Source organism: Kitasatospora sp. NPDC091207 (assembly GCF_044768625.1).
In the GTDB taxonomy this organism is placed as follows: Bacteria; Actinomycetota; Actinomycetes; order Streptomycetales; family Streptomycetaceae; genus Kitasatospora.
The window spans coordinates 57672-102057 of record NZ_JBIVVS010000029.1; the positions used below are offsets into that span (position 1 = coordinate 57672).

Here is a 44386-nt window from a genome sequence, read left to right on the forward strand (position 1 = left end):
CAGGACATCTACGACGCCCTGCCCATCGCCCCCGAGGAAGCGGCCTTCGGCCAGAACTTCGTCGGCTGGAACAGCAGTTACGATGCCAGTCCGATCCCCGTCGAGCAGATGCGGGAGTGGCGGGACGCCACCGTGGCCCGCATCCTGGCCCTGCGCCCGCGCCGGGTGCTGGAGGTCGGCGTCGGCACCGGCCTGCTGCTCTCGCAGGTCGCACCGCACTGCGAGAACTACTGGGCGACCGACTTCTCCGCCACCGCGATCGACGCCCTGAGCGCCCAGGTGGCGGGGGAGGAGCGGCTGGCCGGCCGCGTGGTGCTGCAGACCCGGCCGGCGCACGACACCGACGGGCTGCCGACCGGGGAGTTCGACACCATCGTGATCAACTCGGTGGTGCAGTACTTCCCGTCCGCCGACTACCTCGCGGAGGTGATCGGGAAGCTGATGCGGCTGCTCGCCCCCGGCGGCGCGCTCTTCGTCGGAGATGTCCGCAACCTGCGACTGCTGCGCCCGCTGGCCACCGCCGTCCAGCTGCACCGGACCGGCGATGACGCCGACCTCGCGGCCGTGCGTCGCGCGGTGGAACAGGCCGTCCGGGTGGAGAAGGAACTCCTGGTCGACCCGGACTTCTTCACCACCCTGCGCGAGCACGGCACGGACATCGGCGCGGTGGCCGTGGAGGTCAAGCGCGGCCGTCACCACAACGAACTGACCCGCTACCGCTACGACGTGACGCTGCACAAGCCGCCGGTCGCCCCGACGGCCGAGGGCCGGTCGGTCGAGCTGGCGTGGGGACGGCAGGTCGCCGACCTGGCCGGGCTGCGCGAACTCCTCGCCCAGCCGCCCGCCGGGGTGCTGCGGATCACCGGGGTGCCGAACCGCCGCGTGGCGCGGGAGACCGCCCTGGCCCGGGCCGTGCAGGACGGCGACGGGACGCTCGCCGAGCTGCTGGACCGGCTGCGCGCCCGGGAGGAGAGCGAGCTTCCCGACCCGGAGGACTTCCACGCCCTCGGACGGGAGTTCGACCGCGCGGTGGCCGTCACCTGGTCGGCCACCGAGGCCGACGCCCTGGAGGTCGTCCTCGCCGACCCGCGGACGCTTCACGGCTCCCCCGTCGAGCCGTACCGGTCGGCCGGGGCAACCGGCGGCGCGCTGTCGGCGCTGACCAACCGCCCGACCGGCGGCCGCGGCACCGGCGCCCTCCTCGGCGAACTCCGCGACTGGTTGCGCGGGCGGCTGCCCGACTACCTGGTCCCGTCGGCGTTCGTGGCGCTGGACGCGCTGCCGCTGACGGCCGGTGGCAAGCTCGACCGCCGCGCGCTGCCCGCCCCCGACCTCGGCCCGGCCGCGGGCGGCCGGGCGCCGCGCACCCCGCAGGAGCAACTCCTCGCCGAACTGTTCGCCGAGGTGCTCGGGCTGGCCCAGGTCGGGGTCGAGGACAGCTTCTTCGACCTCGGCGGGCACTCGCTGCTGGCGACCCGCCTCGCCTCGCGGGTCCGGGCGACCCTCGGCGCGGAGCTGGAGGTCCGCACCCTGTTCGAGACCCCGACGGTGGCCGCACTGGCGGCCCGCCTCGACGGCTCCGGCACGGCGCGGCCCGCGCTGACCGCCCGGCCCCGCCCGGAGAGCGTCGAACTGTCCTTCGCCCAGCGCCGCCTGTGGTTCCTGCACCGGATGGACGGGCCGAGCGCCACCTACAACATGCCGCTCGCACTGAGCCTGACCGGCGACCTCGACCGGCCGGCCCTGCACGCCGCGCTCGCCGACGTGATCGCCCGGCACGAGAGCCTGCGGACGGTCTTCCGCGAGACCGACGGTGTCCCGCACCAGGTCGTGCTGGACGCCGCGCAGGCCCGTCCGGCGCTGCCGGTGGTCGAGCTCGACGAGAGCCGGCTGGCCGAGCGGCTGGCGGACGCCGCCCGGCGCGGCTTCGACCTGGCCGCTGAGCCTCCGGTCCGGGCCGAGCTGTACGCCCTCGCCCCCGGCCGGCACGTGCTGCTGGTCGTGGTGCACCACATCGCCGCCGACGGCTGGTCGATGGGGCCGCTCTCCGGCGACCTCGCCACGGCCTACGCGGCACGCTGCCGGGGCGAGGAGCCGCCGTGGGCACCGCTGCCGGTGCAGTACGCCGACTACACCCGCTGGCAACGCGACCTGCTCGGCGACACCGCCGACCCGGACAGCCTGTTCGCCCGCCAACTCGGCTACTGGAAGGACGAGCTGGCGGGGATCCCGCAGCAGGTGCAGCTGCCCACCGACCGGCCCCGGCCGCCGGTGGCCTCCCAGCGGGGCGACCGGGTCGTGGTCCGGCTGGACGCCGAACTGCACCAGGCCCTGCGGGATTTGGCCGCCACACGGGGCGCCAGCATGTTCATGGTGCTCCAGGCCGGTCTCGCCGCTCTGCTCACCCGGCTCGGCGCCGGTACGGACCTCCCGATCGGCAGCCCGATCGCCGGCCGCACCGACCAGGCGCTGGACGAGCTCGTCGGCTTCTTCGTCAACACGCTGGTGCTGCGCACCGACACGACCGGCGACCCCGGCTTCGCCGAACTGCTCGGCCGGGTCCGGCAGAAGGCGCTCACCGCGTACGACCACCAGGACGTGCCGTTCGAGCACCTGGTCGAGGTGGCCAACCCGGTGCGGTCGCTGGCCCACCACCCGCTGTTCCAGGTCATGCTGGCCCTGCAGAACGCGCCGCTCGGCGAGTTCGCGCTGCCGGGGCTGGAGACCGGCCACCTGGAGGCGCCGACCGGGACCTCCCGGGTCGACCTGACCTTCAGCCTGGCCGAGCAGTTCCGCCCGGAGGGTGGCGCCGACGGCCTGGTCGGCGCGGTGGAGTACGCCACCGACCTGTTCGACGCGCCCACCGTGGAGCTGCTGTTCGATCGCTGGGCCCGCCTGCTGCGCGCGGCGGCCGCCGACCCGGACCGGCCGATCAGCCGGATCGACCTCATGTCCGGCGCGGAACGCCACCGGCTGCTGCACGGCTTCAACGACACGGCCGCACAGCTGCCGTCGGCCTCGGTGCCGGAGCTCTTCGCCCGCCAGGTGCGGGCGACCCCGGACGCGATCGCGGTCGTGGCGAGCGGCACCGAGCTGACCTACGCGGAGCTCGACCTGCGGGCCGGCCGCCTGGCGGGGGCGCTGGTTCGCCACGGAGTACGGCCGGAGACGCCGGTCGCGGTCATGCTGGACCGCTCGGCGGAGCTGGTCGTGGCGATCCTGGCGATCATCAAGGCGGGCGGCGCCTACGTGCCGCTGGACCCGCGCTTCCCCTCCTCCCGGATCGACCTGATCATGCGGGAGAGCGGAGCCGCCCTGGTGCTCACCAAGGAGGTGCTCGCCGCACTGGCGCAGTCCGCGGACGCCCACCCGGCCGGCTTCGAAGTCCCCTGTCAGTCAGGCCAGTTGGCGTACATCATGTACACCTCCGGTTCGACCGGGCGGCCGAAGGGCGTGGCCGTCACCCACCGTGACGTGGCCGGCCTCGCGCTGAGCCCCGAATGGCGTGGCGGCGGACACGAGCGGGTGCTGATGCACTCCCCGACGGCCTTCGACCTCTCGACCTACGAGCTGTGGGTGCCGCTGCTCAACGGCGGCCGGGTCGTCGTCGCCCCGCCGGAGCAGCTCGACCTCGACCTGCTGCAGCACACGATCGCCACCCACGGCGTGACCGGACTGTGGCTGACCGCCGGACTGTTCCGGCTGGTCGCCGAGGAACGACCCGGCAAGCTCGCCGGGGTGCGCGAGGTGTGGACCGGCGGCGACGTGGTCTCCCCGGCCGCCGCCGCCCGGGTACTCGCCGCCTGCCCCGGCATCGAGGTGGTCAACGGCTACGGGCCCACCGAGGCCACCACGCTGGCCACCCGCCACCCGGTGCGCGACCTCGCGGAGAACGCCGCGACCGTGCCGATCGGCGGCCCGATGGCGAACATGCGCGCCTACGTGCTCGACGACCGGCTGCTGCCGGTGCCGACGGGCATGGTCGGCGAGTTGTACCTCGCGGGGACGGGCGTGGCCCGCGGCTACTTCGGCCGCCCCGGCCTGACGGCGGAGCGCTTCACGGCCGACCCGTACGGGCCGGCCGGGAGCCGGATGTACCGCACCGGCGACCTCGCCCGGTGGCTTCCGCGGGAGCACCCCCGGCCGGTGGGGGCACCTCCCAGCGGCCAGGCCGAGGGCGACGGGGGAGGGACGCTGGACTTCGCCGGCCGCGTCGACCACCAGGTCAAGCTGCGTGGTCTGCGAATCGAGCCCGGAGAGATCGAGGCCGTCCTGGCGGCCTGCCCCGGCATCGCCCAGGCGGCCGTGGTCGCCCGCGAGGACCGGCCGGGCGACAAGCGGCTGGTCGCCTACCTGGTGCCCGCCGCCGAAGGCGGCCCCGAGACGGCGGAGCTGTCCGCCCGGCTGCGCCGCGACCTGCCCGACTACATGGTGCCGGCGGCGTTCGTCAGCGTGGACGCGCTGCCGCTGACCGCCAACGGCAAGCTCGACCGGGCCGCCCTGCCCGCCCCCGACTACGGGGCGTCGGACGCCGGGCGCGGCCCCCGGACGCCGCAGGAGCAACTGCTGTGCGGTCTGTTCGCCGAGGTCCTCGGCCGGGAGCAGGTGGGCATCGACGACGGCTTCTTCGACCTGGGCGGGCACTCGCTGCTGGCCGCCCGGCTGGCCTCCCGGGTCCGCGAGACCCTCGGCCTGGACCTGGGGCTGCGGATGCTGTTCGAGGCGCCGACCGTGGCCGGGCTCACCGAACGCCTGGCCATGAACGACCCGGCCGACGCGCTGGACGTGCTGCTGCCGCTGCGCTCGACCGGGACGGACACCCCGCTGTTCTGCGTCCACCCCGGCGGCGGCATCAGTTGGTCCTACAGCGGGCTGCTGAACCACCTCGGCCCGCAGCACCCGGTGTACGCGCTCCAGGCGCGCGGGCTCGGCCGGCCCGAACCGCTGCCGGCCTCCTACGAGGAGATGGCGGCCGACTACGCCGACCACGTCCAGAAGGTCCAGCCCCAGGGCCCGTACCTGCTGCTCGGCTGGTCCGCGGGCGGGCTGATCGCCCACGCGTTGGCCTGCGAACTCCAGGCGCGCGGCGAGCGGACCGCACTGCTGGCGATCCTCGACGCCTACCCGGTGAAGGACGTGCGGTTCGAGGAGGAGCCGGTACCCACCGTGCGGGACGTGCTCGTCGGCGTGCTCGACGTCGACCCGGACGAACTGGGAGACCGGGAGATCACCTACGCCGAGGTCGCCGAGGTGCTGAACCGGCGCGGCAGCGCGCTGGCCGGCCTGAACGAGCGGCAGGTCGAGGTGATCGTCCAGATCATGATCAACAACGCGAAGCTGGCGGTCGACTTCGTCCCCGGCCGGTACGACGGGGACCTGCTGCTGTTCAACTCCACGATCGACCGGGGCGACGACGACGCCGGTCCGGAGGTCTGGCGCCCGTACATCGCGGGCCGGATCGAATCGCACGAGATCACCACCCGGCACGACCAGATGACCCAGGCGGGCTCGCTGGCCCAGATCGGACCGGTCCTGGCCACCAGGATCGCCGAGGCCACCGGCGACGCCCGCGACACCACCCTTTCCCACCAGGAGGACTGACCCGTGACCAACCCCTTCGACGACCAGGACGGCACCTTCCTCGTCCTCGTCAACGACGAGAACCAGCACTCGCTCTGGCCGCAGTTCGCCGACGTCCCGGACGGCTGGACCGTCGCCCACGGCCCCGACACCCACGCCGCCTGCCTGGAGTACGTCGAGCAGGCCTGGACCGACATGCGGCCCAAGAGCCTCGCCGACGCCATGGACGCCCAGCGGTAGCGCGGCCGACATGACCTCCACCGACACCCTGGACGGGGCCCGCGACGCCGCGGGCCCCGCCCGGCCGGACGACCTCGCCGCAGCCCTGGCCACCCCCGAGGCCCGGCGCGACCCGTACCCGCTCTACGCCCGGATGCGGCGCGAGGACCCGGTCCACCGCAGCGCCCAGGGCATCTGGTACCTCACCCGGTACACCGACGTCGAGGCCGCGCTGGGCGACCTGCGGCTGTCCAACGACCGGGACCGGATGACCCGCGCCTACACCGCGCTCGGCGGCGACCTCAAAGCACTCAGCCGGCTCACCGACCGACTCGGCCGGGTGATGACCAACACCGATCCGCCGGACCACGCCCGGCTGCGCAAACTGGCCAACAAGGCCTTCACCGCCCGGCGCGTCGAAGCCCTGCGCGACGGCGTCCAGCGGATCGTCGACCAGCTCATCGACGAGGCGGTCGCGGCCGGACCGACCGCAGACCTGATCGAGGCGGTCGCCTCCCCGCTGCCGATGTCCGTCGTCTGCGAGCTCTTCGGCATCCCGGACGAGGACCGGCCGCGGGTCAAGAGCTGGTTCCACCGCTTCGGCCGGCTCGCCGAGGACATCGACAAGTCCGAGGCGGCGATCGAACAGTACGAGGAGTACCTGTCCGGGCTCATCCGGCAGCGCCGGAGCGAACCCGGCGACGACCTGATCAGCGCCCTGGTCGCCACCCAGGCCCAGGACGACCGGCTCACCGACTCCGAACTGCTGTCCACCTGCTTCGTCCTGATCACCGCCGGAGACGAGACCACCACCCACCTGATCGGCAACGGCGTACTCGCCCTGCTGCGCCACCCGGACCAGCTGGCCCGGCTGCGCGCCGACCCGGGCCTGATCCGCGACGCCGTCGAGGAGCTGGCCCGCTACGACACGGTCAGCCAGGCGATCGTCCGGGTCGTCGCGCAGGACCTGGAGATCGGCGGACGGACGCTGCGGGAGGACGAGCTGGTGTACCTGTTCCTCGGTGCGACCAACCGTGACCCCGAGCGCTTCGAGGACCCCGACCGGCTCGACCTGTCCCGCCCCGGCAACCGCCACCTGAGCTTCGGCCACGGCCCGCACTTCTGCCTCGGCGGCCCGCTGGCCAAGCTCCAGGCGGAGGTCGCCGTCGGCACCCTGGTGCGCCGGCTGCCCGAGCTGCGGCTCGCCGACGGGGCGGAGCTGGACTGGCGGCCCAACCCGCTGCAGCGGCGGCTGTGCACCCTCCCGATCGCCTACTGACCGTGAACCACGACGAAGGAGCAGTACCGACCATGGCCCGAGAGTTCGAGGTCCGCCGGGAGCAGGACCTGCCCGCCACGGCCCAGCAGGTCTGGGACGCGGTGGCCACCGGCGCCGGCAACCTGGGCTGGCTCTACCCGATGGAGGTCGAGCCGCGCGTCGGCGGAAAGGCCACCCGGGGCGACGCCACCGTCGTGGCCTGGGAGCCGCCGCGGCACTTCGCCGTCCGGGCGACCCAGGACGGCGGGTTCTCCAACACGCTCAGCTACCACGTCGAGCCCGCCGCCGACGGAACCAGCCACCTGCGGATGGGGATCCACTGGGTGCACACGGGCGTCGTCGACGAGGCCTGGGCCTGGGACGCCAAGACGGACGCGGCCGAGAAGCACGTCGACTTCTACCAGCACGGCCTCGCCGGGTACCTCCGGCACTTCGCCGGCCGCCCCGCCGTCTACGTCAGGGCCCAGCAACCCGAACCCACCGCCGACCCGGCCGACTTCGCCGCCCTGCGCCGACGCCTCGGCCTGCCCGACGACGCGGCCGCCGGCGACCGGTTCACGCTCCTCGCCCCCGGCCCGGAGCACGACCCCGAGGAGGTGGTCGTCGACTGGCTCAGCACCGACTTCCTCGGCCTGCGCGGCCGGGACGCCCTGTACCGGTTCTTCAACGGCAGCACCTGGAACGTGCCGATCTGGCTCGGCCACCACCTGTTCGCCGAGGACACCGACGAGCAGCAGACCACCAAGGCGTGGACCTCCTGGCTCAACGACACCCAGACCCAGGAGCGTTGATGGAAACCTCCACGCAAACACTGCTCTTCGCCGCCGAACTCGTCGAGGAGAACGGCAGCTACGCCCTCGTCGTCGAGGACGTGAGGCGGGGCACCGTTCAGACCACCCCGGTCCCCAAGAGCATGGTCGACAAGCTCCCGGTCTTCCTCTCCGCGCTCGCCGCCAAACTCGACCCGGCGCCACGCCGCCGCTGGTAGCCGCTCCCGGGCGCCGTTCACCCTGACGAGTGGCGGCGCGCCGGCTCTCGGCCAGGAGAGCCGCAGGACCGGGGCGCCTGCGAGCAGCTGCGGGACGGGCCGGAGCGCGGCGTGATCCTGATGCACCAACCGTTCGACAGTCCTCGAACCGGTGTCATCAGGTGCCGCAGTGCGGTGGACCGGGTCCGCCACACGCCCCCGTGGGGCTGTGCGATCACCGCCCGTCGCGGAGCGTAGTGGCCGACCGGCGGGACGTCGACCACGGTGTCGGCACTCGCGGCGAGCGTGCTCCTGGGACGGCTCACGCTCGCCGCCGGCCGCGCGGGCCCCTGGCTCTGTGACACGGCCCTCTGCCCGGCGCGCCCCGCGGAGGGCCGAACGGGCCCGCCGTCGGCCCGCCGTCGGGCGTATCGGCAGCCCGTCCGGCCGCCCCGCGGTCAGGCTTCGTAGTCGTAGGTGACGGTGACGGGAGCGTGGTCGCTCCACCTCTCGGCGTGCGTGGCCGCCCGCTCGGTCACGGCGCCGGTCGCCAGCGCCGCGATGCCCGGAGTCGCGCACTGCAGGTCGATCCGCCAGCCCGAGTCGTTGTCGAAGGCCCGGCCGCGGTAGGACCACCAGGAGTAGGGGCCGGTGCGGTCGGGGTGGAGGCGGCGGACGACGTCGACGTAGCCGGCCTCGTCGTAGACGCGGGTGAGCCAGGCGCGCTCCTCGGGGAGGAAGCCGGCCGCCTTCTGGTTGGCCTTCCAGTTCTTGAGGTCCTCCGGGCGGTGGGCGATGTTCCAGTCGCCGCAGACGACGACCTCCCGGCCCTCGGCGGCGGCCCGGGTGCGGAGCTTGCCGAGGTGCACCAGGAACTCCGCCATGAAGCGCTCCTTCTCTTCCTGGCGTTCGGTACCGACTTCGCCGGAGGGGAGATAAAGGCTGGCCACGGTCAGCCCCGGCAGGTCGATTTCGACATACCTGCCCGAATTGTCGAATTCCGCCGATTCGAATCCGATCACCGTGCGCTCCGGCTCCCGCCGCGACAGCACGGCGACGCCCGCGCGCCCCTTGGCGGCCGCCGGCGCCCAGACCGCGTGCCAACCGTCCAGGTCGCGCAGCTCCGCGGGCAGCTGTTCGGGCTCGGAGCGCACCTCCTGCAGGCAGATCACGTCCGCCTCGGTGGCCGACAGCCACTCGGTGAAGCCCTTCTTGGCCGCTGCCCGGATTCCGTTCACGTTCACACTCGTCACCACGATCACCCGGGCAGCCTACCGATCCCGGTGTCCGGCCCGCAGACCGACGCGGTCGGGCGCCGTCCGGATGTCGACCTGTCGTGAACGCGGCATGAATCCGCGCGACATCCGCACCAACCGCCGTCATTGGTCTTGACCATCTCCCGACACAGCCCCTAGGGTCACTTACTGCAAAGACCTTTAATAAAGAAGGACGGATAAAGCCCGCTCTCCCACCTGCCGCAACCATCGGGCAGCGGGCCGGGTCCGCCCTCCTTTCGGCAGGGTGGACACAGCAGGGTGGAGGCCACGGTGGGAACGACAGGGCAGCTCACGGCGGTACCGGAACCGAAGTACTGGCACCTGCGCACGGTGCTGCTCCGCGCCATCGACACGGAGTTCTCCACCGGACAGGTCCTCCCCAACGAGCGCGAGCTCTCCGCCCGCTTCGGGGTCGCCCGGGCCACCCTGCGCCAGGCGCTCGACCAGCTGGAGCTGGAGGGCCGGCTGGTCCGCCGCCGGGGCATCGGCACCCTGGTCGCCGCCCCCCGGGTCGGCGTTCCGGTCAACCGCCACGAGGAGGGCTGGCCCGGCACCACCCGCAGCCAGTCCTGGCGCACCGTGGACTGCACCACCGCGCCGGCCACGCCGCAGCTCGCCAAGGGCCTCGGCATCGCCGAGGGCGCCACCGTGCACACCGTCCGCCGGGTCCGCATCGTGCAGGGCCAGAACATGGCCACCGAGTCGCTGCACGTGCCGGCCGCCGCGCTGCCGCACCTGCCCGGCTTCCGGGCCGAGAGCGACCGGGCCCGCTCGGTGCTGCGCCAGCTGGAGCGCCTGGAGGTCGACGGCGAGTCCCGCTCGGTCGAGCTGGGTGTCGCCGAGGCCCAGCAGGCCGCCCTGCTGGAGCGTCCGCCGGGCTCGCCGGTGCTGGTGATGACCACCCAGTACGCGGCCGCGGGCCGCCTGGTCGCGCTGGCCGTCTCCACCTACCGCGCCGACACCTGCAAGCTCACCTTCGGCGAGACCGGCCTGGTGGAGGTCACCCCCGTCGGTGCCGCCACCGGGGTGCGCACCGCCTCCTGAACCATTTCCGGCACACCCTCAGGCCCAGGCCCGGACGCCCCCACAGGCGTCCGGGCCTGAGTCGTTCCGGGGGCCGCCCGGTGCCGCCCGGGGTCCACCCCGGGCAGCACCGGCCGGTCAGCCGCGGGCGGTCGCGCCGGTCGGCGGGTCGACGGCGAAGAGCTGCTCCTCCACCTGGTCGAGGGCCACCCGCAGGGCGCCCATCGCGACGACCTCCGAGCCGAGCGCGGCCAGCGCCACCTCGGGCGCCCGCAGCGTGAACTCCGCGAGGCGCTCGCGCAGCGGCTCCAGGACACCGTCGAGGCCGGCGGCCCAACCGCCGACGACCACCAGCTGGGGGTCGATGGCCAGCACCAGGGCGGCCACGCTCTGCACCAGGCGGGTCAGGAAGCGGTCCATCGCGACCTTCGCCACCTCGTCGCCCTCGCGGGCGAGCTTCAGCACCCGGGCGACGGCCGCCTCGTCCAGCGGGTTGAGCGGCTTGCCGGTGGTGGAGAGCAGCCGCTCGGGGGTGACCTCCTGGCCGAGCAGGTGCAGCGCGCCGATCTCGCCGGCCGCGCCGCCGAAGCCGCGGTGCAGGCGACCGTTGATGAGCGAGCCGGCGCCGGGGCTCAGACCGGCCATCACGAAGACGACGTCGTCCGCGCCGACCGCCGCGCCCTGCCAGTGCTCGGCGATGGCGGCCAGGTTGGCATCGTTCTCGATCATGACCGGGCAGCGGAACGAGCGGCGCAGCCGGGCGCCCAGGTCCAGGCCGGTCCAGCCGGGCATGGCGGTGCCGAGCTGGACGGTGCCGTCGCGGTCGACGATCCCGGGGGTGCCGACGCCGACCGCCCACAGGTTGTCCCGGGAGACGCAGGCCTTGCGCAGCACCTCGGCGACCGCCGTGCGGACGGCGCTCAGCCGTTCCTCCGCGTCCAGGGTCTCCTCGATCGGGCGGAAGTGACTGCCCACCACCTGGCCGGTGAGGTCGGCCAGGACGACCCGCAGGTCGTGCACCCCGATCTCGATGCCGAGGATGTGACCGGCCTCGGCCCGGAACCGGAACCAGCGGGCCGGTCTGCCCCGCCGGCCGCTGCCGGGCTGGCCGCCGTTCTGGGGCTGGTCCACCTCGGCGACCAGGCCGGTCTCGACCAGCCCCTCGATCACACCCTCCACCGTGGGCCGGGACAACCCGGTGTCCCCGACCAGCTGAGTGAGGGTCACCGAGTGGCCGGCCCGCAGCGCCCGAAGCGTGACCGCCGCGTTGATACGCCGCAGCAGCGAGGAGTCTCCTCCGGTGAGCCGATCCGCCAAGACGCTGCCCTTCGCCGTTCGCGCGACAGCCCTGGCGCGCGGTGCCGAGTGCGCGGTGACCACCGAATGTCCCGCGAGAGTCCGCCCCCGGAACGCGGCACGACAGCGCTGGGCCGCCTGCGCCGGACCGGAGGGCTCGTGCCGGGATGCTACCCGGGCCCGGGGCCGGCGGGCGAGCATCTCCGCAGCTCATCCAGGCTTCGGTATCGAAATGGTACGCACCGGCTGGCCGTGCGTGATCCGGGGTTCCAGCGCGTCACGGGATGCTCCTGCGGCCCCGCCGGCACCATCGGCCGGTGCCCGCGCCCGCGGTGCTCGGGTGCGTGGACGGCCGCCGGAGAACCTCTATGCTGCGGGCATGTTGAACGAGACGCGCGACAGCCGTCCGGGTGTGACGGCGCTGTCCGACCGGGACTTCGTGCGGAGCGAGACGAAGCCCGCGCCCGTGCCCTTCGTCCCCGAGATCAGCCTGCACATGGCCGACGACGCGATCGAGCTCTGGGAGACGACCGAGTCGGCGCGGGGTGAAGTGGGGCTGGCGCCGCCGTTCTGGGCCTTCGCCTGGGCGGGCGGGGTCGGGGTGGCGCGCTATGTGCTCGACCACCCCGAGGTGGTGGCGGGGCGGACGGTGCTGGACCTGGCGGCCGGGTCCGGGCTGGTGGCGATCGCGGCGGCGATGCGGGGCGCGCGTTCGGTGCGCGCCGCCGAGATCGACGCGTACGCGGTGGCGGCCATCGGCATCAACGCGGAGGCCAACGGCGTCCAGGTCGCGGCGGCGGTGGAGGACCTGCTGGACGGGGACGGCGCGCCGGCCGACGTGGTGCTCGCCGGGGACGTCTTCTACGAGCGCGCGATGGCGGCGCGGTTCCTGCCGTTCCTGGAACGGGCCCGGGCGCGCGGCGCGGTGGTGCTCGTCGGCGACCCGGGGCGGGCGTACCTGCCGCGCGGGCGCTTCACCGAGCTGGCCGCCTACCGGGTGCCGGTCGTGGCGGACCTGGAGGACGCCGAGCTGAAGACCACCACCGTCTGGGAGCTCGCCGCGCCGGCCGGGTGAGGCGGGCCGAGCGGCTGCGCCGCGGTCCCGTACCGCGAAATTCCCGGTGGTCGGGCCGGGCCCCCTGGTAGACACACCGTCATGACCGCCGACATCACCCTGCGCACCGCCACCCCCGACGAGATCCCCGCCCTGCTCGCCCTCTGGGCGCGCGCGGCCAAGGGAACCAGCATCACGGACGACGCCGACGGGGTGGCCGCCCTGCTCGGGCGCGACCCGGAGTGCCTGATCGTCGCCACGCCCGCCGAGGACCCGACGACCGTCGTCGGCACCGTGATCGCGGGCTGGGACGGCTGGCGCTGCCACCTCTACCGCCTCGCCGTCGACCCGGAGTACCGCCGGCGGGGGATCGGTGCGGCGCTGCTCGCGGCCGCCGAGGCCCGTTTCACCGCTCTCGGCGGCCGCCGCGCCGACGCGATGGTGCTCGACGACAACGCCCAGGGGCAGCGCACCTGGCAGACGGCCGGTTACGGGCCGCAGCCGCAGTGGACCCGCTGGGCCAAGCCGTTGGACGCCTGACCCGGGACAGCCGGACGGCGGGACGCCTGACCCGGGACGGCGGCACAGCGGTACTGCGGTACTGCGGTACCGCGGACGCCGGACCGCTTTCCGGGCGCTCCCGGCCCCGCCCGACCGGCCCCGCCCGACCGGCCCCGTCAGACCCGGCCGGCGGCGTACCGGTTGGCGGGGCGGGCGAGGCCGAGGTGACCGCGCAGGGTGTCCGCCGTGTAGCCGGTGCGGAAGGCCGACCGCCGCTGGAGCTCGGGGACGAGCCCGCGGGTGACGGCCGCGAGGTCGTGCGGCAGCTCGCCGGGGCGCAGGCGGAAGCCGTCCAGCCCGACCTCCTGCCGGTCGAGCAGCAGATCGGCGAGTTCGGACGGCGTGCCGGTGAAGATCTCGGCGTCCGAGCGCAGCGGCGCGCCGTTCAGCCCGTCCAGGCGCTCCTTGCGTTCGGCGGCGGCGCCGGGGCGGTCGTCCAGGAACACCAGCAGGTCGGCGAAGACCCTGAGCGGGAGGCCCGCCGGCCGACCGACCGTGGCCTTCGCCGTTTCGAGGTCGCCCAGGGCCGTGACCGATCCCTCGCGCGAGTGCGGGGTGAGGAAGGCGAGGTCCGCGCCCCGCGCGGCCAGTTCGTACGGGACGCCGGCGTGCGCGAGGACGGCGACCAGCGGCTGGCCCTGCGGCGGGCGCGGGGTGATGGACGGGCCGCGGACGCTGAAGTGTTCGCCGCTGAAGTCGACCGGGTGCAGCCGGTCGCGGTCGATGAACCGGCCGGTCGCCGTGTCGCGGATCTCGGCGTCGTCCTCCCAGCTGTCCCAGAGCCGCCGCACCACCTCGACGGCGTCGGCGGCCTCGTCGAACAGCGGCCGCAGCCGTCGGGCGATCCCGCCGGGCACGCCGACGTCGGCGGCGGTGATCCGCGGGGTGGTGCGTCGCCCGAAGAGGGCCGCGTCGTCGGCGCGGGAGGAGAGCTGGGGCCGCCAGCCGGCCCGGCCCCGGCTGGCGAAGTCGAGGGAGGCGATGGCGGTGGAGAGGTGGAACGGCTCGGTGTGGGTGACGTTGGTGGTCGGGACGAGCCCGATCCGGGAGGTGAGCGGCGCCACCCGGCTCGCCACCAGGACGGCGTCCAGCCGGCCGCGGACCTGGTCGGTCCGTCCGTCCGGCCCGGTGAGGTCGGCGGACTGGACGGAGAGGGAGTCCTCGAAGGTCACCAGGTCGAGCAGCCCGCGTTCGGCCTCCGCGACCAGGTCGGCCCAGTAGCCGGCGGTGAACAGCCCGCCCGGCCGGGCGCCCTCGGCGCGCCAGGCGGCGGGGTGCCAGCCGGCGCCGTCCAGGGCGACGGCGAGGTGGAGCGGGGGCCGGTGCTGCCGGGTCACGAGGTGGTCTCCTGGGTCTGTCGCCGGGGGGCCTTGAGCCCGAGGTGGTCGCGGAGCGTGGTGCCGGAGTAGTCGGCGCGGTACACGCCCTTCTCCTGGAGCAGCGGCACCACGCGGTCGACGAGGTCGTCCAGCCCGCCGGGAGTGAGGTGGGTGGTGATCACGAAGCCGTCCGAGCCGTCGCTCTGGACGAACGCGTCCATCGCGTCGGCGACTTCGCGCGGGGTGCCGATGAAGGTCTGCTTCCCGGTGACCTCGGTGACCAGCTCCCGGATGCTCAGTCCGCGCTCCTTCGCGAGCTCGCGCCACGTCCGGGCGGTCGCCGCGCGGTCGCCACGGAACTGGGCGTGCCCCTTGAGCAGTAGGCTCTCCGGGTCGGGCTCGATGTCCGGCAGCGGGCCGTCCGGATCGTAGTCGGAGAGGTCGCGGCCCCAGACCGCCTCCAGATGGGCGATCGCCGTCCGCGGGCCGATCTGCGCCCGGCGGATCTCGGCGGCGCGCTCGTGCGCCTCCTCGGTGGTGTCGCCGAGGACGTACGACACCGAGGGCAGGATCTTCAGGTCCTCCGGGGCGCGGCCGTGGGCGGCGAGCCGGCCCTTGACGTCCCGGTAGAACTCCTGCGCCTCGCCGAGCCGGCCGTAGCGGCTGAAGATCACGTCGGCGTCGGAGGCGGCGAACTCCCGGCCCTGCGGGGAGTCGCCGGCCTGGATGACCACCGGGTGCCCCTGCGGCGGACGGGGTGTGTTGAAGCGTCCGGCGATGTCGAAGTGCTCGCCCCGGTGGGCGAACTCGCCCGCGCCGGCCCGGACGAACCGCCCGGCCGGCTGGTCCGGTGCCGGCTCGTCGGACGCCCAGCTGTCCCACAACTCCCGTGCCGCGGCAAGGAACTCGGCCGCCCGGGCGTACCGGTCCGATTCCGCGAGGAAGCCGCCCCGGCGGAAGTTCTCCCCGGTGAAGTCGTCCCAGCTGGTCACCACGTTCCAGGCCGCCCGGCCGTCGCTCAGGTGGTCCAGGGTCGCGAACCGCCGCGCGACCTCGTACGGCTCGTTGAAGGTCGAGTTGACGGTCGCCGCGAGGCCGATCCGCTCGGTCACGGCCGCCAGTGCGCTCAGCACCGTCAGCGCCTCCGGCCGCCCGACCACGTCGAGGTCGTGGATCTCGCCCTTGTGCTCGCGCAGCCGCAGCCCTTCGGCGAGGAAGAAGAAGTCGAACTTTCCGCGCTCGGCGGTCCGGGCGAGGTGGCGGAACGAGTCGAAGTCGATCTGGCTCCCCGCCCGGGGATCGGACCAGACGGTGTTGCTCCCGATCCCGGGAAAGAACACGGCGAGGTGTATCTGCTTGCCGGGCACGACGGTTGATCGCCTCCTGTCAGCCCCACGGTCGAGGGTCGACCCATCCTGCGCACGGCCGGGTGGGCGGGGCAACGGAATCCACGATTTGTTCACGGACGGAAACGAACAGTCGTTCCAGCCCGGGGCGGGTGCCGGTCGCCCGGGCGGCGGCAGGGGAGATGGCGGGGGTGATGGCGATGTGTGCTGATCCGGTGGCTGTCTGTTGCGTGCGGGACGGGATGCGACTTGAATGGTCCAGACCACATGGGAGGGAATGACCTATGGCGATTCCACAGCGCACCATCGCCCTCGGCACCTTGGGCTTCGGCACGATCGTCGACGAGCGGACGTCGTTCGCGATCCTGGACCACTTCGTCGAGTCGGGCGGCACCGTGCTCGACACCGCGAACAACTACGCGTTCTGGCTCGACGGCGCGACCGGCGACGAGAGCGAGGAGGTGATCGGTCGCTGGCTGGCCAGCCGGGGCGCACGCGACCGGGTGGTGATCAGCACCAAGGTCGGCGCCCGGCCGACCGTGCCCGGGACCGGCCTGGAGACCGCCGAGGGGCTCTCGGACAAGGCCGTCCGGACGGCCCTGGAGGACAGCCTGCGCCGGCTGGGCACCGACCGGGTCGAGGTGTACTGGACGCACATCGAGGACCGGTCCGTGCCGCTCGCCGAGACGGTGGACACCCTGGCCGACCTGGTGGCGGCCGGGAAGGCCGGTGCGGTCGGGGCCAGCAACCACGCCGTCTGGCGGGTCGAGCGGGCCCGGGCGCTCGCCGGGGACCGGGCGCGGTACACGCACATGCAGTACCGCTACTCCTACCTCCAGCCCCGTTTCGACATCCCGCTGCCGTCCTCGGCCCATGTCCACGTGACCGGTGAACTGCTGGACTACGTGCGCTCCGAGGGGGACATCCGGCTCTGGGTCTACAGCCCGATCCTCTCCGGCGGCTACACCCGCGAGGACGTGGAGATCCCGGCCGCCTACGACCACCCGGGCACGCCCAGGCGGCTGGCGGCGCTGAGCGAGGTGGCCGAGGAGCTGGGGGTGACGAAGAACCAGGTCGCGCTCAGCTGGCTGCTGGACCACGACCCGCAGATCCTGCCGCTGGTGGGCGTCAGCAGGATCGCCCAGCTGGACGAGGCGCTGGGCGCCCTGGACGTCACGCTCTCCGCCGAGCAGCGCCGACGCCTGGACGAGGCCGCGCTCTGACCGGCGGCGGTACCGCGGTACCGCCGCCGGGCCGGGTGGCCGTGCCGTTCGGGGTGCGGCCGCCCGGGGCGCGTGGAGAACACGATGACGCCCAGTCAATGTTCTTGATCATCCGGTGAATCGGGGGAGTGGCCGTCGCGGGCGGCGGGTGTCCGGGTACCCTGGGGCGCACTTCTTCGCGTGCGGATCCACCGCACCGGCCATCCGGGGGGACCATGCCAGGCCAGGCCACAGGAACGGCGGCGGGGCGACGGCGCGGTGCGGCCGGGGTCGCCACCGCCGCGCTGGCGTCGCTGCTCGCGCTCGCCGGCTGTTCGAGCGGTGGGACCGCCGCGGCGCCGTCCGCCTCCGCGCCGCAGGTGCGGACGACGGAGCCCGCCCCGACCACGGCGGCGCCGACGGCCTCGCCCACGCTCCCGGTCCTGCCCACGCTCCCGGTCCTGCCCACGCTTCCGGTCCCGTCCACGCTTGCGGTGCCGCCGCCGGCCTCGCCGGACACCGTGCCGTCGGAGCCCGGCGAGGCGCCTGCCGCGATCTACGGCTGCGAGGGCCTGCCGCTCACCGCACCCAAGTCCTTCCCGCTGGCCTGCGGCAAGGGCGCGGCGGTGCTGGACGGGCTGGTCTGGACGGGATGGGGCGGGCTGAGTCCCACCGCCAAGGGGCGGTTGTGGGAGCAGAACGCGGCCGGTGGTCTGGCCGCGTCCCCCGCCACGGTGACGCTCGGCGGTCTGACCGGTGGTGACTACACGACGCTGCGGATCTCCGCGCCCAAGGCCGAGCGGCCCAACCTCCAACTCACCCTCAGCCGTTCCGGACCCGCGCCGAAGGATTGACGGTACGTCAGTTCACTCGCCGCGCCGGCCTCATGACCGTAGGGCGACGCGCAGTTGCTGCCCCCGGTGGTCCGACAGCCCCTGCTGGTCCGCGAGGGCGTACCGCCGCACCGCGAGCCGGTGGTCGGTGAACGCCCAGTCCAGCCGCCACAGGTCGCTGCCCAGCACGCCGCCCCAACTGCCCGGGTAGAGCGCGCCGGAGGCCGACCACGCGTCGTCGAAGCGGGAGCGCAGGCCGCGCAGGTCACCCATCGCCGGGGTGGTGTTGAAGTCCCCCGCGATCAGCAGCGGGTGGGTGTTGCCGGCGGAGTCTCCTTCGAGGGCCGCGTACTGCTCCCGGCGCGCGGCGTCGGCGGCGCGGACCGTGCGGTAGAAGTCGCCGCCGAACACCGACTGCCGGGTGTCCACCTGGACGGGGATGTGCACGTTGTAGAGGGACACCGCCTGGCCGTGGACGTCGACATCGGTGCGGAGCACCTTCTTCCCGGCGAAGGTCGCCTGCCAGGGAGCGTCGGCCGGCAGGGCCGCGCCGACGGGTGGGGAGGCGAGCACGGGCAACCGTGAGAGCGTCACCAACTCGCCCAGCACCACCACCTGGTAGCCGGGGAACTCCCGCCGGATCCGGTCGAGCCGGTCGATCGGCGTCGGCACCTCCCGGACCCAGGCCAGGTACTCCTGGAGCAGGTAGACGTCGGCGTCCTCGCTCCGGAGGTAGCGGTAGAAGGCGTCCGGGTCGTCGGTGGTGTCCCAGTACTCGGTGTTCCAGGCGAACACCGTGAACGCCGGGCCGGACGCGTGGTCCCGGTCGGGCAGCAGAGCCGAGACGTTGAGCCCGGTCCGGGGCAGGCCGGCCAGCAGCAGCACGACCACCGCCGGGACCAGCCACCGGCGCAGCCGCCGGGTGACCGCCGCCAGCGTCAGCAGCAGCACCGGTACGGCCAGGAAGAACAGCGGCGGCGCGAGGTCCGGTATCAGCCAGAACCACCAGCGGCCGCTCAGCAGGAGATCGAGGAGGAGGAACAGGCCCCACAACGCGGTGACGGCGACCAGCAGCCGGGGGCCGAACGAACGCGGGCGAGCGGAATCCATGCCGCGGAGAGTAGCAGGGCGCCCCCGGATTTCGTCCGGCCGCATTCCAATACCGAGACGATACGCGGCCGATATGCGGCCCGCCTGAAATGGCGGCATGACGTTTTCCGTATCGGTCGTCATACCGGCCCACAACTCCGCCCGTACCCTGGGTGCCTGTCTGGAGTCGGTGTACGCCCAGACCGCCCCCGTCCACGAGGTGATCGTGGTGGACGACGGCTCCACCGACCGGACCGCCGAGGTCGCCCGCGGTTATCCGTGCACGCTGATTCGGCGCACGCCCAACCGCGGGGTGTCCGCCGCGCGGAATACCGGAATCGCCGCGGCGACCGGCGACATTCTGTTCTTCCTCGATTCCGACGAGGCGCTGACGCCCGATTCGGTGGCCAACGCGCTCGACATTCTGGCGGCCGACCCGGAGTGCGGCTGCGTGCACGGAGTGATCGCGCCGGATCCGCTGTTCGACGACGGACCGGTCGAGCGCTACCGGGTGCTGCACGCGTACTGGTGGCGGGCGCGCGGAGCGGGCGTGGTGGAGACCGCCTTCTTCGCCCAGGCGGCCGTGCGGCGCGAGGTCTTCGAGCGGCTCGGCGGCTTCGACGAGCGCCTGCGGGACTCGGAGGACCTGGAGTTCAGCGACCGGCTCGCGCCGCACTACCGGATCGTCCTCACCGACCGGGTGGTCGCGCTGCACGACGAGGAGCACCGGCTCCGGCCGCTGCTCGCCGAGACCTTCCGGCGGGCGCTGATGCTGGTCCCCGCGCTGGCCTCGGCGCGCCGGGGCGGGCGGCGCAACCTGACCGCCAACAGCCCGGCCTCGGTCGCGACCGCCGCCCTCACCCTGGCCGTCCTGCCGCTGGCGCCCTGGTACCCGGTGCTGCCCGCTGTCGGGGCGCTCGGCTTCTGCGCCGCCAACGGCCGGCTGCTGCGCTTCGTGGCGCGCCAGCGGGGCCCGGCCTTCCTGCCGTTCTTCGCCGGCGTCCACTTCCTGGTCGTCACCGCCCTGGTGGGCGGCGCGGCGGTCGGCACGGTCCGGATGCTGCTCCCCGGCCGGGGAGCAGGGACGGGAGTGTCCGGGCCCGCTCCCGGCCGGGCTCCCGGACCGGAGCCCGCGGCGGGCCCGGGGACCGGCGGCGGGGCGGCCCGGTGATGCTGGACCGGCTGCGCAAGGTGCTCACCCCGCTGATCGTGCTAGCCGCGCTGGTGGGCCTCGGTCTGATGCTCCGCCACGAGGGCCCGGTCGCCGCGCGGGCGTTCGCCCGGACGGACGCCCTCCCGCTGCTGGCCGCCTCGCTCGCCGCCAACGTCGCCGGGTTGGTGCTCGCGGTGCACGCCTGGCGGGTGCTGATCCCCGGCGAGCACCCGATCCGGGGGGTGTCCGCGGCGCGGATCTACTTCCTCGGGCAGCTCAGCAAGTACCTGCCGGGGCGGGTCTGGGGTGTGCTCACCCATGTCACGCACGGCCGGGCGGCCGGGGTGCCGGCCGCCCAGATGACGTCCGCGTACCTGCTCAGCCTGGCGCTGACCGTCCTCACCGGCGCGGGCGTCGGCCTGCTGGCGGCCCCGGCCGCGCTGCCGGGGCAGTGGTTCTGGCTCGGCCTGCCCGCCGCCGGCCTGCTCGCCTGCGCCGTCCGCCCGGCCCTGGCCACCCGGCCGGTGGCGGCCGCGGCCCGGCTGCTGCGGCGGCCGGTCGAGGCACCGCCGGACGCCGCCGTCCGCCGGGCGGTCCTGCTGGCGGTCGCCTCCTGGCTGGTCTCCGGCCTGCACCTCTGGTTCCTGGCCCTGGCCCTGGGCGGGGCGGTCGGCGCCTCGCTCGGCCCGGCGGTCGGCGCCTTCGCGCTCGCCACCGTGGTCAGCAGCCTGGCCGTGATCGTGCCGGACGGCTGGGGGGTGCGCGAGCTGACCATCACGGCCGCGCTCGCCACCGTGCTGCCCGGGGGCGTGGCGGCCACCGCGGCGATCGCCAGCCGGGTCGTCTGCGTGGTGGCCGAGCTCGGCAGCTCGGCCGTCGTTCTGACCTGGGCCCGGCTCAGGTCCACCCCGATGGGAGAGGAAGCCCGTGTACACCCTTGACGACGCCGAACGGTTCGAGGTCCGTGAGGTGCACGACCTGTACCGGCGGTACGTGAACAAGAGCCAGGTCTCGCTGATGACCTCCTTCGGCTTCGGCCGGGAGCTGGTCGCCGAGGCCCGGGGCGCCTATCTGACCCTCACCGACGGCCGCCGGATCCTGGACGTGACCGGCGGTGTCGGTGTGCTCAACCACGGCCACAACCACCCGCGGATCCTGGCCGCCCGCGAGCGCTTCGCCCGGGACGGCCGGATGGAGGTCCACAAGACGTACTTCTCGCCCTACCTGGCCGCGCTCGGCCACAATCTGGCCGAGGTGCTGCCCGGCGACCTCAGCATGTCCTTCCTGCCCAACTCCGGTGCCGAGGCGGTGGAAGGGGCGGTGAAGCTGGCGTACAAGTACCACGACGGCAAGCGCGGGACGGTCCTGCGCGCGGACAGCGCCTTCCACGGGAAGCTGCTCGGCTCCGGCGGCCTCACCGGGCAGAACCAGTTCGCCTTCCCGACCATCCCGGGGATCGACACCTTCACCTACAACGACCTCGACTCGGTCCGCCGCGCCGTGGACGCCCACCCCGACGACGTCTACGCGATCCTGATCGAGCCGTTCAGCGCCTCCACCATCCAGGCCTGTTCCGAGGAGTTCCTGCGCGGGCTGCGGGAGTTGTGCACGCGGAAGAGGATCGTGCTGATCTTCGACGAGATCTACACCGGCTGGGGCAAGACCGGCACCCTGTTCCACTTCATGCGCTACCCGGGCCTGATCCCGGACGTCCTCACCACCTCCAAGTCCTTCGGCGGCGGCAAGTCCTCGATCTCGGCCTTCGTCGCCCGGGAGCCGGTCTTCCGCAAGGCGTACGACAACCTCGGCGACGCCCTGCTGCAGTCCACCTCGACGACGTACTACGGCTTCGGCGAGGAGTGCGCCACCGCGCTGGAGGCCGTCAACATCGTGGTCGAGGACGACTACCCGGCGCGAGCCCGCGCGATCGGCGCGGTGCTGGAGCCCGGGCTGGCCCGGCTGGCCGAGACGTACCCGGAGGCGGTCGGCCGGGTGGACGGGGCCGGCGCGCTCTGGGGCGTCTTCATCGAGGGCGGCCCGAGGATCCTCGACCTGGTCGCCAAGCTGGCGCCGGGCGGGATGGCCCGCGACCCGAGGTTCAAGACCAAGCTCGTCACCTGCGCGGTGATCAACGCCCTCTACCAGGACCACGACATCTTCGCCTACTACACCCTCAACGGGCGCAACCCGCTGATCATCGGCCCCTCGCTGGTCACCGCACCCGCCGAGGTGGCGCGGACGGTCGACGCGCTCGGCGAGGTGCTCGCCGAGGGGCTCGGCCGCCTGGTGACGCGATTCCTCAAGCAGAAGGTGAGTTCCCAGTGGTGATCACGATCACCGGCGCCGCGGGCATGCTCGGCTCACGGCTCGCCGAACGCCTCCTCGCGGACGGCCACCACGTCCGCGGCGTCGACCTGCGGCCCGGGCCCGGCGTGGCGGTGGTCGGCGACATCCGCGACCCGGCGGTGATGGCCGGGGCGCTGGCCGGTGCCGACGTGCTGGTGCACGCGGCGGCCGCGCTGCCCAGCTACCCCGACGAGCAGATCCGCTCGATCATCGTCGGCGGCACCGGGAACGTGTTCGCCGCCGCGCGCGCCGCCGGCACGCCCCGGGTGGTGCACATCTCCTCGACCGCCGTGTACGGCCTGCCCAAGGTGGTCCCCACCCCCGAGACGCACCCGCGCGAGCCGGTCGACACCTACAGCCGGGCGAAGGCCGCCGCCGAGGAGATCGCCGAGCGCCACCGCGCCGCCGGGATGTGCGTGCCGATCCTGCGGCCCAAGACCTTCGTCGGTCCGGGCCGGATGGGCCTGTTCTCGATGCTGTTCGAGTGGGCGGAGGAGGGCCGGAACTTCCCGGTGCTCGGCCGCGGCGACGTGCGGATCCAGATGTTCGGCATCGACGACCTGGTGGACGCGGTGGTCACCGTGCTCACCGCGCCCGAGGAGGTCGCCAACGACACCTACAACCTGGCGGCCGCCGAATTCGGCACCCTGCGGCAGGACTTCCAGGCGGTGCTGGACGCGGCCGGCCACGGCAAGCGGGTCGTCGCCCTGCCCGCCCGGCCCGCGCTGACCGTGCTGAGCACCCTGCAGAAGGCCCGGCTCTCGCCGGTCTACGGGAGGCTGCTGCACAAGCTGATGGAGGACTCCTACGTCAGCATCGACAAGGCCGGCGAGCGGCTCGGCTTCGCCCCCAGGCTGTCCAACCGGGACGCGATCCTGCGCACCTACGACTGGTGGCGCACCGCCCGCCACGACCGTCCGGCCGGCGGCTCGACCGGCCGGACCAGTCGGGACCCGTGGAGCCAGGGCCTGTTGTCCGCCGTGAAGATCTTCTTCTGAGGGAGCGCGCGATGACCTTCCTGAGCGAACAGACGGAGTCCCGCCGGCGCGGCGCCACCTCCCGGCTGCCGGCACCGCTGGAGCTGCTCCGGCCGGGCCAGTGGCCGAAGAACTTCCTGGTGGTGCCGCTCGCCCTGCTCGGCGCCGACCTGGAGTGGGGCATGACGGCCCGGGTGGCCGGTGCCACCGGCGCCTTCGTCCTCGCCTCGTCGCTGGTGTACGTGGTCAACGACATCGCCGACGTCGAACGGGACCGGCGCCACCCGGTCAAGCGCCACCGCCCGCTGGCCGCCGGCCGGGTGGGCCCGCGGACGGCCGTGGCACTGATCCTGCTGCTGGCCGGGCTGCTCGCCCCCGTGCTACTGCTCTCCCGGCCCGCCGCGGCCTGGCCGGTGCTGCTCTACCTGGCGGTGAACGGCGCGTACAGCTGGAAGCTGAAGCACCTGCCGCTGCTGGACGTGTTCATCGTCGCCACCGGCTTCGTCCTGAGACTGCTGGGCGGCTACGGCGCCGGCGGCCGGCCGGTCGCCGCCTGGCTGGTGTTCACCGTGCTGACGCTCTGCCTGGTCCTGATCGTGGGCAAGCGGCGGCACGAACTGGGCGTGGCCGGCAGCGGCCACCGGCCCGCCCTGGTCGGCTACTCGGCGCACTTCCTGGACCTCGTCCTGGTGCTCTGCTCCGGGCTGACCGTGGTCGGCTACCTGCTCTTCCTGCGCACCGAGTCGGGCTTCGCGACCGGGGCGCTGCTCACCGCGCCCTGCGCGCTGCTCGCGCTCTTCCGCTACCTGCAGATCGTGGTCGTGCAGAGCGAGGGCGGCAACCCCGTCCGGACCCTGCTCCGGGACCGCGTGATGCTCACCAACTCCTCGCTCTGGGCCGGCCTGCTGCTCGCCTTCCAGCTGATGTGACCCGCCGCGGTCCGGGCCCCGGGCCCTGAACTCCGTGCCCCGAACTCCGAACTCCGAACTCCGAACTCCGAACGAGGTTCCATGCCCACACCCACACCTCTCGTGTCGGTGGTCGTCCCGATGTACAACGACAGCCGCACCGTCGACCTCTGCCTCCGCTCGATCCTGGCACAGAGCTACCCGGCCGTCGAAGTGATCGTCGTGGACGACGCCAGCACCGACGACTCCGCCGACCTGGCCGCCGCCCACCCCGTCACCCTGGTCCGGGCCGAGCGCAACGGCGGCCCCGGCGGCTCGCGCAACCTCGGGGTCCGGCACGCCGCCGGCGAGATCCTCTTCTTCCTGGACGCCGACCTGACCATGCACCCGGACGCCGTCGCCCAGGCGGTGGAGATCTTCGCCGAGCACCCCGAGTACGGCGCGGTGTTCGGCGTCCCCGACAAGGAGCCGCTGTTCCCCGAGGGCGCCGTCGGCCAGTACCGCATCCTCCAGTACCACTACTGGCGCAAGAGCGCCGAGGGCCTGGTCAGCGGCGGCTTCTACGCGCTCGGCGCGGTGCGCAGGTCGGCCTTCCTGGAGGCCGGCTGGTTCAACGGGGCGCTCCGGCAGACCGAGGAGATCGACCACGCCGAACGCCTCGCCGCGCTCCACCCGATGCTGCTCACCTCCCGGATCCGGGGGCGGCTCTCCGACGAGAGCCGGCTGCGGCCCCTGCTGCGGAAGGCCTTCGTCCGCAGCCGGCTGCGGGTGCCGTTCTACCTCGGCCGGGGCCGGGCGATGCAGGGGATGGAGACCCCCGGCCGCGCGGTGGCGTCCGCGCTGGCCGGCGCGGCGGTGGCGAGCCTGCCACTGATCGCCTGGCAGCCGCTGACCGCGCTGGTCACGGCCTTGGCGGTGGCCGGCTTCGTCCTGACCGACCTCGGGCAGTACCGGTTCGTCCGGCAGGAGCGGGGGCTCGGCTTCCTGGCCTTCTTCACCCTGGCGCACCTGCTGGTCAACGCCGTCGTGCTGGCCGGGCTGGTGGCCGGGCTCGCCCAGTTCGCGGTCAGCCGCCGGTTCCGCCGGATGTACACCCTGGACGCCGCCCTGACCCGCGACGGCGGCGACGAGGACGGCGGCCCCGCACCGGGGGCGCCGCCCGCCGAACCGCCGAGCCGGGCCCGCCGGACCGCCCGGCGGCTGCGCACCTGGTACGGGTGGGCCCTGATCGTCCTGGCGGCGCTCTGGCTGGGCTACGCGGTGCTGCGCCGGTCGGTCAGCGGCCGCTGGCACTGGGCCATCCTGCTGGACGCCACCCCGCCGGTGTTCCTGGTGGCGGTCCCCCTGCTGCTCCTGGTCGCGAGCGCCGCCGCCTGTGGCGGGCGCCGCCGCTGGGCCGCGCTCCTCGCCGCGCCCGCGCTGCTGCTGGGCCTCGTCACCGGCTCCGGGCTGAACTGGCCCGCCCTGTGGCACGGTGGGCGCACGGTGCCGGCCGGCGCGCTGCACGTCGTCTCGTTCAACACCCAGTACTGGGCCGCCGCCACCGATGTGGACCGGCTGTACGACCTGGTGCACCGGCAGAACGCCGACGTCTACCTGTTCCAGGAGCACGTGGTCTGGCAGGCCGGCCGCGGCGAGGACGGCTACCTGCGGCTGGACGACGACGCGCGGCTGGCCGCCGAGTTCCCCGGCTACCACATCGCCCGGCGGGGCGAGTTGCTCACCGTCTCGCGCTTCCCGATCGTGGCCCAGCCCGCCGTGGGGACGGGCGCCGAGCTGGAGCCGGACGCCCCGTTCGGCCGGGTCTTCGCCCGGGACAAGGTGCTGCGCACCGACCTCCAGGTCGGCTCGAAGGTGTTCAGCGTCTACAACGTGCACGTCACCGTGCCGCTCGCCCCCGATCTCGACCCGTTCTCGGACTTCGACTTCGACTCCTACTTCCGCCGCAAGTCCGACTGGCGCCGGGCGGAGATCCGCGGCCTGGAGAAGGACCTGGCCGGCAACCCCCACCAGGTGCTGATCTCGGGCGACTTCAACGCCAGCGCGTCGATGCGCGACCTGGACGGCCTGCGTGACCGGGCGGACGACGCGATCCGGGCCAACAACGACTTCCTGCCGCTCAGTTGGAAGTTCTCCGCGCCGGCCGGCTTCGACTGGGACAGCGCGGTGAACCGCTCCTTCCCGTTCTGGCGGCTGGACTGGAGCTTCACCGTCGGCCCGGTGCGGGTGCACCGCTACGACTTCCGGCCCACCGACGGCATCTCCGAACACCGGCTGCAGGACCTGTGGCTCTCCCTCTGAAAGGAACAACGATGGTGCTCAAGGATCTGCGGACCGCGGTCCGGACCGCCTCCGGCGTCGAACTGCTGGAGCGGCTGCCCGTGCTGCGCAAGCCGGTCGACTGGCTGGCGGAGCGGCCCGTTCTGCACGGCCTGACGCTGTGGGCGTTCGGGCTGCGCAAGCCGCTCTTCTGGGACCACGTCGTCACCCCCGAGCCGCGCGCCGAACTCACCGAGGTCCGGGCGCTGTTGGAGCAGCACCGGGAGCGCTACGCCGAGCGGCTGACCGGCTTCCTGGAGCTGACCGAACTGCTGCGCGGGATTCCGCTGAGCGGCACGGCGGCGGGCTCCGCCCCGTACTGGAACAACGGCTGGCTGCCCCCGCTGGACGCGCTCTCGCTCTACGGCTTCCTGGCCGCGGAGCGTCCGGCCCGGTACCTGGAGATCGGCTCCGGCAACTCCACCAAGTTCGCCCGCCGGGCGGTCCGGGACCTCGGGCTGGCGACCCGGATCACCTCGATCGACCCGGCCCCCCGCGCCACCGTGGACCGGCTCTGCGACGAGGTGATCCGCACCCCGCTGCAACACGCGGACCTCGCGGTCTTCGCCGAACTGGAGCCCGGCGACATCGTCTTCTTCGACGGGTCGCACCGGCTGCACATGGGGTCGGACGTGGCGGTGTTCTTCTTCGAGGTGCTGCCCAGGCTCAAGCCCGGCGTGCTCGTGCACGTCCACGACATCATGCTGCCGGCGGACTACCCGCACTCCTGGCGCTGGCGGCACTACTCGGAGCAGTACCTGCTCGCGGCCCTGCTGACGGCCGCCCCGGACCGCTTCGACCTGGAGCTGCCCGACGCCTTCGTCCACGCCGACCCGGAGCTGCGGGAGATCGCCGAGCCGCTCTGGCGCGCCCTCGGTGTCCGGGACCACTACGAGCCGGGGTCCTTCTGGTGGCGCCACGTGGGCTGAACGCACCGTTACAGGGCGCGAGTCGACGGCACCCGCGACGGCTGGACCGGGTACCGGGACGGGTGGGCGGCGTCGCCCGCCCGGGCCCGGCGGCGGGCCGTCACCGGCTCCCCGGGGAGCGCCACCGCGGCCACGCCCAGCAGGATCCCCCGCTCCAGCCCCCGCAGTTCGGGTCCGGGTTCGATGCCCAGCTCCTCGACCAGGGCGGCGCGGAGCCTGCGGTACACCGCCAGTGCCTCGGCGGTGCGGCCCGACCGGTGCAGGGCGAGCATCAGCTGCCCGTGCAGGTGCTCGCGGAACGGGTGCGCGCAGACCAGTTGCTCCAACTCGCCGACCAGGTCCTGCTGGCGGCCGAGGCCGAGCTCCAGCCGGATCCGCTCCTCGACGGCGCGCAGCCGGTTCTCCTCCAGCCGGCGGGCCCAGGCCTCCACCGGTGGGCAGGCCAGGCCCGCCATCGCCGGGCCGGTCCAGCGGGACAGCGCCCGGCGCAGCTCCGTGACGGCCTCCTCCGGTGCGCCCTGGGTAGCCAGCAGCCGGGCCCGGGCCACCTCCTCGTTGAACACGGTGGCGTCCAACTCGCCTGCTCCGACCCGGAGCCGGTACCCGTTCGGATGGGTCTCGATCACTGTCGGGGCGAGGGCCCCGGCGAAGGCCCGGCGCAGTTGGGAGACGCAGATCCGGATCTGCGTCCGGGCGCTCGCGGGTGGTGCGGGGCCCCAGACGGCGTCCACCAGGCGGTCGAGCGGCACCACCCAGTTCGGGGTCAGGGCGAGGGTCGCCAGGACGATCTGTGAACGCCTGCCGCCGAGGGCCACGGCGGTTCCGTCGACGTCGACACGAAGTGGTCCCAGGACATGCACGAGCACAACAATCTCCCCCGTATGAAGCTGTCACCTGTGCCGAAGTCCCGTGGCGGAAGCGGAGTTCGCCCCGCCGCCGGGACGCCGATCGCAGCATGGTATAGACCTATAAACGTGTCAAGGGCATCTCAAGTCCGGCCGGTGGCCGGGGCCGATGGCTGTCGTGGAGGCCGGGGGCGCGTCGTTCGGGGTCGGCGCGCGACCGCCCCGGGCCCGGTCGGCGGGGGGGCGGGGCTCCCGCCCCCCCGCGGCCGCGGGGCCGGGGCGCCGGCGGCCGGCTCGACGGAGGCGTCACGTCGGCGGGGCCGCGCCGGGCGGTCACGGCGGGGGGTCAGCGCGGGGACTCGCGGCGCGGTGTCGCGCCAGGGCGTTGCGGCGGGGGTGGTGCGGCGAGGGCGCGCAAAGGGCGGGGCGGGCGGGCCCGGCGACAGGTCCCGCCCGCCGGGGCGGCTGCCCCGTTCGGCCGGGGTCAGGGCTTGGTGTACACCTTCGGGTCCCGGTACAGCGAGGCCAGCACCTGGCCCGGCACCAGGAGTTCGGCGGCCTTGCTGCCGTCCAGGGTGCTGATCGCGGCGAGCGTGGCATCGAAGTCGTCGGTCGCTATCTCGATCAGCGTCAGATGGCGGTAGTGGGCCTGCGAGTGGCCTTTGTCGGCGCCGATCTGTTCGTCGTTGAGAACGAGCCGCCGGATCGAAAGAACTCCCGGTACTTCAAGAATCTCCGGAATATGGGTGTTCTCGTACCAGTCGTGGAAGTCGTTCTCCCGGCCCTCGTGCACGTTGCTCAGTACGGTGATGAGGTAAGTGGTCATGTCAATTCAACTCCCTTGCCGTGCGCGGAAATACCGTGCTGGCAGCCTTGCAGACGGGCCGTGCTCCGGCCGCCGTCGGGGTCGTGACATAGGGGGTTGTTAGGGGGCCGGTTGACGCGCCCGCCGGACTCGGCATCAATGTGGCCAACGGGGAGGCCGGAATTCGACGTCGCCCTTCTCGTGCCATTCGGATGCGTGCTGGTGTGAGCAGGGGGATTTCATGGCGGAGTTGACTCGTCGACGCTTTACACTGGCCGGCCTGGGGGCGGCCGGGCTCGGGATCGCCGCGACGGATTTCGTGGGCGGCGCGGTCGCGGCGGCCGCCCCGGTGCCGGACGCCGGGGCCGACCAGGCGCGGCTGGCCTGCGGGCCGGCCTTCGGCCCGGTCGGTGTCGGGCCCGGCGACCGGCGCTACCCGGATCTGCTGCTGCGCGGCTACAACCGCCGGTTCACCGGGAACCCGGACACCGTGAAGCTGGTCGGTTCCACGAGCCAGGTCGTGCAGGCCGTCAACGAGGCGGTGTCGGCCGGCAAGCGGGTCACCGTGCGCGGCGGCGGCCACTGCCTGGAGAACTTCGTCGACGACCCGGACGTACGGGTGGTCATCGACCTGTCCGAGATGCGCGCGGTGTACTTCGACCCCACGATGAACGCCTTCGCGGTCGAGGGCGGCGCGATCCTCTCGCAGGTCTACCGCACCCTGGACCTCGGCTGGGGCGTGACGATACCCGGCGGCTCCTGCCCCAGCGTCGGTGTCGGCGGCCACATCACCGGCGGCGGCTACGGCGTGCTGTCCCGCCTGTACGGTCTGGTGGCGGACAACCTCTACGCCGTCGAGGTTGTCGTGGTGGACTCCTTCGGCCTCGCGCGGTCGGTGATCGCCACGTCCGCGCCGGGCGACCCCAACCGGGACCTCTGGTGGGCCCACGCGGGCGGCGGCGGCGGGAACTTCGGCATCGTCACGCGGTTCTGGCTCCGCTCGCCGGGGGCGACCGGCACCGATCCGACCAGGCTGCTGCCCCCGACCCCGGGCGGCATCATGATCACCACACTGTTCTGGGACTGGTCCCAGCTGGACGAGGCCGCGTTCACCACGCTCGTCACCAACTTCGGCACCTGGCACGAGCAGAACAGCGCCCCCGGCGCGGCCGCCAACCAGCTCTGGGCCTCGCTCATCGCGATCCGCCAGGGCAAGGGCGGCGTGATCGTCCGGGCCCAGGTCGACCCGACCGTCACCGGTACCCAGCAGATGCTCACGGACTTCGCCGCCGCGATGACCACGAACGTCGCCGCGGCCCCGGCGGCGAGCACCACGGGCACCCTGCCGTGGCTCTACACCACGACCACCAGCGCCTCCGAGGTGGCCGGCGTGTTCGGGATCCCGAGCCTGCTGCTGCGCTCGAAGACCAAGGGCGCCTACCACAAGAAGGGCTACGCGCCCGACCAACTGCGCACCGTCTACCGGTACCTGACCAGCCCCTCCTACGCCTACGCCTCCGGTCTGATGGGCCTCTTCTCCTTCGGCGGGAAGGTCAACTCCTTCTCGCCGACCACGACGGCGGTGCCGCACCGGGACTCGGTGATGCTCGCCTCGTTCTCCAACTACTGGTCCGACGCGGGGGACGAGACCCGGCAGCTGCAGTGGGTCCGGGAGCTGTACCGGGACGTCTACGCGACCACCGGCGGCGTGCCGGTGCCCAACAGCGTCACCGACGGCAACTACGTCAACTGGCCCGACGTCGATCTCGCCGACCCGGCCTGGAACACCTCCTCCGCCCCCTGGTCGACGATCTACTACAAGGACAACTACGCGCGGCTACAGCAGATCAAGGCCGCTCGGGACCCGCGCGACATCTTCCACCACGCCCTGTCGGTCCGCCCGTAGGAGGTCCGGCCCGCCCGGTTCCGCGCGCCCGGCCGGATCGACCGGACCGGGCCGCGGGGCCGGGCGCCCGGCCGGGCCGCGCCGCCGGTCGGGATCGACCGGGCGTCCGGCCCCGGGGCGCTGCCGGAGCTGCTCGGCCAGCCGCTCGTGCGCGCGGGCGGCGTCCGGCTCGCCCAGCGCCCGGTGGGCGGCGGCGAGGCCGCGGTGCGCCCGGCCCTGGCGGTGGCGGTCCCCGGTCTCCCGGCTGATCGCCAGGGCCCGGCTGTGCAGGTCCAGCGCCCCGGCCGGATCGCCCAGCCGGCAGGCCATCTCGCCGAGGCCGCCGAGCGCCTGGCCTTCGAGGTCGCGGGTGCCGGTCTCGCGCGCGAGCGCGAGGGCCTGGTGGAGGTGGATCCGCGCGATGTCGTGGTCGCCGAGGCGTTCGTGGACGAGCCCGAGGCCGCACAGGGCGTGCCCTTCGAGGTCGCGGGTACTGGTGTCGCGGGCCAGGACGAGCGCCTGGTGGAGGTGGGCCAGGGCGATGTCGTAGTGGCCGAGGCGTTCGTGGACGAGCCCGAGGCCGCACAGGGCGTGGCCTTCCAGATCGCGGGTGCCGGTCTCGCGGGCCAGCGCCAGGGCCTGGTGGAGGTGGATCTGGGCGGTGTCGTGGTCGCCGAGGCGTTCGTGGACGAGGGCGAGGCCGCAGAGCGTGTGGCCTTCGAGGTCCCGGGCGCCGGTCTCCCGGGCCAGTGCCAGGGCCCGGCGCAGGTCGTCGCAGGCCTGCTCGTAGTTGCCCGGACCGCACTGCACCCGGCCGAGGTTGCTGAGCGCGTAGCCCTGGATGTCGCGGTCGTCGATCCGCTGGGCGATGACCAGGGCCTGGCGGAGGTGGATGACGGCCGTGGTGGAGCGGCCGAGGCGCTCGTGGACGAGGCCGAGCCCGCACAGCGCGTAGCACTCCGCACTCGGCGTGCCGGTGTCGCGCGCCAGGTCGAGCGCCTGGGCGAAGTGGGTGAGCGCGCTCTCGTAACGGCCGAGCCGGTGGAGCACCAGGCCCATGTTGCTGAGCGTGCGGGCGTGCGTCACGTGGTCGCCGAGCTCGCGGGCCACCTCCAGGGCCTGGCGGAAGTGGGTGAGGGCGGTGTCGTAGCGGCCGAGCCGCTGGTTGGCCAGGCCCAGGCCGTACCGGGCGAGGTTCTCCAGCTCCCGGTCGTCGGTGTCGCGGGCCAGGGCGACGGCGCCGCTGTGCAGCGAGAGCGCCTCGGCGTGCTGGCCCCGGAGGTGGAGGTAGTGGCGCAGGACGCCGAACAGGTCGGCGCTCTGCTCCGGCCAGCCGCGCCGGGCCGTCTCCGCCGCCGACAGCAGGTTCGGCCACTGCGCCTCCAGCCAGTCGGCGGCCTGGTCGAGGGTGGTCAGCGCGGCCGCCGGTGCGCCGGTGGCGGGCAGCGGCGGGCGGTCGTGCCGCCACTGCGGGGAGACGATGTCCAGGGCCGCGGCGGCGGTCCGGCGGTAGTGGTCGAACAGCCGGGTCAGCGCCGCCTGCCGCTCGGCCCCGCCGGCCTCGGTGGCGGCCAGGTGCACCGCGTAGGCCCGGAGCAGGGGGTGCAGCCGGTACTGCTCCTCGCGCGGTTGCTCGACCAGGTGCACGTCGAGCAGCTCCTCCAGCGCCCGGTCCGCGGCCCGGCGCTCGACCCCGGCCGCCGCCGCCGCGGCGTCCGCGTCGAAATCCGTCCCCGGCAGCACGCCCAGCAGGCGGAAGAGGTGCCGCGGTTCGGGATCGAGCTGTTGGTAGGAGAGGTCGAAGACCGCGGTGATGCCGCTCTCCGCGGTCTGCAGCTCGCCGAGCCGGCGCCGGTGGCTGCGCAGCCGGGAGGTCAGGTAGGCGATGGTCCAGGCGGGCCGGTGGCGCAGCCGGGCCGCCGTGATGTGGATGGCGAGCGGCAGGTAGCCGCACAGCCTCAGCAACTCGGCGACGCCCTTGGGTTCGGCGGCCACCCGCCGGTCGCCCACGATCCGGTCGAGCAGCCGGCCGGCGTCGGCCGGCGGGAGCGGGTCCAGCGGGAGCACGGCGGTGGCGTCCAGGTCGGTGAGCCGGGTCCGGCTGGTGACCAGGATCAGGCAGTCGGCCGTCCCCGGCAGCAGCGGCCGGATCTGGGCGGAGCTGGCCGCGTCGTCCAGGACGAGCACGGCCCGCAGGCCGGCGAGCCTGCTGCGCCACAGGGCGGCCCGCTCCTCCAGGTCCTCGGGGATGGCGGTGCCGGTGACGTCCACCGAGCGCAGCAGCTTCTCCAGGGCGGTCCCCGGATCGAGCGGGGCCTGTCCGGGGGAGTGCGCGTGCAGGTCGAGATAGAGCTGCGCGTCGGGGTAGCGGTCGCTCATCAGGTGGGCCAGGTGGACGGCGAGCGAGGTCTTGCCCACCCCCGCCATGCCGTCGACGGCGGCGAGGACGACGTGGCTGGACGCCACCTGGTCGCGGTGGACGATCACCTGCTCGACCAGGGTGCGCAACTCGTGCCCGCGCCCGGTGAAGTGGCTGATGTCCTTGGGCAGGCTGTGCGGGGCGAGCGGCGCGAACGCGAACGTCCGGGGCCGGCCCAGGGTCACGTCGTTGGTCAGGATGCGCTGGCGTAACTCGCGCAGTTCCGGCACGGGTTCGAGCCCGAGCGCGTCCGCGAGCCGCCGCCGGGTGGACTCGTACACGGTCAGTGCGTGCGACTGGCGGCCGGAGAGGTAGAGGGCGAGCATGAGCTGGCCGGCGAGTCTCTCGCGCAGCGGGTGCGCGCTGAGCCAGTCGGTCAGTTCGGGGATCACGGCCTGGTGGTGGCCCTGCGCGAGTTCGAGGTCGACGCACTCCTCCAGCGCGGTGAGCCGCTGCTCCTCCAGTCGCGAGGTGTGCGGCTGCAGGGCCGAGTTGTCCAGGCCGGCCAGTGCCGGGCCGCGCCACAGGGCGAGCCCGGCGCGGAACTCGACGACCGCCTCGGCGAACTGTCCGGCGGCGGCGCGGTGCCGGGCCGCCGCGAGCGCCTGGGCGAACATCGCGGTGTCCAGCTGGTCGTCGGGGAGGTCGAGGCGGTAGCCGTTGGTGCCGACGGCGGTCGGCAGGGTGGTGACCCCGGCGGACTTGAGCAGGCCGCGCAGCATCGAGACCGCGTTGCGGACCTGCTTCTCGGCGGTGCGGGGCGGATCGTCCCAGACGGCGTCGACGAGCTCGCCGAGCGGCACGCTCTGGTTGGCCTTCAGCAGGAGGAGGGCGAGCACCAGGTGCTGCCTGGGGCCGGCCAGTGGCACTTTGCGGTGGTTCGCCCGTACTTCGAGTGGTCCGAGAATGCGGAACTTCACTCAGCCTCCCCCATTCTGACGCATCCTCACCAATGCTTCGCGGGCCGTTCGCCACGATGCTACTCGGATTCAAACGCATCTTCGAATGCCATTCGCCCCGGGCTCGACGGCCTCGGGTCCGGCCCGGGTTCGGGGCCCGTTCGACCCGCTCCGGGCGTCCGGCCGGAGGCGCGGTGCCGGTGCGCCGGCCTCTCGGACCAACGCGCCGGACGGCCCCGGAGTTTCCTTCCGAACCGTCGGATCCGGACGGCTCCGGGGGAGGACCGGGCCGGGACGGCCGGAGGACGGCCGGAGGATGCCATCGGCCATGATGAGCGTCCGTAGAGGTAGATGGAGACAGTGACGACGGGGGCCGCCACATGACCGAGACTTCACGACCACCCGATACCGCCGGGGGCCGGCCGACCGGCCGCTCGGGTGGGTACCCGCCGCCGCGTCCACGGGCCTCGTGACCGCCCGCCGTCACCCGGTGTAGTCCCGGGACGGCGCCTTCCGGCCGTTCGCGCCCGGCGTGCGTTCGTTTCTCCCTTTTGCTCCCGGCCGCCCACGGGCCGTCCGGCGGCCCTGCGTTCGCGCCGCGGCACCCGTGGCACGGCCCTCGGCCGCCGCCCGGGAGCGTTCTCCCCGGTGTCCTTCACCCCGATCGGCGGGCCGACCGCCGGACGACTGCCGGCGCCGGATGCCTTCACCCGGGCGGCAGCCCCTCCGTGCGGCACCCCGCCCACCCCGTACGTCACCGTGCCTGCCCCGTGCGCCGGGCCGAGCCTGTGCTCCGGCCGTGCCCGCGCCAGTACCGGACCATGCGCCCTGTGGTCCCGGAGGGATCTGAATCACCGATGACTCTTGTCGAACCAACCGAGGCGGCCCCGGAGTTGCTCTGGCAGGCGAAGGACCTGCTGGCCGTCCTGGACCGGCGTAGCGAGACGAGCAGTGCGAAGAACGACCAGCGGCGCCTGGAGGCGGCGGCCGACCGGCTGCTGGTCGCCTGCGAATTCCCGAGCCTGCTGCGGTCGGTGGCCTCGGACCTGGAGCGCGTCCCGCTGGCCGGCCCGGCCGCGACGGCGGGCGGCGAGGCACTCGGCGGCCCCGGTGGCGGGCCGGCGGGCGGGTCGGTGCGGCACCAGGCGGCCTGGGCCCTGGCCGGGCGGCTGCTCGGCGATCCGGGCCTGCCGGACCCGGCGGACGGCGCGACCTCCGCCCTCTCCGCCTGCGCCTTCCGCGAGGAGACCGCCTCGGCCGTCCTCGCGGCGATCACGGCCCTGGTGCACAGCAACCGGCCGGAGGCCGCGATCTCCTGGTGCGACGCGGTGCTGCCGGACGCGGCGCGGCTCGCCGCCGACACCTGGGCGCCCCGTCTGCTGGCGGCCCGGGCGGAGGCCTCGCTGCACCGGGGCGACGTCCTGGTCGGGCTGGCCCGCGCCGAGGCCGTGCTGGACATGGTGCCGCCGCAGCGGTGGGGCGCCTGGATCGGCGGGCCGCTCTCCTGTCTGGTCGCCGGCTACACCGATCTGGCGGAGCCCGGCGCCGCGAAGGAGTGGGTGCGCCGCCCGGTGCCCGCGCCGATCTACGAGACCCGGCACTGCCTCGGCTACCTGTACGCCCGCGGCCACTTCCACCTCGCCGCCGGCGAACACCGCTCCGCGCTGGCCGACTTCATGAGCTGCGGCCGGCTGCTGGCGTCCTGGGGACTGGACCCGGACCTCTACGCGTGGCGGCTCGCGGCCGCCGCGGCGTACCTGGGCGTCGGCGACCACGACAACGCGCTCACCATGGTCGACTCCCAGCTGGACCGGGTCGCCCCGGCCGGTGACCGGGCGCGGGTGTTCGGCCGGTCGGGGGCCCGCGGCCGGCGCCGCCAGGAGCTGCGCGAGGAGCTGTTCGCCACCCTCCAGGACACCTCCGGGCGGCCCGGGTTCCTCTCCTCGCTGCGGATCCTGCAGTGGGGCGACCTGCCCGGCGCCGTCCCGCACCGGGTCGCCCGCTACAAGGTGACCGACCGTTACGCGGGGTACCTGGACCAGCTCAGCCCGTCGGAGCAGCGGGTGGCGCTGCTGGCCGCCCAGGGCGAGACCAACCAGAAGATCGCGCGTTCGCTGTCGATCACGGTCAGCACCGTGGAACAGCATCTGACCCGCACCTACCGCAAGCTGCGGGTGGCCGGCCGGAGCGAGCTGCGCAGGAAGCTGGGGTGAGCCGGGCCGCGCGGGGGTGCGGCGACGCCACCGGGGCGGGCATGCCCGCGCGCCCGCCCCGGCGGGACGGGCGCGCGGAGCGGCCGGGGTGCGTCAGGACAGGGTGATCGGGGCCGCGTCGGCGGGCAGCTCGCCGAGGACCTGCACGATCGCGCAGGCGAACGCCATGCCCACGCCCGTGCCCAGCAGCATGACGTGGTCACCCGGCCGGACCTCCCGCCCGGCGAGGAGCTGGTACAGCCCGCAGACCTGGTCGCCGGCCCCGGTGTGGCCCAGCCGGCGGCCGAACTCCCACATACCGAGGCGCAGATCGCCGTCGAAGGGCTCCAGGATGTGCTCGACGATGCTCCGGCTCCCGGCGGACTGGTGGGTGACCCGGGCGATGTCACCGGGCTTCAGGCCGGCCTCGTCGAGGGTGCGGTGGATGAGCTCGCTCTCGGCCCGGCCGATGAGCCCGGCCATCGCGGACTGGTCGCCCTGGAAGGCCTGGACGCGTTCGCGCAGCCTGACCTGGTGTCCGAGCGTGGCCCCCGGCGGATAGAGCGCCTCCCCGCCGCGGTTCAGCTCCTCCAGGTCCGGCAGGGAGGAGGCGCAGACGTTCACCACCCGGGCGAAGCCCTGCCGGCGGGAGAGGACGAGTGCCGTGGCGGCGTCGCCGAACAGGGCCCACTGCGTGCCGCGCCAGCGGTCGATGAGCGGGTGCGTCCAGTTGTCGGCGGTGGTGACGAGGGCGGCGTCGCGGTCCGGGGCGGCGGTGAGGTAGCAGCCGGCCAGCTCCAGGGCGGCGACCATGCCGCTGCAGCCCTGCCGGATCTCCACCGCGGGGCCGTAGCCGCCGATGGTGTGCCGCTGGACGTAGTGCGCCGGGGACCAGATGTCCGGGCCCTGGTGGCTCGCGGTGGCGTGCATCAGCACGGCGATGTCCGCCGCTTCGTGGTGGGACATCGCCAGCGCGTCCCGCCCCGCCCGGACCGCCATGTCGGGGGCGGAGACGTCGCCCGCGACGGCCACCGACAGCCAGTCCGTCCCGGCCGCCACCTCCGCGTCGCAGAGCCCCCGGGCGACCGCCTCGGCGACGGTGACGCGATCCGGGACGAAGGCGGCGATGCCGTCCAGATAGAGTTCTTCGAATATCACGGAAACCTGCTCCCGGCGGGTTCGGACGGGTCAATTCAGAGAATTTCGGGCCGGCCGGGCAATCCTTGCCGGAAGGCGCCGGACCGTAGCGTAACCAGGGCTCCGCGGCCGTCGCACCCCCTAAACAACCCCTACGCCCGGTATTTCCGGCGGAAAGGGCGGGTGGTGACGTGGAGAATGACGGGAGGCCGTGTTCGACGGAAATGGCCGCAGGGGTACCACCGCAGCCGGGGAGTCCGACATGGAAGAGTCCGCAGTCGTCATTGTCGGGGCGAGCAGCGGCTTCGGCGCCGCGCTGGCCGAGGACCTCGCCGGCGGCGGCCGAACGGTGATCGCGGGCGCTCGCAGCGCCCGCCCGTCCGGTGGCGGTGTGCGGTACCGGCAGGTGGACGTGACCGACGAGGAGAGCGTCGCGGCCTTCTTCGCCCACGTGGCGGAGGTCTCGCCGGCCCCGTACGGCCTGGTCTACAGCGCGGGCGACGCCTCGGCGGTCGGGTACAGCTGGGAGGTCGGCGCCGACGAGCTGAACCGGGCTTTCGACGCCACCTTCTTCGGCTTCGTCCGCTGCCTGCGGTACGCCGTTCCGCCCATGCGCGCGGCCGGGCGGGGCAGTGTGCTGGCCCTCGGCTCGCACAGCGCGCGGGTGCCCGTCGACATGCTGGGCGCCTACGCGTCGGCCAAGGCCGCGCTGGAGCACTACGTGCGCACGCTCGCCAAGGAGCTCACCGGGACGGGCGTGCGGGCCAACGCGCTGGGCATCGTCGCGGAGACGGCGCTGGCCCGCGACTTCCTCACCCGCAAGGCGGACGCCGTCGGGCGGGAGGCCCCGTACCCGGCGCTGCCGGACGTGCGGGACAACCTGCCGCTGGCCCGCTTCCTGCTCTCCGCCGAGTCCTCGCACGTGTCCGGCCAGGTGGTGGACGCGTTCCCGCCGGCCTGGTGACGGCCGGTTCCGGGAGGCCGGTTCCGGGGCGGTCGGGAGACGCCTCAGGCCGGGCGGTGCCCTCAGGCCGGGGCGGTGAGCACCGCGTCGGTGAGGGCCAGCACACCGGCGCGGACGGCCTCCGTGCTCATCCCGGTGCCGACCAGCAGGTCGACGAACTCCGCGCGCGGTACGCCGAGGATGGCGTGGGCCATGAACTCGGCGTCGACGTCCGGCCGCGCCTCGGTGATCGCCCGGGCGAGGCCGTCGTGCCAGAGCAGGTAGCGGCCCACATTGGCGTGCGAGCGGGAGGAGTTCTCCAGGGCGCGCAGCAGTGGGCCGCCGGGCAGCACGATGTCGTCGAACAGCTCGCCGACGAAGCGCAGCACGCGCTCCCGGGCGGGCGCGTCCGGGTCGGCCAGGCGGTCGAGCGCGCCTGCCTGCCAGTCCTCCGTGAGCTGGTCGAACAGGGCGCCGATGAGGCCCTCGCGGTTCCCGAAGCGCCGGAACAGGGTGCCCTTGCCGACCCCCGCCGCCTCGGCGATGTCCTCCATCGAGACATGGTCGACGCCGCCGTCCCGGAACAGCTGTTGAGCCGTGACGAGGATCTTGCGCCGGTTGTGCGCCGCGTCCGCGCGCTCCCTGACGGCCACCTGAGCTCCCTTGACATCCTGCCGTGATCCAGGGCTACGCTATCGCAACCAAGCGGACCGCCGGTCCGTTTATGGTGGATGTCACGGCAGCTGAGTCAAGGAGACGCGTCCATGCGTTCTGTTCGGTTCCACGAGTACGGTTCGCCCGAGGTCCTCATCGTCGACGAGGTCCCGGACCCGGAGCCGGGCGAGGGGCAGCTGCTGGTCCGGGTGAGCGCCGCCGGGATCAGCTACGCCGAGACCCAGATCCGGTCCGGCCTGATGCAGCAGTTCGCCTGGTTCCCGGACCCGCCGCTGCCCTACGCCCCCGGCTTCGAGGTCGCGGGCACGGTCGTGCGGGTCGGCCCGGGTGTGGGGGACGAGTGGGTCGGCCGCAAGGTCGTCGGCGCCGCCCCGACCGCCGGCGGCTACTCGGAGCTGGCGGTCCTGCCCGCCGGCGCCGCCCAGCCGATCCCCGACGGGCTGGGGGAGCACGAGGCGCTGGCGCTGTTCGGCCAGGGTGTGGTGGCGGTCGGCGTGGCCGAGGTCGCCGCGATCCAGCCGAAGGACGTCGTACTCGTCCAGGCCGCCGCGGGCGGCGTCGGCAGCCTGCTGGTGCAGCTGGCCAAGAACGCCGGCGCCGAGGTGATCGCGCTGGCGCGCGGCGAGAAGAAGCTCGCCCTCGCCCGTGAGCTCGGGGCGGACCACGTCGTCGACTACACCGAGGAGGGCTGGGAGCAGCGCGTCCGCGACGTCGCTCCCGCGGGCGTCCAGGTCGCCTTCGACGGGGTCGGCGGCGAGGTCTCCAAGGCCTCGTTCGACCTGTTGGCGATGGGCTTCGGCCGGCTGGTCGTCTACGGCACGGCCGGTGGCACGGCCCCGCAGTTCGACCCGGAGATGCTGTACGTCCGCGGTGTCTCGGTCTCCGGCTTCGGCCCGCGGGTCTTCCTGCAGCCCGAGTACGGGGCCCGGCTGCGGCAGACGGCCTTCGACCTGGCCGCGGCCGGCACGCTGAAGCCGGTCGTCGGCCAGGTGTTCCCGCTGGCCGAGGCCGCCGCCGCCCACCGGGCGTTCGAGGAGCGCACCACCCTCGGCAAGGCCGTCCTGGTCCCGTAGTCCCCGGCCCGGCAGCGGTCCTGCCGGGTAGTACCCCTAGGGAATGCGCCCGGTCCGATTCACGGACCGGGCGCATTCCTGTTTCCGGAACCGGCCTGCCGCGCTGATTTCCGCAGGCCGCCGCCGAACTTCCCGCCGGCCCCCGCCGATATGCGGGCGGGATAAGGGACACCCCTCCGGTAGGGGTTTGTCAGGGGAGTGCCCGAACGGTTCTCACGCCTAGCATCGGTATCTGATCGACTGTGCGCGGCCATTGTCCCGAACATATCGACGGTGGGAGAACCAGGACCATGAACGGCTCGGTTGGTGAGATCGAAGCGACGGACGGTGCGATCGCCGTCATCGGCATGTCCTGCCGCTTCCGCGGTGCGCACGGCGCCGAGGAGTTCTGGCAGCTGCTGAGCACCGGCACCGACGCGGTCATCGCCGCCCCCGCGGGGCGGCCCGGCCGGGCCCGGGGCAGCTACCTCGACACCGTCGACCGCTTCGACGCCGCGTTCTTCGGTATGACCGCGGCGGAGGCCGACGCGACCGACCCGCAGCAACGCCTGGTGCTCGAACTCGGCTGGGAGGCGCTGGAGAACGCCGGCGTCCGCCCCGCGGACACCGGCCGCCTCGGCGTCTTCGTCGGGGCCATCTGGGACGAGTACGGCGAGCTGAGCCGCCGGGCCGGCCCCGACACCTTCGGCCGGCACACCGCCACCGGGGTGCAGCGCGGCGTCATCGCCAACCGCCTCTCCCACGTCCTCGGCGCGGGCGGCCCCAGCCTGGTCGTCGACACCGGGCAGTCCTCCTCCCTGGTCGCCGTGCACCTGGCCTGCGAGAGCCTGCGCCGCGGCGAGTCCGAGCTGGCCGTCGCCGCCGGCGTCAACCTGCTGCTCGGCGCCGGCAACGAGGCGCTGCTCGCCGCCTGGGGCGGCCTGTCGCCGGACGGCGTCTGCCGCACCTTCGACGCCCGTGCCGACGGCTTCGTCCGCGGCGAGGGCGCCGCCGCCGTCCTCCTGAAGCCGCTGGCCGCGGCGATCGCCGACGGGGACACCGTGCTGGCGACCATCCTCGGCAGCGCGGTCAACCACGGCGGCGAGGAGAGCCTCGCCACCCCGAGCGCCGACGCCCAGCGGGCGGTGCTCGCCGCGGCGCACCGGGCCGCCGGCGTCACCCCCGCCGACCTCCAGTACGTCGAACTGCACGGCACCGGGACCCCGGTGGGCGACCCGGTCGAGGCGGCCGCGCTCGGCGCCGCGCTCGCCGCCCGGCGCGCCGCCGAGCCGCCGCTGCTGGTCGGCTCGGTCAAGACGAACATCGGGCACCTCGAAGGCGCCGCCGGGATCGCCGGCCTGGTCAAGGCGGTGCTCGCGGTGCGCCACCGCGCCATCCCCGCCACCCTGCACCACGAGACCGCGCACCCCGACATCCCGCTCGCCGAACTCCACCTGGAGGTGGCGCGCGAGCTGCGCCCGTGGCCCCGGCCGGACCGGCCGCTGGTCGCCGGGGTCAGCTCGTTCGGGATGGGCGGCACCAACTGCCACCTGGTGCTCACCGAAGGGCCGGCACGGCCGGAACGCCCCGGCGCCGCCGGGCCGATGCCGGCCGTGCCGTGGGTGGTCAGCGGCCACACCCCGGCGGCCCTGCGGGCCCAGGCGGCCCGGCTCACCGCGCTGGCCGGCGCCGACCCGGCGGACGTCGGCCACTCCCTCGTCACCACCCGGCCGGTGCACGCGCACCGCGCCGTCGTGGTCGGCGCCGGGACGGCCGAACTCCTCGCCGCGCTGGACGGCGTCGCCGGGGCCGGCACGTCGGCGGACGACCCCCGGCTCGCCCTGGTGTTCACCGGCCAGGGCGCCCAGCGCCTCGGCATGGGGCGCGAACTCCACTCCGCCTACCCGGAGTTCGCCCGGGTCTTCGACGAGGTCTGCGGCCGGCTGGACGCCCTGCTGGGCGGCTCGCTGGCGGAGACGATCGACTCGGGCGAGGACCTCGACCGGACCGGCCGGACCCAGCCCGCGCTGTTCGCGGTCGAGGTCGCGCTGGCCGCGCTGCTGGCGTCCTGGGGCGTCCGGCCGGACCTCGTCATCGGCCACTCCGTCGGCGAGATCGCGGCCGCCCACGTGGCCGGGGTGCTCGACCTCCCGGACGCCTGCGCCCTGGTGGCGGCCCGCGCCACGCTGATGCAGGCGCTGCCCGGCGACGGCGGGGCCATGATCGCCGTCGAGGCCGCCGAGGAGGAGGTCCGCACCCTGCTCGGCACCCTCGACGGCGACCGGGCCGGTGCCGCCGACATCGCCGCCGTGAACGGCCCGACCTCGGTCGTGCTGTCCGGCGCCGACCCCGTCGTCACGGAGGTCGCCGAGCTGCTGCGCGCCCGCGGCCGCCGGGTCAAGCGGCTCACCGTCAGCCATGCCTTCCACTCGCCCCTGATGGACCCGATGCTGCCGGACTTCCGGCAGGTCGTGGCCGGGCTCGGGTTCCGGCCGCCGCGGCTGCTTATGGTCTCCACCGTCACCGGCGCCCCGCTCACGGCGGCCGAGGCCGCCTCGCCCGACTACTGGGTCGGCAATGTGCGCCGGCCCGTCCGGTTCGCCGACGCGGTCCGCCGCTCCGGCGCGACGGCCTTCCTGGAGATCGGCCCCGACGCCGCGCTGACCGGCGCGATCGGCGACACCCTGCCCGAGGCCCTCGCGCTGCCCGCGCTCCGCGGCGACCGGGCCGAACCGCCGCAGCTGCTGACCTCCCTCGGCCGGCTCTTCGAGCACGGCGTCGCGGTCGACTGGCCGCGACTGTTCGAGGGCACCGGCGCCCGCCGGATCACCCTGCCCGGCTACGCCTTCCAGCGCGACCGGCACTGGCTCGGCATCCCGCGCGGCGACGACCCGGTCCACGAGCCCACCCGCGCCGAAGCGCTGCGGCAGCGGCTGGCCGACCTGCCCGACCCCGCTGCCGCCGCCACCGACCTGGTCACCCGGACCGTCGCCCGAGTCCTCGGCACCGACGCCGCCGCCGTGGACGTCGACAGCGCCTTCCGGGACCTCGGCCTCACCTCGGTGACCTCGGTCGAACTGCGTGACGCCCTGGTCGCCGAGACCGGACTCCCGCTGCGCACCGGCCTGGTGTTCGACCACCCCACGCCGCGCCGGCTCGCCGCACACGTGCACCGCTCGCTCTTCGCCGCCGCCCCCGACCCGGCGGCCCCGCCGGTCGGCCGGCCGGTCGCGGAGCAGGACGACGCGGTCGCCATCGTCGGGATCGGCTGCCGGTTCCCCGGCGGGGTCTCCTCGCCGGCCGACCTGTGGGACGTCGTCGCCGGCGAGCGCGACGTCATCTCCGCCTTCCCGGCCGACCGGGGCTGGGCGCCCGGCCCGGTCCGCCACGGCGGCTTCCTGGCCGGCGCCGCCGACTTCGACGCCGACTTCTTCGGGATCTCGCCGCGCGAGGCACTGGCGATGGACCCGCAGCAGCGGCTGCTGCTGGAGACGGCGTGGGAGGCGTTCGAGCACGCCGGCATCGACCCGGTGGCGCTGCACGGCAGCCGCACCGGCGTCTACGTCGGCGCCACCGCGGAGGAGTACGGACCTCGGCGGCACGCGGCCCCCGACCACCTGAACGGCTTCCTGCTGACCGGCACCTCGCCGAGCGTCATGTCCGGCCGGATCGCGTACGCGTTCGGCTTCACCGGTCCGGCGCTGACCGTCGACACCGCCTGCTCCTCCTCTTTGGTGGCGCTGCATCTGGCGGCGCAGGCGGTGCGCAGTGGTGAGTGTGCGTTGGGTGTGGTGGGTGGGGTGACGGTGATGTCCTCGCCGGGGACGTTCGTGGAGTTCTCGCGGCAGCGGGGGTTG

Annotated in this window: 32 protein-coding genes (1 of these 32 running past the window's edge); 22 read left to right on the forward strand and 10 right to left on the reverse strand. The window is 74.0% G+C overall.

Annotated features, from left to right (window positions below; all coding sequences use genetic code 11):
- The 5 genes in view from ACIQTO_RS32805 to ACIQTO_RS32825 are tightly spaced (at most 32 nt apart) and all read left to right on the forward strand, a layout consistent with a single transcriptional unit that may run on beyond the window.
- On the forward strand, window positions 1-5601 hold the 3' portion of the coding sequence (locus ACIQTO_RS32805) for a non-ribosomal peptide synthase/polyketide synthase (RefSeq protein ID WP_402395861.1). 18525 nt of this gene lie to the left of the window's left edge; 5601 of the gene's 24126 nt are visible here — the last part of the coding sequence; its start codon lies beyond the left edge, outside the window; it ends in the stop codon at window positions 5599-5601.
- A 3-nt stretch (window positions 5602-5604) separates the two neighbouring features.
- On the forward strand, window positions 5605-5820 hold the full coding sequence (locus ACIQTO_RS32810) for an MbtH family protein (protein ID WP_402395863.1): 216 nt from the start codon (window positions 5605-5607) through the stop codon (window positions 5818-5820).
- Between the two features lie 10 nt (window positions 5821-5830).
- On the forward strand, window positions 5831-7078 hold the full coding sequence (locus ACIQTO_RS32815) for a cytochrome P450 (RefSeq protein ID WP_402395866.1): 1248 nt from the start codon (window positions 5831-5833) through the stop codon (window positions 7076-7078).
- Window positions 7079-7110: 32 nt separating this feature from the next.
- Window positions 7111-7869 carry an SRPBCC domain-containing protein gene (locus ACIQTO_RS32820; RefSeq protein ID WP_402395869.1) on the forward strand — a complete coding sequence of 253 codons (759 nt, stop codon included), beginning with the start codon at window positions 7111-7113 and terminating at the stop codon, window positions 7867-7869.
- Window positions 7869-8066 carry a hypothetical protein gene (locus ACIQTO_RS32825; protein ID WP_402395872.1) on the forward strand — a complete coding sequence of 66 codons (198 nt, stop codon included), beginning with the start codon at window positions 7869-7871 and terminating at the stop codon, window positions 8064-8066. The genes ACIQTO_RS32820 and ACIQTO_RS32825 overlap by 1 nt, the downstream gene beginning before the upstream one ends.
- Window positions 8067-8503: 437 nt before the next feature.
- Here the strand turns inward: ACIQTO_RS32825 and ACIQTO_RS32830 are convergent, their stop codons facing one another.
- A complete protein-coding gene (locus ACIQTO_RS32830; RefSeq protein WP_402395874.1) occupies window positions 8504-9307 on the reverse strand; it encodes an exodeoxyribonuclease III in 804 nt (267 codons plus the stop codon).
- 285 nt (window positions 9308-9592) lie between these two features.
- Between ACIQTO_RS32830 and ACIQTO_RS32835 the strand changes: the two genes are divergently transcribed.
- Window positions 9593-10366 (forward strand): GntR family transcriptional regulator, encoded by a 774-nt coding sequence (locus ACIQTO_RS32835; RefSeq protein WP_402395876.1) that lies wholly within the window; start codon window positions 9593-9595, stop codon window positions 10364-10366.
- A 117-nt stretch (window positions 10367-10483) separates the two neighbouring features.
- Here ACIQTO_RS32835 and ACIQTO_RS32840 read toward each other — a convergent pair whose 3' ends face one another.
- Window positions 10484-11662: an ROK family protein gene (locus tag ACIQTO_RS32840; protein ID WP_402395879.1), complete on the reverse strand. Its 1179-nt coding sequence runs from the start codon at window positions 11660-11662 to the stop codon at window positions 10484-10486.
- Window positions 11663-12020: 358 nt separating this feature from the next.
- On the opposite strand from ACIQTO_RS32840, the gene ACIQTO_RS32845 reads away from it, so the two are divergent.
- Both ACIQTO_RS32845 and ACIQTO_RS32850 read left to right on the forward strand, forming a co-directional pair.
- Window positions 12021-12716: a class I SAM-dependent methyltransferase gene (locus ACIQTO_RS32845; protein WP_402395882.1), complete on the forward strand. Its 696-nt coding sequence runs from the start codon at window positions 12021-12023 to the stop codon at window positions 12714-12716.
- Between the two features lie 81 nt (window positions 12717-12797).
- Window positions 12798-13235 carry a GNAT family N-acetyltransferase gene (locus ACIQTO_RS32850; RefSeq protein ID WP_402395885.1) on the forward strand — a complete coding sequence of 146 codons (438 nt, stop codon included), beginning with the start codon at window positions 12798-12800 and terminating at the stop codon, window positions 13233-13235.
- 137 nt (window positions 13236-13372) lie between these two features.
- Here ACIQTO_RS32850 and ACIQTO_RS32855 read toward each other — a convergent pair whose 3' ends face one another.
- Together ACIQTO_RS32855 and ACIQTO_RS32860 are read right to left on the reverse strand one after the other, a co-directional pair.
- Window positions 13373-14593 (reverse strand): LLM class flavin-dependent oxidoreductase, encoded by a 1221-nt coding sequence (locus ACIQTO_RS32855; protein ID WP_402395888.1) that lies wholly within the window; start codon window positions 14591-14593, stop codon window positions 13373-13375.
- Window positions 14590-15942, reverse strand: coding sequence for an NtaA/DmoA family FMN-dependent monooxygenase (locus ACIQTO_RS32860; protein ID WP_402395891.1), 1353 nt, complete (start codon window positions 15940-15942; stop codon window positions 14590-14592). Before ACIQTO_RS32860 ends, ACIQTO_RS32855 begins: the two co-directional genes overlap by 4 nt.
- A 263-nt stretch (window positions 15943-16205) precedes the next feature.
- Here ACIQTO_RS32860 and ACIQTO_RS32865 point away from each other — a divergent pair, with 263 nt between their 5' ends.
- Entirely contained in the window at window positions 16206-17144 is a 939-nt protein-coding gene (locus ACIQTO_RS32865; protein ID WP_402395894.1) for an aldo/keto reductase, read from the forward strand.
- A gap of 215 nt (window positions 17145-17359) precedes the next feature.
- Window positions 17360-17977, forward strand: coding sequence for a hypothetical protein (locus ACIQTO_RS32870; protein ID WP_402395896.1), 618 nt, complete (start codon window positions 17360-17362; stop codon window positions 17975-17977).
- Between the two features lie 30 nt (window positions 17978-18007).
- On the opposite strand, the gene ACIQTO_RS32875 is transcribed toward ACIQTO_RS32870, so the two are convergent.
- Window positions 18008-19066, reverse strand: a complete 1059-nt coding sequence (locus tag ACIQTO_RS32875) for an endonuclease/exonuclease/phosphatase family protein (RefSeq protein WP_402395899.1) — start codon at window positions 19064-19066, stop codon at window positions 18008-18010.
- Window positions 19067-19163: 97 nt separating this feature from the next.
- On the opposite strand from ACIQTO_RS32875, the gene ACIQTO_RS32880 reads away from it, so the two are divergent.
- The 7 genes from ACIQTO_RS32880 (at window position 19164) to ACIQTO_RS32910 (ending at window position 27677) form a co-directional block, all read left to right on the forward strand.
- A complete protein-coding gene (locus ACIQTO_RS32880) occupies window positions 19164-20216 on the forward strand; it encodes a glycosyltransferase family 2 protein (RefSeq protein ID WP_402395902.1) in 1053 nt (350 codons plus the stop codon).
- Window positions 20216-21139: a lysylphosphatidylglycerol synthase domain-containing protein gene (locus ACIQTO_RS32885; RefSeq protein ID WP_402395946.1), complete on the forward strand. Its 924-nt coding sequence runs from the start codon at window positions 20216-20218 to the stop codon at window positions 21137-21139. The genes ACIQTO_RS32880 and ACIQTO_RS32885 overlap by 1 nt, the downstream gene beginning before the upstream one ends.
- Window positions 21126-22526, forward strand: coding sequence for an aspartate aminotransferase family protein (locus ACIQTO_RS32890; RefSeq protein ID WP_402395905.1), 1401 nt, complete (start codon window positions 21126-21128; stop codon window positions 22524-22526). The genes ACIQTO_RS32885 and ACIQTO_RS32890 overlap by 14 nt, the downstream gene beginning before the upstream one ends.
- Complete coding sequence (locus ACIQTO_RS32895; RefSeq protein WP_402395908.1) at window positions 22520-23542, forward strand: NAD-dependent epimerase/dehydratase family protein; 1023 nt, start codon at window positions 22520-22522, stop codon at window positions 23540-23542. The genes ACIQTO_RS32890 and ACIQTO_RS32895 overlap by 7 nt, the downstream gene beginning before the upstream one ends.
- A gap of 11 nt (window positions 23543-23553) precedes the next feature.
- A complete protein-coding gene (locus tag ACIQTO_RS32900; RefSeq protein ID WP_402395910.1) occupies window positions 23554-24450 on the forward strand; it encodes a UbiA prenyltransferase family protein in 897 nt (298 codons plus the stop codon).
- Window positions 24451-24531: 81 nt separating this feature from the next.
- Entirely contained in the window at window positions 24532-26730 is a 2199-nt protein-coding gene (locus ACIQTO_RS32905; protein ID WP_402395912.1) for a glycosyltransferase, read from the forward strand.
- An 11-nt stretch (window positions 26731-26741) separates the two neighbouring features.
- Entirely contained in the window at window positions 26742-27677 is a 936-nt protein-coding gene (locus tag ACIQTO_RS32910; protein WP_402395915.1) for a class I SAM-dependent methyltransferase, read from the forward strand.
- Between the two features lie 8 nt (window positions 27678-27685).
- Here the strand turns inward: ACIQTO_RS32910 and ACIQTO_RS32915 are convergent, their stop codons facing one another.
- Window positions 27686-28543, reverse strand: coding sequence for a BTAD domain-containing putative transcriptional regulator (locus ACIQTO_RS32915; RefSeq protein WP_402395918.1), 858 nt, complete (start codon window positions 28541-28543; stop codon window positions 27686-27688).
- Window positions 28544-29006: 463 nt separating this feature from the next.
- The gene (locus ACIQTO_RS32920; RefSeq protein WP_402395920.1) at window positions 29007-29348 is read right to left on the reverse strand and encodes a hypothetical protein; all 342 of its coding nucleotides are present in this window, start codon (window positions 29346-29348) and stop codon (window positions 29007-29009) included.
- A 220-nt stretch (window positions 29349-29568) separates the two neighbouring features.
- On the opposite strand from ACIQTO_RS32920, the gene ACIQTO_RS32925 reads away from it, so the two are divergent.
- Entirely contained in the window at window positions 29569-31233 is a 1665-nt protein-coding gene (locus tag ACIQTO_RS32925; protein WP_402395923.1) for an FAD-binding oxidoreductase, read from the forward strand.
- On the opposite strand, the gene ACIQTO_RS32930 is transcribed toward ACIQTO_RS32925, so the two are convergent.
- Entirely contained in the window at window positions 31165-34551 is a 3387-nt protein-coding gene (locus tag ACIQTO_RS32930; protein WP_402395924.1) for a tetratricopeptide repeat protein, read from the reverse strand. The genes ACIQTO_RS32925 and ACIQTO_RS32930 overlap by 69 nt on opposite strands.
- 836 nt (window positions 34552-35387) lie before the next feature.
- On the opposite strand from ACIQTO_RS32930, the gene ACIQTO_RS32935 reads away from it, so the two are divergent.
- Window positions 35388-36743, forward strand: a complete 1356-nt coding sequence (locus ACIQTO_RS32935; RefSeq protein WP_402395927.1) for a LuxR C-terminal-related transcriptional regulator — start codon at window positions 35388-35390, stop codon at window positions 36741-36743.
- 93 nt (window positions 36744-36836) lie between these two features.
- Here the strand turns inward: ACIQTO_RS32935 and ACIQTO_RS32940 are convergent, their stop codons facing one another.
- Complete coding sequence (locus ACIQTO_RS32940; RefSeq protein WP_402395930.1) at window positions 36837-37880, reverse strand: ketoacyl-ACP synthase III family protein; 1044 nt, start codon at window positions 37878-37880, stop codon at window positions 36837-36839.
- 241 nt (window positions 37881-38121) lie between these two features.
- On the opposite strand from ACIQTO_RS32940, the gene ACIQTO_RS32945 reads away from it, so the two are divergent.
- On the forward strand, window positions 38122-38823 hold the full coding sequence (locus ACIQTO_RS32945) for an SDR family NAD(P)-dependent oxidoreductase (RefSeq protein ID WP_402395932.1): 702 nt from the start codon (window positions 38122-38124) through the stop codon (window positions 38821-38823).
- Between the two features lie 62 nt (window positions 38824-38885).
- Here the strand turns inward: ACIQTO_RS32945 and ACIQTO_RS32950 are convergent, their stop codons facing one another.
- On the reverse strand, window positions 38886-39455 hold the full coding sequence (locus ACIQTO_RS32950; RefSeq protein ID WP_402395934.1) for a TetR/AcrR family transcriptional regulator: 570 nt from the start codon (window positions 39453-39455) through the stop codon (window positions 38886-38888).
- Window positions 39456-39566: 111 nt separating this feature from the next.
- On the opposite strand from ACIQTO_RS32950, the gene ACIQTO_RS32955 reads away from it, so the two are divergent.
- A complete protein-coding gene (locus tag ACIQTO_RS32955; RefSeq protein WP_402395936.1) occupies window positions 39567-40550 on the forward strand; it encodes a zinc-binding alcohol dehydrogenase family protein in 984 nt (327 codons plus the stop codon).
- A 290-nt stretch (window positions 40551-40840) separates the two neighbouring features.
- The coding region (locus ACIQTO_RS32960; protein WP_402395939.1) for a type I polyketide synthase at window positions 40841-44386 on the forward strand (3546 nt) is incomplete at its 3' end.

Bases quoted from the DNA above. Each gene is read 5' to 3' on its own strand.
- ACIQTO_RS32865 (WP_402395894.1), top strand. From the start codon at position 16,206: ATGGCGATTCCACAGCGCACCATCGCCCTCGGCACCTTGGGCTTCGGC.
- ACIQTO_RS32920 (WP_402395920.1), bottom strand. From the start codon at position 29,348: ATGACCACTTACCTCATCACCGTACTGAGCAACGTGCACGAGGGCCGG.
- ACIQTO_RS32945 (WP_402395932.1), top strand. From the start codon at position 38,122: ATGGAAGAGTCCGCAGTCGTCATTGTCGGGGCGAGCAGCGGCTTCGGC.
- ACIQTO_RS32885 (WP_402395946.1), top strand. From the start codon at position 20,216: ATGCTGGACCGGCTGCGCAAGGTGCTCACCCCGCTGATCGTGCTAGCC.
- ACIQTO_RS32905 (WP_402395912.1), top strand. From the start codon at position 24,532: ATGCCCACACCCACACCTCTCGTGTCGGTGGTCGTCCCGATGTACAAC.
- ACIQTO_RS32900 (WP_402395910.1), top strand. From the start codon at position 23,554: ATGACCTTCCTGAGCGAACAGACGGAGTCCCGCCGGCGCGGCGCCACC.
- ACIQTO_RS32845 (WP_402395882.1), top strand. From the start codon at position 12,021: ATGTTGAACGAGACGCGCGACAGCCGTCCGGGTGTGACGGCGCTGTCC.
- ACIQTO_RS32880 (WP_402395902.1), top strand. From the start codon at position 19,164: ATGACGTTTTCCGTATCGGTCGTCATACCGGCCCACAACTCCGCCCGT.
- ACIQTO_RS32935 (WP_402395927.1), top strand. From the start codon at position 35,388: ATGACTCTTGTCGAACCAACCGAGGCGGCCCCGGAGTTGCTCTGGCAG.
- ACIQTO_RS32815 (WP_402395866.1), top strand. From the start codon at position 5,831: ATGACCTCCACCGACACCCTGGACGGGGCCCGCGACGCCGCGGGCCCC.
- ACIQTO_RS32820 (WP_402395869.1), top strand. From the start codon at position 7,111: ATGGCCCGAGAGTTCGAGGTCCGCCGGGAGCAGGACCTGCCCGCCACG.
- ACIQTO_RS32925 (WP_402395923.1), top strand. From the start codon at position 29,569: ATGGCGGAGTTGACTCGTCGACGCTTTACACTGGCCGGCCTGGGGGCG.
- ACIQTO_RS32955 (WP_402395936.1), top strand. From the start codon at position 39,567: ATGCGTTCTGTTCGGTTCCACGAGTACGGTTCGCCCGAGGTCCTCATC.
- ACIQTO_RS32825 (WP_402395872.1), top strand. From the start codon at position 7,869: ATGGAAACCTCCACGCAAACACTGCTCTTCGCCGCCGAACTCGTCGAG.
- ACIQTO_RS32870 (WP_402395896.1), top strand. From the start codon at position 17,360: ATGCCAGGCCAGGCCACAGGAACGGCGGCGGGGCGACGGCGCGGTGCG.
- ACIQTO_RS32910 (WP_402395915.1), top strand. From the start codon at position 26,742: ATGGTGCTCAAGGATCTGCGGACCGCGGTCCGGACCGCCTCCGGCGTC.
- ACIQTO_RS32850 (WP_402395885.1), top strand. From the start codon at position 12,798: ATGACCGCCGACATCACCCTGCGCACCGCCACCCCCGACGAGATCCCC.
- ACIQTO_RS32875 (WP_402395899.1), bottom strand. From the start codon at position 19,066: ATGGATTCCGCTCGCCCGCGTTCGTTCGGCCCCCGGCTGCTGGTCGCC.